Genomic DNA, 57,671 nt, shown 5'->3' on the forward strand with positions numbered 1-57,671 from the left:
TTGAAGTTAAAAAATGTGGCTGTCTTGAAAGAAAAAAGTAAATTGAATAACCTAATTAAAAGTAACACTTGTTGCGCTAGAACCTTGAATGCACCAACTCAATAACAAACATATAATTGGAATATTATTCTTAATCTCAATTCTGACCTCTTGCAAGTCCGAAATGAAAAATGAATTGACCGAAAAAACATTTCCTGTAGTAATTGAGGAATATTCAAAAAGCAGATTTCATCATTCTGACACAACAACTTTAACTATCCGAAAAAATGACAGCATAAACTTTCATTTATTTGGACTTGAAAGTGATGGTGAATATGAAATAATTATGGACTTACCTTTCGAATTCAATCTGAACGATAGTTCCCAAATTCTGATTGACAAAATTCCTGTAAAACTGATTTCCGAAAAACAGTATTCTGATAAAAACAATCGATTGACTGTCAAGAAATATTATTACGACATCGAAAATCAGGCAGATGAAGAAGGAAACTTTTTTGTGATGGAAGACAGAATTATAGCTTTTAGTTCAGATGCTTGGAATTTGCAAAAATTTTATAAATATGAGAATTCGAAAATTACAGAATTACTAAAAAAAGATACAACTGATTTCTTTTATAGATTTAAAAACGACAGAATAATTGAATAAAAGCCAGTTGCCAACACCGTATAAAAATAATGCTTAGTTTAGTGCTTAATCAAGAGTCCGTGCACTTTTGTTACGTCTGATTTTCCTGCGGAAAATCCTAGCACACAAAACCGCACTATTCTTATACATAAACGTTGTAAAATATAAAATTGTTCAGATCTATAATGAACGAAATATATTGAGTTTCATACCTCACTTTCTATTAAACTTACCAGTCTTACTCCTTCCCTAGTGTGGCTTTTTTGCTAAGGTCACGGATGAAAAAAATGATTTTCAAAACTGTCCTGTTTTTAGGGAAGCCTACAAAAAAGGGAAGCCTACATTACGGAGAGTAATACTTAGAATGTATATAATTCAATGCTAGAAAATTGAAATCTATCTATTAAAAAACCGATATTAGTAGTTGGTATAATTTAGAGAGTATATTATAGAATTAAATATGATAAATTATTTAAAATTCAAAAAATATAGTAAACAAGTACTATTTGTTTTATTAGTCTCTATATTAACTACTTTTTCTGGTTTAGGTCAAAATGGTAATTGGGTAGGAACCTGGAGTTGTGCACCTTATGCAGCCGGATCAACAAACACCCCTCCTCCTCCTTATTTAACTAATAATACGCTGCGCCAAGTGGTACGTGTATCTATAGGTGGTGATACATTACGTTTAAAGTTTTCAAACAAAACCAGTCCTCAAGCACTTACGCTTCAGGCAGTTAACATCGCTGTTTCACAAGGAGGAAGTACTATTGATTCAACCACATTAACTTCTTTAAAATTTAATGGAAATACTGCAATTACTATAGCTCCTTTCGACACTCAAGTTTCAGACGCTGTAGCATTTGCGTTAAAGCCGGGTATGCATATCGCTATTACTACTTTTTATGGTAATCTAGATGAATCGTCTAATATTACCAGCCACGTTGCCTCACGTACAGACTCTTATATTCTTACAGGTGATCAGACTTCATTAGGAATATTTAACAATCCTACAATAACTGCGCATTGGTTTCATATAAATGCTATAGATGTTTTAACTCAAGAACCTTCGGCCTGTATTGGTATTTTGGGAGACTCAATTACAGATGGTTATGGACTTTCGGGAGGTTTACAAAATAGATGGCCTGATATTTTTTCGCAGCAATTGCTGAATGATTCCCGAACAAAAAATATTGGAGTATTAAATTTGGGTATTGGCGGTTCTACACTTATAGGCTCTGGCATAGGCAGATATAAAGACGATTTACTGGCACAGGCAGGTATAAAATATATCATTCTATTTTATGGCACCAATGATATCTATTCTAATGCTTCAGCAGACGAAATTATAAAAGCGTATCACAAAATTATAACCGATGCACGTGCTCAAAACATAAAAATTTATGGTGCAACGATTACCCCATTTAAAGGCAGTGGACATTATTCTAAAGCTCACGAAATTGTTAGAAAGGATGTAAATGAGTGGATTAGAACTCCTGGTAATTTTGATGCTTATATAGATTTTGACAAAATCCTAAGAGACCCTGCCGACCCTGAAAAGATATTAAAAAACTATACTGAAGACTGGTTACACCCCAATATTGAAGGGTATGTATTACTGGGGAAATCTGTTAATCTTAATCTTTTCTCGATGAAAGAGAATTAAGTTCATTCCTATAATTCAATTCAAAAAATTTAAATTTCTGTTAAGATTTAGTTTAAAACTAAACGAATGGTTAGTTTTGTAGTGTAATTAAAATTAATGGCTCGTAAAAAGCAATACATAGAAGAAGAAGTGATCGCCAAAGCAATGAATTTGTTTTGGCGTAAAGGCTATGAAAACACGTCTATGCAAATGCTTGAAAAAGAAATGGGCATTAATAAATTTTCGATTTATTCAAGCTTTGGCAGTAAACACGGTCTTTTTTTAGAAAGCTTGAAATGTTACAAGTCTAAAGTAGCAGCGATGTTTGAGAAGTTTAAAAATGCTACAGAAGGTGTTGATGATATCAAACAGTTTTTCTATGATTCGGTTGAGATAAGCTCTGAGAATGAATCTGAAAAAGGTTGTTTACTTACTAATACATATAATGAATTTTCAGAAAGTGATGATCCTTTAGTAAATGATTTAATGAGTTCATTTATGAATACTCTCAAAGATCTTTTTATCGAAAAGCTGAAATTAAGTGGTTACACAAATGAGGGTGAACTTATAAAACTTGCAAATTTTCTAGTTCTCGCTAAGCACGGTCTTGCTGCGGCTTCTCGTGTAAATACAGATAAAGAAATTAAAGATTACATAGAAATGACGTTTAAAAACATATAAACGTTTTTTTTAAGCTAAAACTAAACGAACGTTTAGATATTATACTAAATAATAAAATTGATAACTATGACAACTTTAAAAATTCACGATTTAGAAACTGCTCCAGAAGCGAGCAAACCCTTTTTAGAACAATCACAAAAAACCAATGGTATGATTCCAGGTTTACACGGTGTTTTAGCTGGTGCTCCAGGATTATTAGAAGGCTATCAGAACTTACATAAGCTGTTTATGGATTCTTCTTTTGATAAAGATGAATTAACAGTAGTATGGCAGACTATTAATGTAGAACACGAGTGCCACTATTGCGTTCCTGCACACACAGCTATTGCTAATATGATGAAAGTAGATGAGCACATTACAAAATCATTACGTAATGAGACTCCATTAGAAAATTCAAAACTAGAAGCATTACGTACGTTTACATTGTCTATGGTTCGTAATCGCGGTAATGTAGCGCAAGCAGATCTACAGGCATTTTACGATGCAGGTTATGGTGAACGTCAAGTTCTTGAAGTAATCTTAGGTCTATCTCAAAAGGTAATAAGTAACTATACAAATCACATTGCAAATACTCCGGTAGATGCTCCTTTTGAAAAATTTGCCTGGAAAAAATAAAGCGAGTTCCTAAACACTCTTTATAAAATGCTACAGACCTTTTACTATTTGTAGAAGGTCTCAGCATTTTTCTAATAACAATTTAAATTATAACTATGAGTATTTTAATAAAAGATAAAATCGCCTTAGTAACTGGCGCAAATCGCGGAATTGGTAAAGCAATTACAGAATCATTTTTAGAGCACGGAGCTAAAAAAGTATATCTCGCCGTAAGGGATATTACTTCTACTAAAGAGCTTGAAGATAAATACGGAAATCGTGTTGAGACTTTAGAAGCAGACGTATCTGATACACAATCTATAAAAAGATTAGCAGAGCAAACTCTTGATGTTGCAATTGTAGTTAATAATGCAGGAATAGGGACACCCTGTGCAACTCTTGAAGAAGATGTTTTAGAAAGCTTAACGAAACAACTTGATGTTAATGCGTTTGGTCTTTTGCGTGTAGCAACCTCGTTTGCTCAAACATTAGAAAAAAATAAAGGTGCTCTTGTACAGCTCAATTCTGTGGCATCAATAAAGAATTTCCCTCACTTATCTACGTATTCTGCATCTAAAGCTGCTTCGTATTCTTTGACTCAAGGATTAAGAGCAGAACTAAGTCCTAAAGGAGTAACTATATTGAGCGTACATCCAGGACCTGTGGATACAGATATGGGCGCTGCAGCAGGATTTGAAGATGGTGCAGATACCTCGGTGATTGCTGAAGGAATTGTAACTTCTCTTGAAGCCGGAGATTTTCATTTATTCCCTGATGAAATGGCTAAACAGTTTGAAAGTGCATATAGTAACTTTTCTGAAAATATCGTCTTAGCGGATCTTTCAGAATAATTAAATATTGAACTATGATAAAATTAACTGTAATGTATCCCAATAATGTAAACTTAACATTTGATAAGGATTACTATTTAAGCAAACACGGAAATCTAATTGCAGAATTATTAGGTGAAGCAATTATAGATTCTGATGTGAATTTTGGTATTGCTTCAGCATCACCCACTGAGCCCGCTCCTTATGCTGTGATTGCAAATATCACTTTTAATTCTATGGAAAGTTTTGAAAAATCGTTTGGGGCTAACGCTGAAACAATTTTAGCAGATTTGCCAAACTTTACTAACGCAAACCCGGTTGTTCAAATAAGCGAGGTAGCGTAATTCAATCATTCTTTTAAACTAATCAATTATGAAAATTAAACTGTTATCAGGAATAGTGAGCTTGGCATTAATCTCTTGTGGATTTAATGACTCTTCTAAAAATACAACCAGTACTGAGGATACTCAAGAAGAAAAAATAGCTGAACCCGAATTTCAAAATAAAGGTCACGAATTAATTTATGCAGTAGTTCAAAAGGTTGGAAATAAAGATTCACTTTGGGCAAAAAATGATGTGATTTACACATATACTTACAAAACTCCAGACGGAAAAACTGATATTAGTACCGAAAAATACCTTTTTGATGGTGAACTTTCTTATGGTGCTTATTCTACACATGAACGCACACTTCCTGAATTAGAAGGAGTAATTGAGCAGGGATTTGATGGTGAGAATTTTTGGTTACGTCACAACGATACCTATTTATCTGATGAGGAAATGATGAAGCAAGTTGCTTTTAATAGACCTACTAATTTTTACTGGTTTACGATGATGCAAAAGCTACTTGACGACGGTATAAACTATGAATACTTGAATAAGAAAACCATCGACAGTACTACCTATGACGTTGTAAAAATAACTTTTGATCTTAATGAGGATAAACCTACAGACATCTATCAGGTTTATATCAATGAAGAAACTAATTTAATAGATCGCTTTTTATTTACAGTAGCAGATTTCAATGTTATAGAAACTCCGTATTTGATGGTTTTAGAATATGAAGAAATCGATAATATGCTGATACCTACTTCTCGTAAGTACAAAAAATCGTCTTGGGAAGGTGAGTTAACAGATGAGCCGTGGATTTATGTAAACTGGACCAATATCAAATTTGATAATGGTCTCAATAAGAAATTTTTCACAAAATAAAGGTGATGACTTATACGCTTTCAGAACAATTATCTAAGCAGCAATTAGCCGGTCTTGTATTTAAAGATGTTTTTAGAACCACTACAGATAAACCTGGGTTTTTCCATATTAATTTGGGCAGCGATAGTTCATCAAAAGCGTTAAGGTCATTAATGGTAAGACTTAAAAATGAGCTATCACTATTATCGTTAGCTCATTTTAAAAAGTCATTAGCTTACCATTGGTTGGTGCGGTTTGATCAACAAGTAAATACTCCGTTTCACATTGATAATGCAGGAGATCAATCATTTCTTATGCTAGGTTATGAACCTAGTGAAATTGCCAGTGAGTTATCTCTTGCAGATTTTCATAGGTATGCAAAGGCAGATTTAAAAGCTTCGGAAAACTATCTTAACACTTTTGAGCCTGTTTTTAAAGCTAATGAATCTCAACTGGCTCCTTTTACAACCACAATAAATTCTTTTAAGGAAGACTCGTACAACCTGGTGATTATAAATAATAGTCACCCCAGATCTACGGAAACTTTAGGTGTTTTTCATAAAGCACATATTAAAAATAGTGATCTACAAAAAAGCAGAATAGTTAACTCGATGCTTATAAATATGGTTGATGAATCTTTTGAGAATAAAACGGAACCCAGCGAAACAAATTTCATAGACACTTCTATAATAAGTAAATAAAAAAATATGGCTAATAAACTGAAAATTGATATTGTATCTGATGTTGTTTGTCCGTGGTGCATAATAGGCTACAAAAGACTAGACAAAGCAATTAAAGAATTAGGTCTGGAAGACCAGATAGAATTAGAGTGGCAACCATTTGAGCTCAATCCATATATGCCTGTTGAAGGTCAAAATTTACGTGAGCATATTGCAGAAAAATACGGATCTACCACAGAGCAACAAGAAGAATCTCAACAACGTATGATAGATGCCGGTGCTGAGCTGGGGTTTACATTTGATTATTTTGAAGAGATGCGTATGGCTAACACTTTTGATGCGCATATCTTGCTAGAATATGCTAAGGATTTTGGGAAGCAAACTGAATTAAAAATGCAATTAATTAAAGCATTCTTTAGCGAGCGTAAAGATGTTTCCAGAAAAAGTATACTTGAGGAGGCTTTACTGAAAGTAGGTCTCAATGCTGAAGAGGCACTAGAACGCTTAGACAGTGAAGAAGCACGCTATGAAGTGCGCACAACCCAATCATACTGGAAAAATCTGGGTGTAAACTCAGTTCCTACATTTATTTTTGATCGTAAAAGTGCATTAACAGGCGCACAGCCGGTAGATGTTTTTAAAAAGGTTCTTTCTGAAGCTACTCAAATTAATAATTAACGAACCAGAAGCTTTAATTTTTAAGTAGTGTTATATTTAAAAACGTTGCATTCTCAAATTGAAGAGATTGCAACGTTTTTTTTCTGATTAGGCTTTAGCCGTAGGTTTCCCCCAATATTTAGCTTCAAGTGTCTTTATATATTTAATAGAAGATTCAGAGAATATAGATGGGCTGGCTTTATCTTTTTTTGCAGCTTTATTATAGAGATAAATGAAATAAAACGGATTCTGTATATTTTTTAAAAGTTGCTTTTTATAACCATTACGTACTATAATATCTGCCATATAATAACCAGGGCAGTGACCACTCGTCCATTTAATTAGATTGCGATAGTCCCGTTCCGTTTTAAAAGAGGTACCCTTAGATTTTTGTAATTCAATAATATTAGTGTTTGCAATCTTTATAATACTATCTGCCTGATCAAGCACAAATTCTTTGAATTGAAGTTCTCCAGGTATTTCATCTTCAAACTGAATATTCTTTGGCTTATCTATCATATCTGCAGAACCTTCATTAAGCACTCCATTTAAAAAATAGAGTAACCCCAAATCTGCCTCTGCTACGTTCTCAAAACTTACAGGATTTCTTAAAACGTGGTGCATCTCGTGTCCTGCTGTACTTCCTAGGTTTATTTTGTCTTGATTGTATAAATTCCATAGCGTCGCGATCACCACTTCACCCCCGGCAATAGCATCATTTTCAATTCCTATTAAATAAAAATTTACTCCAGTTTCTTTGCGTTGTAAATACTTGGGAAGCCACTCAAAAGCTTGTTCATACAGTATATCTATATACTTAGGATCTTCAAGTTGCTTTTGAAATGCTTTCAATTCTTTCTCATACTTTTTATAAACATATACTTTGTAGATAAACCAATATGAAGATGGATCTTTTTCTATAGCCGGAATATAGGTTTGTAATAAACTATCGTTTTTGGGCATATAAACGAGTTCTAAATTATTTCTAAACCGTTCTAAATAGTTTGCATCAAAACCCTGATTATCTACATATGTTCTGTTAGCTTCTATTGCTAAAAAATCATCCCATTTTTCTTTGGAAAGTGAATCTCCATTCTTCAGCGTATCAACTAAATTCCAATAGGCATTTAAGGGTTCAAATTGCATTGTCTGCGCTATAGGATAAAATGGAATAATAGCCATCAAAGCGATAAGCAATCTGGTTTTATATATGGAGTTCATGTATAGATTTATTTGAATCAAATGTAATTTTTTTCACTTTACTATATTTTAAAATAATATCCTATTAATTCAAATTTGATGAAATACAAAAGCACTTGACACAATAAGAATTTTAGTGATTTAAAACAAATGCAATTGAAACATAAGTCTCCATAAATAAGCTCTTTTCACTACTTAGTATTCTATTTTTCCTTCTAAATTTACCTTCTTATATTTTTTAGATATGGGAATATTTTATGCTGGAGTAAAAAAATATAATTAAACGTATTGATTTTATAAGGTTTTTGAGGAATTACGACTAGTTATATCGATTAATCATAATCACCTCTCAAAATATCGTATCAAAATACGTTTCGAAAAAGTTAACCCCTATTACCGGGAAATAATCAGTAATACATTTTATGGATAAATTAAAAGGAATAGCCTTTGTATCTATAGGCGCAGCAAGCTATGGCGTTCTGGCAACAATAGTAAAACTGGCTAACAATGCAGGTTTTGGTACCGCTGCCCTTACCTTTCTACAGTTTGTTTTTGGAGTGGTGGTTTTGAGCATTATCTCTTTCTTTCTATCTAAGAAACAAGAAAACCAAGAGCAGAAATCTCAAAAATATTCGGCTAAATATCCCAAACTGAAATTAATTCTTTTTGGTGCTCCTTTAGGTTTAACCAGTTGTTTTTACTATTTGGCGATACAATATGTACCGGTTTCTATAGGTATCATTCTTCTTATGCAAACCGTTTGGATGAGCATAATACTTGAGTATTTTATAGATCGCCAGCTCGTAAACCGAACCAAACTTATAGGAGCAGTTGTGGTATTACTAGGGACGGTTCTCGCATCGCGTATTTTTGAAAGTGATTTTAACTTTAGTGCTGTTGGCTTTGGATACGGTTTTCTTGCCGCCCTATCGTATACTTTCACGATGTATGCTACAAATAAAGTTTCGGTAGAATTGCCTAATATCACCCGAAGTAAATATCTGGTTTTAGGCGGTTTTATAGCCATTCTCCTGTTTTGGAATATTCAGATTATCGAAGAATTAAATACTGTGACACTTATAAAATGGGGTGTTGTATTAGGTCTTTTTGGTACTGTCTTACCTCCTATTCTTTTTAATAATGGAGTTCCTAAAATAGGTGCAGGTTTAGCAGGAATACTGGCAACATTAGAAATACCGGTTTCTATATTGAGTGCCTATTTTATGCTGAATGAACGCATAGGGATTTTACAGGCTATAGGTATTCTTATAATTCTAGTAACGATTATAAAAATTAACATGCAGAAACAAAGCACAAAAATCAATTAGGGTATTAAAAGTAATGCGTAATTCCTTAAGAGATAGGTTGGTGATACATTACAGACTTAAAATAAAATAATCGTTATATTTATTACTTATAGCTAACTATGATCAACACTAACCTAAGTACAGACTTGCAAAATGACATTTTGAATGTCACACAAATTAGTGCGATTCCTTCAATACTAAATGTCATTTGTCGCACTACAGGAATGAAATTTTCTGCAGTAGCGCGCGTCACAGATGAGAAATGGATTACGTGTGTTTCACAAGACGAATGTAACTTTGGCTTAAAAACGGGAGATGAGTTGGTTTTAGAAACCACAATTTGCAACGAGATTAAACAGCATCACAACCCGGTTATTATTGATGAAGTGGTTAGCAATGCCACCTATTGTAATCATCCTACTCCAGCGCAATACGGGTTTCAAAGCTATATATCTTATCCTATTTATAGAAAAAATGGAAGTTTTTTTGGTACGCTCTGCGCCATAGACCCTGAGCCCGCAAAAATAGACAATCAGGAAACTAAAGATCTATTCGCTCTATATGCGCAGCTTATTTCCTTTCATCTAGATGCGGTTGAAGAAGTTAATGACTTAAATATTAAGCTTAAAGAAGAAAAACATATAGGTGAATTACGGGAAACATTTATAGCAATTTTAGGTCACGATCTACGCAATCCTGTAGGTACAACCCGAATGTGTGCAGATATTTTATTACAGATGAATCTGCCCGAAATGGCAAACAGACAGGCGAGTACTATAAAAAGTACCTCCTATCGTATGCAGGGTCTCATTGATAATTTATTAGATTTCGCTAAAGGACATCTGGGTGAAGGCATACGACTAGATCGTATAACGAATAATCAAGCGCTTAAAAAATCACTAAATCAGGTTACTAAAGAACTTAAAACGATAGATACACATCACAAAATCACCTTAAATATAGATTTAAAGCAAGATGTAAATTGTGATATTAATCGCGTGGGGCAATTGTATTCTAATCTACTCGGAAACGCAGTTAAACATGGTGCCGCAGAAGAGCCTATTATAGTAGATGTTTTGGCCATAAATAATAGTTTTTCTATACGCGTTTCAAATTCAGGTGATGAGATTCCCAAAGCAAAAATGCTCAACCTATTTAAACCTTTTTTTACAACCAATTCTGCTAACAACAAATCTGGTTTAGGCTTAGGTCTTTATATTTCTTCAGAAATAGCAAAAGCACATAACGGAATTATTGAAGTTACTTCAACTCAAAAAGAGACTAATTTTGTTTTCTCAATGCCTATTTAGAGTCAAATTATAGGGTCATTAAACCCTATAATTCAGTTTCTAACTAATAGAATATAATTTTAAATCATCTTCATCTTAAAAAATTAACGTTATCTTCTTGTATTATTTTTGATTATAATACGAAGTAACGTGTTAATTACCTTACATTCATTTATCTACATAATTTGATTTCTTAACACGTTAAATCAATCCCGTTAAACTTATTTTAAATCAACTAAATGGATTTAGTAAAGACCATGTCTCATGTAATTTTGGGGTAATGTTTAACCTTAAAAATTAAGCAATGATAAAAATGACCATGTTTTTGAGAAGAAATCCAAAACTCACTCACGAAGAATTTGTAAAGCACCATATTGAAATTCACGGTCCACTCTTTAGGAAAATCCCGGAAGCAGATAAACATTGCATTCGTTATATACAAACCCATCCCATAAAACAAAAAACGAGTGCTGTAGAAGTTGAAGATTATGACGGGACTGCAGAACTTTGGTTTGATAGTTTAGAAGGTCTTGAAAACACACTCAATTCAGATTTTTATAAAAATCATGTATTCCCCGATGAAAAAACTTTTTTAGATCACGAGAATACACAGGTAACCATTGGCAATCAAGTAGAAATTATAACGAATTCTAACTCCTAAATTATGAGCACAACATCACGTATACGCGGTATAGACCACATTGGGATCACCGTACCTAATGTAACCGAAGCTTCACAATTTTTAAAACAGGCTTTTGATGCTAAAACATTGTATGACTTGGTACAAAAAGATGAAGAACCTATGGAAGGTGAGGAAACTGAAAAACAATTAGGTATTCCTCAAGGAGCAAAAGTGGTACATATGAAACTTATGCAACTGGGTAAAAGCGCCACTTTAGAGCTTTTTGAATTTGAAAATACAAGTCAGAAAAAGCCTGTTGCGTTAAATGATTTTGGCATTACGCATTTTGCAGTTTACGTAGACGATATAACGTATGCTGCAAAACGTTTTAAAACTGCCGGTGGCGAATTACTATCACAACCGCACGGTTTGGGTGGTATAGAAAAAGGACCACATAATGCCGGGGTTTATGGTAGAGCTCCTTGGGGTAGTCTTATTGAATTGATAACATACCCAGACGGATTACAAACAGAATATATAAACCGCTGGACCCCACCACAAAGAAATTAACAAGCGATCTAATTTTAAAAATCCCAATTTTATATTGGGATTTTTAATTTAACCTAATCAATACGCTAAGGTCATAAAGATTTTGAGATAAGCTTAACAACCTCTCAGGAAAGGCAATGACTACTTTTACGACTTTAAAGATGATTCACTTTAAATTTAAAATATGAGTTTTTTACAAGCGATGCAGCATAGATACACTACAAAAAAATATGATGCATCAAAAAAAATAGGCAGTCAGAAGATCGAAGAGTTAAAAGAAATTTTACGTTTATCACCTTCTTCTATTAATAGCCAACCCTGGAAATTTACCTTCGTTTCTGATCGTGCTACTAAAGAGAAACTTTCTAAAGTATCCTGGATAAATACTAGCAAAGTTACAGATAGCGATACGGTAATTGTACTAAGTAGAATAGATAGTTTAGCTGCCTTTGAATCTCAAATTGAACGTGAATTACCCGAGGGCGCTGTAAATTATTATAAAGAATTTATAAAACCACAACCCGAAGCGCAAACCAAAGCCTGGTTTGAAAAGCAGGTATATTTAGCATTAGGTGTTTTATTAAGTGCCTGCGCAGAAATGGGTATAGATGCGACTCCTATGGAAGGTATAGAACCTGAGAACTACGATAAAATCATAGGTCAATCAGATTATACCACACTGGTAGCAGTTGCAATAGGTTATAGAGATCCTGAAGATGCCAACCAACCTAGCAAAAAACCAAAATCTAGAATTGCTTTAGATCAGATTATAGAAACTATTTAAAAGATAAACCTACTCAATTTAAGAAGTCTGAAAATGCATCCTACATTGTATTTTCAGACTTCTTAAATTAAAAAAATAACCTTAGTTCTTCTAGCTATCATTAGAAGTTTATTGCCTTTTAATCTAAACCTTAACACTTCTAAACTCTTTAAAAACCTTTAAAAAGGGGAACTTTGCATTCCTTAAAAATAAAACCACAACCCTACCGCGCTTAAATTATGAGTAAAGTAAAAACAGCTATTAGCGCAACCTACTTTAGCATTATAGGAAATACCATACTTGCAATATTAAAAGGTATTGCCGGTATTTTTGGTAATTCTTATGCACTAATAGCCGATGCTATCGAATCTACAGCAGATATTTTTGCTTCTTTTTTAGTGCTTTTTGGTTTAAAATATGCAGACCGTCCGCCAGATGATAATCATCCTTATGGTCACGGTAAAATAGAACCCTTAATTACTTTTCTCGTAGTGGCATTTTTAGTGACTTCTGCCACAGTAATTGCGTACGAGAGCATAGAAAATATTCAAACTCCGCACCTCGCTCCAAAATCCTGGACACTTTATGTCTTAGGAGCTATTATTATTTGGAAAGAGACTTCTTTTCGGCTTGTTTTAAAACGTAGTATAGAGACTAATAGTTCGTCGCTCAAAGCAGATGCCTGGCATCACCGTAGCGATGCAATAACTTCGGTAATGGCATTTTTAGGAATAAGTATTGCACTTATTTTTGGAGAAGGATTTGAAGCTGCAGACGATTGGGCAGCATTACTGGCATCTGGTATTATTTTATACAACGCATATCTGATCTTTAGACCCGCCCTGGGCGAAATAATGGATGAAAACAGATATGATGATGTCATAGAACTGGTACGCGTAAAATCGCTCGAGGTACCCGGAGTTTTAGAAACCGAAAAAGCCTACATACGTAAAGCAGGGATGAATTATCATCTTGATTTGCACGCTATCGTAGATGGTACGATAAGCGTAACCGCCGGTCATATTATTGCACACAAATTACAAGACCATTTAAAAGAAGAAATTCCCAACCTCAACTTTGTACTAATACATATTGAGCCCGGGAATCCTTTAAAATTTCAAACTACAGAAACAGATTAGTTTCCGAAGCATTTTCTATTTACATAACAGTTACAAACCTGCTGCCGCGTCCTGATCTAAAAACCAGATCAATTTACCGTTTTTAGGAGCAACTAAACTCGCAGGAAACTTCTTGTAATCTTCGCGCTCATTAATAATAGCAGATACTTTTTCTTTTTTGCCCGCTCCGGTTACTAAAAAAGCAACAGTTTTAGCCGCATTGATGACTTTTCCGGTAATGGTAATACGTTTTTGTCCACTCTCGGGATGCGTCGCCACTTTACAGCTTTCGGGCATTTCCCACAATTCAATTTGATGTGGGAAAATAGATGCAGTGTGACCATCATCGCCCATACCTAAAATAACTAAGTCAAAACAAGGTATCCCATTTAACGCAGGTAAATTATCACGTAATACATTTGTGTAGCGTTTAGCTTCTTTTTCGGGGTCATCTTCCCCTAGTATCCTAAAAATATTAGCTTCAGGAATCGTGATTTTAGAAAGTAGATGTTCTACCGTCATTTTATAATTGCTCTCGTCATCTGAAGGCGGCACACAGCGTTCATCGCCCCAGTATAAATTTACTTTTGACCAGTCTATATCTGCACCAAATTCTGATGCCAGTTGATCAAAAACTATTTTGGGAGTGCTTCCGCCAGAAAGGGCAATATGCACCTCTTCCCCGGTTGAACACAATTCTTTAAAAAATTCTGAAAAATCTTCAGCAACACGTTGCTTGTTTTCTTGTATACGTAAGTCCATAAGTATGGAAATATTTAATTAAAATTCGGTTTATATAAGACAGAATCCGGTTTCGTCTGTAAGCAGTTCCCCGGGATTACGCCACCCGTTAGCATCTTCTATAAGATCGTCTGAGTTTTTAGGACCCCAGGTTCCTGCAGGGTACCCATAGGTATTTACATCATTGCCGTTTGCCCAGTAATCTAAAATAGGATCTACAAAAGCCCAGGCTGCCTCCACCTCGTCTGCACGTGCATATAGCGTTGCATCACCTTGCATTGCATCAAGAAGTAAACGCTCATAAGCTTCCATAATATTAGAATCTGCAAGACTGCTGTAGTAGAAATCCATATTTGCACGCTCTACCTGAAAGCCCTGTCCTGGTACTTTTACACCAAATTTGATAAGAATACCTTCATCTGGTTGTATACGTATGATGAGTTTATTGTCTTTATTATTAATATCCTGATCTTTAAAAACCTGGTGATGCGGTGATTTAAAATGAATGACAACTTCAGTCACTTTTGTAGGCATTTGCTTTGCGGTGCGCACATAAAATGGCGTATCCTTCCATCTCCAGTTATCTACAAAAAACTTGATAGCTGCGTAGGTTTCCGTTTTAGATTCAGGATCAACACCTTCTTCTTCTCTATAACCTTTAACACGTTTACCATCTATACTAGAAGCCACATATTGACCCCGCATGGTGTTATCAAAAAGTTCTTTTTCAGTCTTCATAATGCGTAAAGATTTTAAAGCTTTTACTTTCTCATTACGTATTTCTTCGGCATTAGAATTTATAGGCGGCTCCATTACAATTAACGAAACAATCTGCAGCAAGTGACTTTGAAACATATCTCGTAGCGCACCCGATTTGTCATAATAACCACCACGCTTCTCTACTCCTACCGTTTCTGCATTGGTGATTTCTACGTGATGAATGTAGTTACGGTTCCATAACGGTTCAAATATTGAATTTGAAAAACGAGTTACCAGTAGGTTTTGTACTGTTTCTTTACCTAAATAATGATCTATGCGATAGATTTGATTTTCTTTAAAATATTTCTGAAGACCTTTATTTAATTCCTGAGCAGTTGCAAGGCTATACCCAAATGGTTTTTCTACTATTATACGTCTAAAACCTTTGTCAGAGCCAGATCCTTTAGTTAATCCCTGATCGGTAAGATTTTTGGCAATAGGCTCATATAAACTTGGTGGTGTAGAGAGGTAAAACATAAAACTGCCGTCTGTACCACACTCTTTGTCAAGTGATTCTATACGTTTTTTGAGATCTGTATAATCTGAGTCATAATCATCGCCTAAATCCTGATAATACAACAGGTCTGCAAATTTCTTAATGAACTCCTTATCTTTCTTTTTAACTTCTTCTTTTAAATACGGACTTTCATAAACAACTTTTTTACGAAATTCTTCGTCACTCATATCACTACGGCTTGCACCTAAAACGACAAAATTTTCAGGAAAGTGACCGCCTTCATATAAATGATATAATGCAGGTATTAATTTACGAGCTGTGAGATCTCCCGAAGCTCCAAAAATGACCAGCAGTTGATTTGATGTAGAATTCATAAAGAATATTGGTTTTTTATTGATTTTTGTAGTCTTAATTGGTTATCTGTAATTATAACATGAGTTTATAGAATAAAGCAGTAATAAGTCAATGTTATCATTTAATTTTGGCAATAACCAATACAAAAATAAGGCATCTTATCTGCACACAAGAGGCTTTATAAAAACATTATAGTGCAAATTAAAAAGAACAATAACTAATTATTATGGAGCATAAAAATTATGATTTTGGCCTTGTAGGTCTCGGTGTAATGGGACGTAACTTTATTTTAAACGTCGCAGACAACAATTTTAAGGCTTACGGTTATGATCTAGATCAAGAAAAAGTAGATGCACTCAAAAAAGAAGGTGGTGATCTGGCTAAGGTAGATGCCTCTTCAGACATTACCACTTTTGTAAATGCGCTTTCCGCTCCGCGAAAAATTATGTTGCTGGTTCCTGCAGGTAAAATTGTAGATCAGGTAATAGAAACCTTACTTCCTCACTTAGATAAAGGTGATATCATTATAGATGGCGGTAACTCATTTTTTACAGATACAGACCGTCGTGAAGCGTATTTAAAAGAAAAGGGCATTAATTTCTTTGGAGCCGGTGTAAGTGGTGGCGCAGAAGGAGCTCGTAAAGGCCCTAGTATAATGCCGGGTGGTGATGCAGAAGCATATACCCACATCAAACCTATTTTTGAAGCGGTTGCAGCAAAATTTAAAGGCGAACCTTGTGTTGCGCATTTAGGACCAAAATCTGCCGGAAATTATGTGAAAATGGTTCACAATGGTATCGAATACGGTATGATGCAACTAACTTCAGAAATCTATGACCTGCTGAAAAAAGCTTTGAATTTGAGCAATGATGAATTGCACCAAATTTTTGATAAATGGAATAATGGCCGTTTACAATCATTTTTAGTTGAGATTACTGCAGAAATTTTTGCTCAAAAAGACGATTTAGGTGATGGTGCTCTGGTAGATATGATTCTTGATAAAGCCAAACAAAAAGGAACCGGTAAATGGACCTCACAAAACGCGATGGATCTAGGAATACCTGTACCTACGATAGATGTTGCGGTTAGTATGCGGGAGATTTCGGCATTAAAAGAAGAACGTATTGTTGCCGATAAATTATACAGTAGACCAGAACCACAGGCTATAGACAAAGACAAATTAATTGCAATGGCAGAAGAGTCTTTGTACTTCTCCTTTATAGTTGCTTATGCACAAGGTTTACACCAGCTTGCAGATGCATCTAAAGAATATGAGTACGATCTTGACATGTCTGTTATCGCAAAAATATGGAGAGCCGGTTGTATCATTAGATCTGGTTTATTAGACTCGATTTCTGAAGCATATATTTCAGATAAATCATTACCTAACTTATTATTAGCACCTTCATTTGTACCTAAGGTACAGGAGACTATGGCTTCTGTGAGAGCAACGGTTTCTTATGCTGCATTAAGCGGTATTCCGGTTCCGGGATTGTCTGCTTCTTTAAATTATTTTGAAGCGTACACATCAAGTTTATTGCCGCTTAACCTTATACAGGCGCAGCGTGATAACTTTGGTTCGCACACCTATGAGCGTATAGATCGCGAAGGTATTTTTCACACAGAGTGGGGAAAATAAAACACCATAAAATATAATTTAAAAGAGCCCTTTTGGGCTCTTTTTTAGTTTACCCCAATTTATTTAGAGAATCTCCGTATTTTGAATGCTTTAAATTAAAATATGATTTATGAATAAATCGTTACTTCTATTCACTGCTTCTTTATTTCTAATTTCCTGTACCTCAAAGGCTCCTGTTTTTGATCTGGTAATTCATAATGTGAATATTCTCAATTTAGAAAGCGGTGAAATTCTTAATGAACAGTCGGTATTTATTAATGCAGATACCATTCACTCTATTCTACGCACTAAAGATTTGCTAACCAGTGCGGCAAAATCACAAATTGACGGAACAGGAAAATACCTAATGCCGGGTTTATGGGACAATCATGTACATTTTCGCGGTGGAGATAGTCTAATAGAAGAAAATAAAAAGTTTTTAAACCTGTATCTGGCAAACGGAATTACCACAGTACGCGATGCCGGTGGAGATTTAACCACTGCGGTACACGAGTGGCAAAATGCAATGGCTGCCGGTTCTTTAAACGGACCTACAATATATACTTCGGGTCCTAAAATAGATGGTCCCGGCGCAACCTGGGCAGGATCTTTAGAAGTTTCAAATCTTGAAGAAATTAACCATGCGCTCGATTCGCTTCAAGCTTTAAATGTAGATTTTGTAAAAATTTACGACAGTAAAATTTCCGCGGAAAATTATTTACAAACCATTAAAGAGGCCGAAAGTCGAAACATGATCACAAGTGGGCATATGCCCTATTCGGTTACACTAGAAGAAACTACCGAGGCAGGTATAGACGCAATAGAACACTTGTATTACATTTTAAAAGGGTGTTCACGAGAAGAGGTAGCTATAACGGAAGCTGTAAAAAAAGGTGAAACAGGTTTCTGGACCTCCTTAGATCAAGTTATAAAAACCTATTCTGATGCTGCTGCTCTTAAAACTTTTAATAGCCTGAATGAGCGTAATGTATACGTTGTGCCTACACTACATATTGGCCATACCTTAAGTTACCTTGATGAACAAGATCATACGTCTGACGATTATTTAAGTTATATAGGTTCCGGAGTTCAAAAAACTTACGAAGGTCGTATTAACAGTGCACTAGGCGCCTCAACAGAATTTGTACGAATGCGAAAAAAATTAGATTCTACATTTGTTAAGCTAACCGGCGAATTGAATAAAAATAAGGTAGGCCTTCTTGCAGGTTCAGACTGTGGGGCTTACAATTCTTATATCTATCCCGGTATATCTTTACACCAAGAACTCGAAGCTTTAGTAAACGCAGGTTTGAGTCCGCTTGAGGCGCTTAAAACTTCTTCTCAAAACGGAGCTCAATTCTTAAATAAGACGATTCCGAAAATACAAAGCGGAGCACAAGCAGATTTACTTTTATTAAACGCAAACCCCTTAAAAAATATTAAAAGTACTCAGGATATTTTTGATGTTATAAAAGCCGGAAAATCATTTAACAGGCAGGAATTAGACAGTTTGCTAAAAGCTTCAAAATATTAAATTTATACAATCCTGAATGTTCTCATATCAAACCACTACAACATTATGAAATTAAAAATTACGCTTCTCCTACTATTAACCATATGCTTTTCGGCAGTTGCCCAAAAAGTGAAAATCCCTGTAGATACTACTATAATATCTAAACACAATGTTACCATTAAGGGTAAAAGTATTCCGTATAAAGCGGAGTTGGGTTTTCAGCCGGTTTGGGATGAGTCAGAAAATCCTGTAGCTACTTTAAACTATACCTACTACACACGAACAGATATTAAAGATGACCAGACGCGCCCACTGGTTATAAGCTTTAATGGTGGTCCCGGTTCTGCTTCGGTATGGATGCATATTGCCTACACCGGCCCAAGAATCCTTAAAATAACCGATGAAGGATTCCCGGTACAACCTTATGGAATTAAAGACAATCCCAATTCGATTTTAGACGTAGCAGATATTGTTTTTATAAACCCGGTAAATACAGGTTACAGCAGAATGCTTCCCAATGAAAAGGGAGAAATGCCAGATCGCAAACAATTCTTCGGAGTAAATGCAGACATAAGTTATTTGGCCACTTGGGTCAATACTTTTGTTACCCGCCACAACCGCTGGAGATCTCCAAAATTTTTAATTGGTGAAAGTTATGGTACAACCCGTGTTTCGGGTTTGGCTATGGAATTGCAGCAAAACAAATGGATGTATATAAACGGTGTGATTCTGGTATCACCTACCGAAATAGGTTTTGAATTTGGAGGTCCTGTAGAAATTGCAAACCGTCTGCCTTATTTTGCAGCCGCTGCATGGTATCACAAAGCCCTACCTCCTGCCCTTCAAAATAAAGATTTACTCGATATGCTTCCTGAAGTTGAAGCCTATGCTGTAAATAAATTGCTTCCGGTACTGGCTAAAGGCGGCTATGCCACCGAAGCAGAACGCAATGCAGCCATAGAAAAAACAGCTTACTACTCTGGTTTATCTTTAAAAACAGTAAAACAAAATAATCTTGCCGTACCGTTTGACTATTTCTGGAAAGATTTGCTACGCGACCAGGAAGGTTTTACAATAGGACGTCTTGACTCACGCTACAAAGGCCTGGATATCGCTGATGCTGGCTCTTCTCCTGATTATAACAGTGAGCTTACCTCGTGGCTACATAGCTTTACACCTGCTATTAATTATTATATGACTCAGGAACTTAATTTTAAAACAGACTTGACCTACGATATGTTTGGCGATGTTAGACCCTGGGATCGTAGTGACAACCATTCTGGTTCAGATTTACGCGAAGCAATGGCTATGAACTCAAATCTGCATCTTTTAGTTCAGTCAGGTTATTATGATGGAGCCTGTACCTATTTCAACGCCAAGTATATTATGAGCCAGATAAACCTCAATGGTAAGTTTACAAACCGTATAGATTTTAAAGGCTATCGCAGTGGTCATATGATGTATTTGCGCAACGAAGATTTAAAAAATGCTAATGAAGATTTACGTGTTTTTATAGAAAAAGCAAGTAAAAATATAGCGCAGGGCGCTAAGTATTAATCGTGTTCTCAATCTATAAAAACAGATATATTAAGAATTTAAGATACTCTTAATGTTAGAAATTCGGTCAGGTTGCGGCTATGGGTTATTTTCGCGCTTATGGATTTATCACAGGTAAAATTAGTAGTCTCAGATATGGACGGTACACTCCTTAATGATCAAGGAGCTGTGAGTTCTTTATTTTTTGAGCAGTTTGAACAACTTAAAAAGCATAATGTACAATTTGTAGCCGCAAGCGGAAGACAATACTACAGTATGATTCACAAGTTAGAGCCTATCAAAGATGAAATTACCATAATCGCAGAAAATGGCGGAATGACCGTAATCGCAGAAGAGGTAACAGATACTTGTACTATAGACACGGCAACCGTTCACGATTTAATACGTCGTATGCGTAAAATAGAAGATGCACATATTGTTCTATGCGGAAAAAAACAGGCGTATGTTGAATCTGAACACGAAGAATTTTTAAATATTTTTAACGAGTATTATTTTAAATACGACCGTGTAGATGACCTTACCAGTATAAAAGATGATGATTTCTTTAAAATTGCGGTTTATAGTTTTGGGGGTTCAGAATCTACAACATATCCTGAAGTGCGTCATTTAGAAGATAAAATTAAGGCAAAAGTTTCTGGAGAAAACTGGCTAGACTTGAGTCATCTCAATACAGACAAAGGTCGTGCACTTAAAATTCTTCAGAATAAATTAAATATATCTAAAGACGAGACGATGGTCTTTGGCGATTACAATAATGACATCGAAATGATGGAACTTGCTCATTTTAGCTATGCTATGCAGAATGCGCATCCTAATATTACCAAGGCAGCTAATTATAGTACTAAAAGCAACAACGAGGGTGGCGTAGAATATATTTTAAGTCAGCTAATTGAGGCTAAGGAGCAGCTAGTCACCAAATAAAGTTAGAACGACACTTCGCGAGCCACCGTGATTACGGTGTTCACAAAGATAAATACCCTGCCAGATACCCAGATTTAATTTTCCGTTTGTAATAGGTATTGTTACCGAAGTTCCCATTAGCGATGCCTTGATGTGCGCCGGCATATCATCTGGCCCTTCGTAGGTGTGTATATAATATGAGGCATTTTCGGGGACCATTTTATTCATATGACTTTCAAAATCTTCCCGTACGGTAGGATCTGCATTTTCATTTATAGTAAGGCTGGCAGATGTATGTTTAATAAATACCTGTAACTGCCCTATTTTTATAGTTCTCAGCTCTTCTAAATGAGTTGTAATCTCATTTGTGATTAGATGAAAACCTCTTGTTTGTTGCTTTAACAATATTTCCTTCTGAAAAAATTTCACTGCCCTTAAGATTTTAAATTGTGTATTGTTGAAAATTACAAATTTTGAGTTGGTCTTTAATAGATGACTGTGAATAAGTGTTTACATTTAATGTTTCAGTAACGGGTTGAGTCACCTAACTTAGTATATTCTTTTAGAAATTAAATCTATGGCTGCTATTATTAAAATAAAACAACTTCAAAACCAGTGGGAAACTCAAGATCCATTTCTTTTTTGTGCTTTTCACCACGATAGTTATCCTAAAGGCAATGGTAATTTAGGACCTCAAGCATCTTTAGCAGGTCGTAATTTGGGTCAGGATTTTATTCAGAAAGATGGCTGGGCGATGTACCACGGCTCTAAAATACCGGGATTTCCGGCACACCCGCACGTAGGTTTTGAAACGGTTACTATAGCACAACAGGGATTTGTAGATCACTCAGATTCGCTAGGCGCTGCCGGTAGATTTGGAAACGGTGATGTACAGTGGATGACAGCCGGAAAAGGTGTACAACACAGTGAAATGTTTCCACTACTCAATACCGAAGACAAAAATTCCCTGCTGCTTTTTCAAATATGGTTAAATCTACCTGCAAAAAGTAAAGGTGTAGCTCCTTATTTTGGAATGATGTGGCACGAGAATATTCCAGTTATTAATCTTAAGGATAAACATAACAATAACATTAGCATAACCCTTATTGCGGGTACTTTTAAAAATCAAAGAGCATTAGACCCTGCGCCAGATTCCTGGGCAGCAAATCTTGAGAACGGAATAAACATTTGGCTGATAACATTAGATGCTGAAGCGACATTTACACTTCCCAAGGGAAAAAAAGGAGCCAACAGATCGCTATATTTTTATGAAGGTAATGAGCTGATTTCTGAAGAGTTTACAATACCGGTGATGCACGAGATACAAGCAGATGCCACGCAAGAATTAAGACTAATTAATACAAATATTCCTGCATCACTTTTACTACTTGAAGGAATGCCCATAAAGGAGCACGTCGTAAAACACGGACCCTTTGTAGGCAATTCAAGAAGTGATATCGAAAATGCTTTCAGAAATTTTCAGGAAACAGAATTTGGTGGATGGCCGTGGCCTTCACCTGAGCATACCCACGACGCAAAAATGAAACGCTTTGCCTTATATCCAAACGGTAAGAAAGAAGATCCGTCAGAATTAGAAGTTTAAGTGTGAAAGTTTTACTAATATAATTTTACCTTAATCGTGATTATTTGCAATTAAACGATTAATATTGTATTATTAAAACTTATCCCAACTTCTATGCATAAAAAAATTACTTTTTTAGGAAAGGCAATTATGCTGTCTTTTCTATTTATTAGTTTCGGATTTTCTACATCAACCTATGCTCAGTGCGCCGGTGCGGATGCGACACTCAGTTCGTGTAACAAAGAAACAAATCAATTTTTAGACTTATTTGCAGCTCTAGGTGGTTCACCAACTCCGGGTGGTACCTGGACTGATAACGACAACACCGGTGGTTTAAACGAAACGACAGGTGAGCTAAATACCTGGCAAATAAGTAGCGGTGGTACCTTTAGTTATACTTATACAAACCCCAATTGCTCAGAGAGTGCTACAGTAACGCTGACATTGGCGGGTTTTCCGGGACAGAGCAATATGAATGCCGTAGCTTGTGATGACAATAGTAGCGTCAACTTGTTCCAATTTACAGGAGGTAGCCCTGCAGCAACAACGCCAGGAAATTGGACTCTTATTGCAGTTAGTAATGAAAGAGGTGATGATGTTGCATCAGCCAGCAACACGCTATCAGGACGTAATTTTGATGCTTCACAAGCTGGAAAAGGTACCTATACGTTTAGATATACCATTACAGATCAACCGGCAATAGATTGCCAGACTAGTTCTGCTAATCCTTCTCCTATTTCAAGTATGGTACGACTTGAAGTATCTCCTGCACCAGATACTGGAAATTTAGATGCTACCATTCAAACTATTTTTTGTGAAAGTGATGATTTATCAGGTTTCAGAAATTATAATTTAAGAACTGCTATCATAAACGAAGATGACGGCGGTTTCTGGACAGAAAATACTACCAATGAAATTAGCAATGTAAACGATAGTTTTATCAATATTGAAAACATACGCGATACCTTTGGCGTAGGCACCTATTCTTTTACCTATACTGTAGAACCTGTAAATCAAATTTGTAACGAAAGTAAAATTACGGTAAATATCGTTATTGAGCAGGTAGCAGATTTTAGAAATGCTAAATTAGAGTTTAGTTTTCCTGCGGAAGATGATGACGTTATTTGCGTAGATACGTTACCTATTACTCCAATTGTTACCATTACAGGAGATATAGCTGATATACCTAACGGAAATTACGAAATGACATACAGCGTAAGTGCGTCACCAAATGCGGGGACAGAAACGGTAGTTGTTGCTATGACCGATGGTGTGGGTACTTTTAATGCAAATACAGATTTTTTCACAGGTGTAGGAGTTGCTGAACTCATTATTGAGTCTATCAAAGACCCTAATACTCTTGGAGAATGTATTACATATCTAGGAGATCTTCGAGATACACTTACTATAGTGGGATTACCCGATCTATCTGATGCGCTGATTGAAGTAAATCAACCTTTATGTCTTGAGCAAGACGGTACTTTCACTATAAGTGATGCAGGTACTACTCCAGAACTCGAATTAATAGACGGGATTTACAGCTTTACCTATACGTTGGCAAATTCTACAACTTCGATGAATTATACGCAGACAGCAGATGTTTTAGGAGGTACAGCCACAATCCCATTACCGGCAACAGCACTCTTAACGGCAGATGACTATACTATCACATTAACAAATGCTACTAACTATGCAGGATGTAGCTCTGATGTTGCGATTACAACCACTTTTACGGTAAGTCCTAAACCAGACGCTCAGACTTTAAGCGTTAGTGTTACTGATGCCTGCGAAAGCGAACCAGTAACCGTCACTATTACAGACACAGCTACGACTGCAAATCTTATAGATGGCACTTACGATTTCACATATGACCTAACAGGAGCTATTACACTTACAAATCAATCTGCTACTGGCGTTGTTGTAACAAACGGTACAGGATCATTTATACTACCTGCAACAATTTTAGCAAATGGGAACTCTAACCTCTCGTTGACTTCCATTGCAAATTCATTAACGGCGTGTGAAGCAGATAACTTAACAATGCCTACAGACGACTTTAATATTACTCCAATACCAGATCTAACCAATGCAGTACTTACGGTAGTTGATGTTTGTGAAGACAAGGAAGCTACTGTTATGATAAACGTTACTCCAACTGCTGTTCAGGATGGTAGTTATACGTTGAGCTATACAATTAGTGGTGTTAATACGCTGGCGCAGACCAATGCTAATGTGACTTTTACTGCTGGTGTGGCAATCTTAACAATTGCTGAAACATCACTTACTAACGCAGGAACTAATACAATCACAATTTTAAGTTTAGCCACTGCTACTTTAAACTGTGCAGCAATAGGTTTACCAGTTTCTCAAACTTTTGAAACTTTACCCGTTCCTACACTTACAAATACAACAGTTAGTGTAGCTTCGGTATGTTTAGGAGAAACTTCAGATATTCTTTTTACAAATTCAGATCTTACAGATGGTACTTATGAAATTGAATATGAGTTAACCGGAGCAAATATGTTCTCTCAAACGGCTACAATCACATTCCAAGGAGGAAGTGCATCTTTATCTCTTGATGCTCTAACCTTAGCTAATGCAGGAACAACTACCTTGACTATTAAGTCAATAACAAGCACAGCGTTTACCTGTATTAACGATACAAGTATAACTACATCTTTTGAAGTGAATCCTATTCCAGAACTTGCTGATGAAAGCGTGACAGCTTCAGATATATGTGTAAATGAACCAGGATTAGTTAGTATTGCAAATGCAGCAAATCTTACTGATGGCACGTATACAGTAACTTATGATTTGTCTGGCGCGAACACAGCCTCAGGTCTTTCGGCAACCGTAACTGTAACAAACGGAACAGGAGTATTTGAAATACCAGCTACTGCTTTAACACAAATAGGGATTACAACCATAGATATTACACAGGTTACAAGCGCATCAAATTGTGCTTCTGGTACTTTAGCTGTGAGTGATGATTTTGAAATATACAGTTTACCAGACGCTACCGGTGTTGTAGTAACCGGTACTGATGTTTGTTTTGGAGAAACGGTATCTCTGTTATTAAGCGGTGCTTCAGCATTAGTAGATGCAGATTATTTAGTTACCTATGCGCTTAGTGGAGCTAATACAGTACAGTCTGTAACTGCTACGCTGCCTTTCACAGCAGGCGCTGCGACCTTGTCTATAAATTCTTCAGTACTGATAAGTGCAGGCGTTACTACCATAGAAATTATAGACATTCAAAATTTTACAACGTTGTGTAGTGCTTCAAATTTAACTGCTATACCTGCTGTAATAAATCTTGAAGATCCTACTGCTCCATCACTTACTTCATCAGGAAATGTGTTTTGCGTAAACGACGATCCTACAGTAGCAGATCTTTTAGCAAATGCAAGCTCAGGTTTTGACATCTTAGTTTACGATGCTGCAACCGGCGGCTCTCTTGTAAGTTCAACCACCGCTTTAACTGCAAATACAACCTATTATCTTGCTGCTCAAAACAGTTCTTCAGGTTGTGAAAGTTCACAACGATTAGCTGTAACAGCAGATTTAACGGGTTGTGATTCGGTATTTATACCAGATGGTTTCTCTCCTAACGGCGACGGAATAAACGATCTGTTTGAAATGAAAAATATAGATATTATTTACCCAAATTATACTATTGAGATATTTAACCGTAACGGTAATGTCGTGTTTAAAGGTAATGCCTCTACAGGCTTCTGGAACGGACAGGCAAATCAAAACCGCTTAGGAGGAAACACACTTCCTAACGGTACCTATTTCTACATTATCAATTACAACAACGGCCAAACAAATTCTAAACAAGGTAAAGTTTACCTAAACAGATAAAAGGATGATCTCAATGAAAACTTCAACTTCAAAATTTACGTTTTTTGCAGTGCTTGTCCTTTTTTGCACAAGTATGTTTGCACAACAAGACCCAGAATACACGCAGTATATGTATAATATGAGCGTGATTAACCCAGCTTATTCATCTGTAAATAAAGCTAAAATAGGTGGTATTTACAGAGCTCAGTGGGTAAGTATAGATGGTGCTCCCACAACTGCCAGTTTCTTTGGGCATTTACCAATTTCTGATAAAGTAGAGCTGGGCTTGAATATTGTTCACGATGAAATAGGCGATGTGGTACAGGAAACTAATTTAAATGCAGATTTTGCTTACAAATTACCCGTACAGGAAAACGCTACACTTTCCTTAGGTATTAAAGCTGGTGCTTCCTTTTTTAGCACAGACTTTAGCAGACTTCAACTGGGCAGCGGTGGTCCTGCAACAGATCCTTCTTTTGATCAGAATATAAACCGCACGTATCCTACAATAGGAATTGGAGCTTATTATTTTTCAGAAAAATATTATGTAGGACTTTCTGCTCCTAACCTTGTAGCCTCTCAACATCTTGAAGATCAAAATGGCGTTCAGCGTCTGGGAAGTGAAAACACGCATTATTTTTTTACCGGTGGTTATGTATTTGAGCCGTCTTCAGACTTTCAGATTAAACCTTCATTTATGGCGAGATGGGTAAATGGCGCTCCGGTAAGTATTGATGTTAATGCCAATGTGCGCTTTTATCAACGTTTTGAAGCAGGTATAGGCTACCGCATTGATGACGCCGTAACCGGAATGCTAAATTTCGAGGTAACACCAGGTGTTCGCGTAGGCTATGCTTATGACTACACCACATCAAATTTAGGAGCATACAATAATGGAAGCCACGAAGTTATGATTCTTTTTGATTTTGACCTGCTAAGCAAATTACCATCGTACCTTAAATCTCCTCGCTTCTTTTAATTTACAGTATTATAACTATGAGAACTTATACCATTCTATGTATTCTGCTGATTGTTTTTCAAGTAGGATTTTCACAAAGCAAAACATTAAAAGAGGCCAATAAGCTTTTTGCTAATCAGGCATACGCCGAAGCAATACAAGCTTATGAGACAGAAGAAACTTTAGATTCTACAGCTACCTTAAAATTAGCAGATGCTTATTATTATACAGCAGATGCCCCAAATGCTTCTGCAGCCTATGCAAAAGCATGGGTGTTAAACCCAAATCAAAGTCTAAGCACCTATTTTAGGTATGCAGATGCTGCAAAGCGAAATAAAGATTATGATAAAGCAAATGAGTTATTATCTACTTACACAGGTGAGGCAATCTCTATTCTAGAAACCACCGAAGCTAACGATCTTAAACTTCCGCAGTATTTTATGCCTACGGTTTTAGATGCAGCTTCTGCCTATGACGATTTTGGAGCCGCTTATTTTGACAGACAAATCGTATTTGCTTCAAATCGTAATGCAGAACGACCGCTTTATGCCTGGACCGGAAAACCCTTTCTAGATTTGTATTATGCTAAAGTTTCGGGAAGTACGATAACTGATGAAGGTTTGTTTCCGGGAGCGATAAATACAGACACGCACGAGAGTAATGCTGTATTTACGGCAGATGGCAAGCGCATGTATTTTACACGTACCAGCTCACAATTAAGCAGAATCGACAAAAATAAAGTGGGTGTGCTACAAATATATAGCGCAGAGCTGGTAGGTACACAGTGGTCTAACGTAAAACCTATTGAGATAAACAATTCGCAATATTCAATCACGCATCCTGCAATTAGTCCAGATGGCAGTTCATTATATTTTGCTAGTGATATGCCTGGTGGTTATGGTAACTTTGATATTTATAAAGCCGAAATTAATGCAGATGGAAACGTAAGCAATCCTGTAAATTTAGGACCTCAGATAAATACAGATAAACTAGAACAATTTCCATTTGTATCAGAATCGGGCAACCTGTATTTTGCCAGTAATCGCGTAGAGGGTCTGGGTGGTCTAGATGTTTACCGAAGCGACTGGGAGTCTGGTGATTTTCAAGAAGCATTTAATCTGGGCTCATCCATAAATTCAAATGCAGATGATTTTGCTCTTATTTTAAAAGAGGGCTATGGCTCTGGATTTTTCTCTTCTAATCGAACAGGAAAAGACAAATTATATGCTTTAGAAATCTATCCTAACGTAGATTATGTGGTCTTAGGAAATGTAGATGATAAGACTACATTAAAGCCTATTCCAAGCGCAGAGGTAACCATGTTTAATACTAAAACCGGTACCATTACTAAAACCCGTTCTGCTGAAGATGGAAGCTTCAAATTTGATGTTCGCCCTAACAGTTCATATAAATTTAAAGCAAATAAAGAACTTTATGTTCCTACCGAAAAGGAAGTAAAAATTGAATATTCACCACTCACCAAAACTGTTATAAAATTAGAAATGCTTGCTTACGCAGATTCAGACAGTTTAATTGTTTTTAATAAGCGTAATCAAACAACACAGATAAATCTTGAGAAAATATTTTTTGATTTTGACAAAGCTACTATTCGTCCTGATGCTGCTAAAATCTTAAATAAACTAGTTGAGGTAATGCAAAAATATCCTAATATGAATATTGAAGTTGCATCGCATACAGATAGCAAGGGTTCTGATAGTTATAACTTACAATTGTCTGAGCGTCGAGCACAGGCTACAGTAGCCTATTTAATTTCTCAGGGTATTAATGAAAGTCGTTTGACCGCTAAAGGTTATGGAGAAACCGATTTGATAAACGATTGTAATTCTATGAATTGTACAGATGCTCAACAGGATGTAAACCGAAGAAGTGAGTTTACCATCTTAAAGTAATACGCAAATCATTTGAGTCTTCGATTACAGAAGTACTTCTATTATCTCATAAAAAACCCCGCTAAAAAAATTTAGCGGGGTTTTTAATCTTAAGTTTTAATAAGTCTAAAGACCGTTTATATAACTACCATATAAATCTTTAAAACGCATCCCTTCAGACATACGATATTTGCTTAATTTCTTAAACTCTACCAGTGCCCAAAGAATAAACTCTTTCATAAAGTACTGATCTTTTTTATCAAGATCGGCCTGATACGTATTTATTAGAGTTTGTAAAGGCGCGACATCATCGAGCATCTTTTTATATTCCGCTTCATTTAAATCGTCAAGCAATTCAAAATCGGTTTGATCAAAAAACCAGGCTATAATGGGGTCGTAAGGGTTATTTTCATTCTGTTTTTCGAGCTTTTTAATTTCGGGGAAATAAGTAATGAATAATGTTTTAATAGCGTCGCCTATTAAGGTGTGTGCAACAGATGCTGCTCCCTCCTGCTCTCCTTCGTAAACTAACTCTACTTTACCGGTGATTGCAGGTATCATTCCCATAAAATCACCCAAGCGTACTGTAGTTGTATCATCTCCTGCCTGTAGCGCTCTACGCTCTGCAGTACTTAGAAGATTCTCGTAAGCAGTAATACTCATACGTGCACTCACCCCACTTTTAACATCTATATATTCACTATCACGAGCCTCAAAGCTTATTTGCTCTAAAAGATCTTTTGCTAGTGAAGGCACATAAATCTGCTCCTCATTACGACCATCTCTGCGTGCTTCTTGCTGCGTTATGGTGCGCGCTATCTCTATAGTTTCAGGATAATGTGTAAGAATTTGAGAACCTATACGATCTTTTAACGGTGTTACAATACTTCCTCTATTTGTATAATCTTCAGGATTTGCAGTAAATACAAACTGAAGATCTAAAGGCAAGCGCAATTTAAAACCACGTATTTGTATATCTCCTTCCTGTAAAATATTAAATAATGCAACTTGTATACGAGCCTGTAAATCTGGTAATTCATTAATAACAAAAATGCATCGGTTTGCTCGTGGGATCATCCCAAAGTGAATCACGCGATCATCTGCATAACTTAGTTTTAAATTAGCAGCTTTAATAGGATCTACATCCCCAATTAAATCTGCTACGGTAACATCTGGAGTCGCTAGCTTTTCGGCAAAACGATCATCTCTGTGAAGCCACTCTATAGGTGTGTCATCTCCTTTTTCGCTTATTATTTCAATAGCAAAGCGCGATAGAGGATTAAGCGGGTCATCATTTAATTCTGAACCTTCAACAACAGGTACCCACTCGTCTAACAGTTGAACCATTAAACGTGCAAGACGTGTTTTTGCCTGCCCTCTTAAACCCAATAAATTAATATTGTGCTTGGAAAGAATTGCGCGCTCTAATTCTGGTATTACCGTATATTCATAACCATGTATACCTTCAAAAGAGTTTTTTCCTTCCTTAATATTTTTAAGTAAATTTAGACGAAGCTCATCTTTAATACTACGACTAGCGTAATTCGCTTTCTTTAATTCACCTAATATTTTAATAGCTGGTTTGCTCATAGTCTTTTCTTTATTTTCTTTTTCTAGCGTATTTTCTTTTTTCTGTTAGTCTCATAATCTTCAAAAATCATCTCTCCCAGTCCTTTAAGTCCTGTGTAAAATGCTTTTCCTTGATTAGCTTCCGTAAACTGGCGTACAAACTGCATCAGATATGGGTCTTGTGCAATCATAAATGTGGTTATAGGTATTTTGAGTTTACGCGCCTGACTGGCCTGGCTATAGCACTTGTTTACAATATACTCATCTAAGCCCACACTATTTTTATAATAACGACCGTCAGCTTCACGTATACAGCTAGGTTTACCATCTGTGATCATAAAAATCTGCTTATTGGTATTACGTTTACGACGTAAAATATCCATAGCGAGTTGTAAACCGGCAACGGTATTGGTGTGGTATGGTCCTACCTGCAAATACGGTAAATCTTTAATTTTAATAGGCCAGGAGTCATTACCAAAAACAATTATATCTATAGTGTCTTTAGGGTAACGGGTCGTTATTAATTCGGCTAGAGCCATCGCTACTTTCTTAGCAGGTGTAATGCGATCTTCGCCATACAAAATCATACTATGGCTTATATCTATCATAAGCACTGTACTCATTTGCGCTTTATGCTGAGTTTCTTCAACAATAAGATCTCTTTCGGTTAAATCAAAATTACCCATACCATTATTGATCTGAGCATTCTTAAGACTTTCGGTCATCGAAACGCGTTCGAGACCATCACCAAAACGATACTCTCTAGTCTCGCCAGTATGCTCATCGCCACTACCTACCCTATTAGTTTTGTGATTTCCTAAACCACCACGTTTAAGCTTACCGAAGATTTGATCTAAAGCACGTTGTCGTATTGCCTGCTCTGTCTTAGCAGTAATTGATAGAGAGCCCTTTCCGTCAGGTTCTAGTTCTTCTTTGAGATAACCTTTATCTTTAAGTTCCTGTACAAAATCATCTAATGTATAATCTTCATTAGTTAGTTTGTATTCCTTGTCCAGCTCTTTAAGCCAGTCCATAGCCTCATCAAAGTCTCCCGAGGTATGTGTTATCAGCTCTTTAAAAATTTCAAAAAGTTGATCAAACAACGACTGTTCGGGGGCTTCATAAGTTTTAAAGACAAATCCCTTACGTATATTTTCTTTTTTCATAGCGACTTAAAATTACGGAATTTTAGACTTTTGACCACGTCCAGAACACAAAAGCTAGACTTAAAAATTAGCCAATTTTAAAAATATTCATAGACGTTTAATACCAACTGAGATTACACTATAAACAAAAAAACCCTTCATTTCTGAAGGGTTTTAAAAAGGACTTATAAAAAGTCTTACATTTTTGGCATCACAACTGCGTCAATAGCGTGTATCACACCATTTGAAGCGTCTACATCTGCCATAACTACTTTTGATTTGCTTCCGTTAGCATCAGTAATAATAACATTTTCACCATCTAAAGTAGCAGTTAACTCACCACCTTGTACAGTTTTGATTACAAAACTTCCGTTATTGTCATTAATTGCTTTAACTACATCTGCAGCCATATACTCTCCAGAAACAACGTGGTATTTTAAAAGACCAGCTAATTTCTCTTTATTTTCAGGTTTTGTTAAACCTTCTAATGTACCTGCAGGTAATTTATCAAATGCAGCATTAGTAGGAGCAAAAACAGTAAAAGGACCAGCTCCGTTTAAAGTCTCTCCTAATTCTGCAGCTTGTATAGCAGTTACAAGAGTTGTAAAGTTCTCATTGCCCATTGCTATAGTAGCGATAGTTTGTTGCTCTGGCATTTCTTCTTCAGTAGTTGCCTCAGCCTCCATAGCCATTTGCTCTTCGGTCATAGCTTCATCAGCTTCTTTGTTTTCATTGTCTTTGCAAGAAGTAAAAGCTAAAGTAGCAAGTACTGCCATACTTAAAAATATCTTTTTCATAAGTGTTGTTTTAAATTTTAGTTGCTCAAAAGTATGTTGAATTCTTTATGATTTTACATTTAAGTTTATAAGCTTCTGTTAATTGTATTTTTTTTATGTTAAGACGACCTAAAAATGTAAATCAGATCAATATTTTTAAGTTTTCATTAACTTAGAAAAAAATTCATCATATTTTAAATTATGAAAAAAACACTACTACTCTCCTTTTTAGCATTGTCACTAGGAATGTCTGCCCAAAAAGTAAATCTCGATTTACTCAAAAATATAAAACCACGTAGCGTAGGACCTGCCGGAATGAGTGGCCGTATTACATCAATAGATGCGGTTACTGCAAACCCAGATATAATTTATGCAGGAGCTGCGAGTGGCGGTATCTGGAAATCAACCTCGGGCGGCGTAACCTGGAAACCGGTTTTTGAAAACGAAGCAACCGCTTCTATAGGCGCTGTTGCAATACAACAATCTAATCCATCTGTAGTATGGGCCGGAACAGGAGAAGGAAATCCCCGTAATAGTTTAAATGGTGGTTTTGGAATTTACAAAACACTTGACGGTGGTAAAACCTGGAAATGTATGGGGCTTGAAAATACCCGTCATATATATAGAGTACGTATTAACCCAACAAATCCTGATGTGGTTTATGCCGCTGCAATAGGATCGCCATGGGGCGAACACGAAGAACGCGGTGTGTACCGCACGCAAGACGGAGGTAAAAGATGGGAGAAAATTCTTTATGTAGATTCTAAAACTGGAGCTGGTGAACTTATAATGGATCCTACAAACCCTAACAAATTAATTGCTGCAATGTGGCAACACAAGCGCGACCCCTGGTTTTTTAATAGTGGTGGTCCCGGTTCTGGCTTGTATATTACCTATGACGGTGGTGATACGTGGAAAGAGATTACTTCTAAAAACGGGCTGCCGGAAGGTGATTTAGGTCGTATGGGACTGGCAATTGCCGCTAATAAACCCAATATCGTCTATGCATACATAGAGTCTAAAAAGAATGCCTTATACCGTTCTGAAGATGGTGGTGAAAACTGGAAAAAAGTAAATGATAATACAGATGAAATAGGAGATCGCCCTTTTTATTATGCAGAAATTTACGTCGCTCCTAATAATGAGAATAGAGTGTATACCGTTTTTACCTACATAAATGTATCTGAAGATGGTGGTGCCAGCTTTAAAGAACTTATGCCTGCCTATGGGGTTGCAAATGGTGTTCACCCAGATCATCATGCGTGGTATATACATCCTACAAACCCTGATTTTATGATAGACGGGAATGACGGCGGACTCAATATTACACGAGATGGTGGTAAAACGTGGCGCTTTGCTGAAAATATTCCGGTGGGTCAATTTTACCATATTGCTGTAGATAATGAATACCCCTATAACGTTTATGGCGGTATGCAGGATAACGGAAGCTGGAGAGGTCCCGCATATGTTTGGAAAGATCAGGGAATACGGAACGCTTACTGGCAGGAAATCTCTTTTGGTGATGGCTTCGATGTAGTTCCAGATAGAGACAATTCACAATACGGCTGGTCTATGAGTCAGCAAGGTTTTGTGAGCAGATACGACTGGGTAACCGGAAACAATTATTCGGTACGACCTACACACCCGGATCCTGAAGTAGAACTGCGCTTTAACTGGAATGCAGCAATTAATATAGATCCGTTTGATAATAATACACTTTACTTTGGCAGCCAGTTTGTACATAAATCAACAGATAAAGGATTAACATGGGAAGTTATTTCTCAAGATCTCACAACTAATAATCCCGAAAAACAAAAACAAAGCGAAAGTGGTGGATTAACGATGGATGCTACAGGAGCCGAAAATCACACGACAATTCTGGTTATTGAACCTTCTCCTATTGAACAAGATATGCTCTGGACGGGTTCTGACGATGGTAAGGTATTCTTTACTACAAATGGTGGTATGAACTGGACTGATGTTTCAAAAAATATAAAAGGCCTACCTGAAGGCAGCTGGGTTGCTCAGATTAAAGCTTCAGCAACTAAAAAAGGTGAGGCACTACTTGTTGCAAATAATTACCGAAGATTTGATTACAAACCGTATGCATATCGCACTACAGACTATGGTAAAACCTGGAAAAGTCTTGTAGATGTTGATGATGTAGGCAGCTATACACTTTCAATTTTAGAAGATAAAAAAGAACCTAATCTTATGTTTTTAGGTACAGATGATGGCTTGTATATAAGTTTTGATGCCGGTACAAACTGGCAAAAATGGACAAACGGCTTCCCTACTGTTCCTGTTAAAGACATGGTAGTTCAGGAGCGTGAAGATGATCTTGCTATCGCAACTTTTGGTAGGTCAATCTGGGTTTTAGATGATTTAAAACCTTTACGCGCCCTGGCCAGCAATAAAGATTTAATCGCTAAAATGAGTAGTCCAGAAACTCCTACTCTTGAGGTTTTCCCTCCTGCCGTTGCCTATCAAAACGCATCACAGCAACCTATGGGAAGTAGATTTGGTGCAGATGCTACCTTTAATGGTGAAAACCGCAGCAGTGGTGCTCAAATCAAATACTTATTTAAACCAAAGAAAGACACCTCAAAGAAAGACAATGCAAAAGAGAAGACTGATGATGAAGAAATTTCTGAATCTGCCGTAAAATGGGATAGCATTATCTTAACCGTTTACGATGGTGACCGTCTAATTAGAACTTTAAAAACAAAAACTCCAGATAGTGCAGGTACCTATAGCATGCGCTGGTATATGGATGAGAAAGGTAGCGACAGACCTTCTCGTACACTGCGCAAGCGTACATCAGAATCTGGTGGGGTTTCGGTAAAACCAGGAACTTATAAAGTTGTTCTCAGCTACGGCGACTTAAAAAATAGTCAACCCATTACGGTTAAAAGTGACCCGCGTTTAGATATTTCAGCTAATGCTATAAATGAAATATATGCTGCTGAAAAAAATCTGGAAGAAATGACGCAGGTTTCCGCAGATGCTGTAAAACAACTTGTTGAAAGTAAGAATATCGCAGATACATTTCTAGCAGATTTAAAGAAACTGGACAAGACGAAATATAAAGTTCAGATTGACAGTTCTAAAGCTATCGCTAAGAAAATAGATGCCCAGATCGCTTTGTTCTTAGGTAAAGAAGATGACAGGCAGGGTATCACGAGAAACAAAGAAGTTACAGTACTTAACCGTATTTATTCTGCACGTGGTTATGTAGGTAGCAGACCTAATGGACTAACTAAGACTGAAAATATTCTAGTTGCTCAGGCAAAAGAAGAGTTGACTCAGGCTTTAGCTGCTGTTAACAACTTTTTTAATGAAGACTGGAAAACTTACAAAGCAGAAATGCAAAAGCTAGAACTCGATCCTTTTAAGCAAATTGAAACATTTGAGTTCAACTAATCTAAAATTCTTAAATACTAAAGCCCGGAAGCATTATGTTCTCGGGCTTTTTTTGTTTTACAACTTAAAAATTTCATTTGCTAATAATCCCCACTTCTATAGAGTGAGCAATAGCCTGATTACTTTTTTTGAAGTAACAAGTCGCAACCTGCAGTCGTTCCATTTTAGATAATGCCTCTTGTACCTTAACTTTTTTTGAGTGTCTTGTTTGTCTTAGATATACAGCTTTGATATTTTTAGGAAAGATCTTGCAGATACGCTCATAAATAAACGCATCCTGTTGTGAGTCGTCTCCCAAAAGCACGTATTGCTGTTTTGGATAAAACGAAATTATATCCTTTATTTTTACAAATTTATGGTCGTGATCTCCGCCTCCGGTAGTCAAAAAGTCTGAGATTCCGGTTTTGATATCTTTCAGTTTAATTACTGCCTTAGGTAATCGCTGTAGCTTGGTAAACTGTACGATAAAATCATATAAATTCCATTCGCTGCTCGACACATAAAAAAATGAATTGCTTTGCCCTTCGGCTTTATGCCCGCTATTACTCAAGGCATCGTAATGCTTAACCACATCTTCAAAAGTCTTTCTTTTGTTTACATTACGCGCGAGCATTACGTAGAGTTTTTTAAAGATATTTCCGCTGTGCGAAATTAAAAAAGTATCGTCTATATCTGAGATTATGCTTAGTTCGCTTTCAAAAGGTTTTAATAAATCTGCTTTTTCCACAATTCCATAAGTGGCTTCTTCGGGTTTACAGCTTACTTCATAACGATGCCACCCACTCTCTAAACTTTCAGTAAAGGGTACGGTAAACCTAAAATACCCGTCTCCCATTGTTAATGTGGTGATGTCAAGATTCTTAAATTTAAGTCGTACCTCAACATCTTTTAAGGGAGAGATTCTAAACATATGAAGTACAGAAAATGCGTGTTTAAAACCTTTACGATCTAGCTGATATTTATCTGGAGCCCAGGATTTAAACACGTGACCAAATACAATGAGTTCGTCTTCATTTACATAACCTCTATATAATTGTAAATCTAATTTCACTATTGGTAATTTGTTAACGTTCTCAGGTGTTCAAAATACCTAATTTTAAATCGAAATTTACTTAATGAAAGCACAAAAGACTATTCTCCTTGTCATTAATCCTATTGCGGGAGACACAGACAAAAAACCAATAATAGCGGCTTTTAAAAGTCAAGTTGCTGATAGTGGAAATAATCCTATAGTTTATGAAACTACGGGAAAAAATGATAATGATAAAATTAATGAGCTTATAGAACACAATGCGATAGATCGTGTTTTAATTTCTGGTGGTGATGGTACTATACGTGAAGTTGCAGATCTTTTAAAAACAAAAGATCTAAAAATAGGTTTACTGCCTTCTGGCTCTGCAAATGGGTTAGCTTCTAACTTTAATATTCCTGAAAAATTACAAGATCAGCTTAACATCGCGCTGGGTACTAATTATATTAATCTTGATATCGTAGAAATTGATGAAATCACCTGTTTACACATCGCGGACCTGGGTGTTAACGCAAAATTAATAGAGAATTATGAAAAGTCTGAAATACGCGGCAAACTAGGATATTTTTTACAGGCCATCCCTACCCTATTAAATTCTGATTATCCCTTTAATGTTGAAATTGAAGCAAACGGCAAACAGTATAAAGAACAAGGGGTTTTAGTTGCAATTGCTAATGCTAATAAATTTGGTACCGGCGCTAATATAAATCCTACAGGCAAAATGGATGACGGTATTTTTGAAGTTTTAATTTTCAAGAATTTAAGCGTCAAGGGGATTATTGAAACATTTTATGATGATGCTAAACTCAATCCAGATTTTGTAACGGTCATCAAGTGTAAAGAAGCTAAAATAACCTGTAAAAAACCAATAGCTTTTCAAATTGATGGTGAGTTTATAGGTGAGAAAACAGTTATTAAAGCTGTTATGGCTGCACATCATCTAAGCGTAGCAATACCATAAATTAACATGGTATTAGCACTTTTGTTAAGCTATATATAATTCTTTGGTTAGCCCCAAGCAATCCTTTACTTTAGTACTCTACTAAATAATCAAAATTATCATTATGAAAAACTACGCAATACTTTTTTCACTTGCTTTAACTTTAGGTTTTACCTCTTGTAAAAACGATAAGAAAGACAAAGAAGTTGATGAAGTAACTACAACCGAAACTACTGAGGCTGCTCAAGAAGCGCCAGCAGTTAAAAAAATCACGGTAAAATTAGATTCTAAAAGTGGTAGTACTGCAAAAGGTTCTGCTGTATTTAAGGAAGAGGACGGTAAAGTTACAATGACAGCCGTTTTTGAGGGTCTAAAGCCAGGTATGCACGCTATACATATACATGAAAATGCAGATTGTTCTGCAGATGATGGTACCTCAGCCGGTGGTCACTGGAATCCTACTAAAGAACAACACGGAAAATGGGGTGATGCAGCAGGGTATCACAAAGGAGATATAGGCAATTTTCAGGCAGATGATAATGGCAACGGTACAATCACTATGACAACAGATGAGTGGTGTATAGGTTGCGAAGATGATATGACTAGCATTACTGGTAAAGGTTTAATTGTACACCAGGGTGCAGATGACTTCAAGAGTCAACCAAGTGGTGATGCTGGTGCTCGTGTAAGCTGTGGTGGTATAATTGAGTAAATCACTTTCTAAATAAATAACTAAAAGCAGCCCGAAAGGCTGCTTTTTTAGGTTATATTTAATACATTTAAGCCAACTAAATTTAGCTATGCAGCCAGACGATTTAATACTGAGATTACAGCAGAAAGATGAAAAAGCATTTGAACGCTTGTACAGTTTGTACTCTCAAAGCATTTTTGGAGTAATAAATAGTGTTTTACACGATACAGAAGCATCAGAAGAAGTTTTACAAGATGTTTTCATTAAAGTATGGGATAACTGTGACTCTTACTCTTCAAAAAAAGGGCGCTTTTTTACCTGGTTACTTAATATAGCACGCAATGCGGCTATAGATAAGACACGTTCTAAGTCATTTAAAAATCAAAAGAAAAACCTCACACAAGAATATTTCGTAGATATAATTGAAAGCAAGAATAGCTTTTCGAACAAGATGGATGCTATAGGAATTAGCAAGTACATTAAGACTTTAGGCGAAGAATGTAAAAAGGTAATTAACCTATTATTTTTTAAAGGTTATACCCAAAAAGAAGCTTCAGAAGAGCTTAATATGCCTTTAGGTACTATTAAAACCCGTAACAGACTTTGCATTAATAAATTAAGAGAAATATTAGTAGAGTAAGATGAATATACAAGAATATATAGATTCTGGAATCCTCGAGTTATATGTATACGGGGCTTTAACTTCTCAAGAAAGTGAAGAAGTATCAAAGGTTCTTATGCAATACCCCGAAGTAGAAACTGAAGTTTCAGAAATTGAAAGTGCTTTACAAAGCTTAGCTACAGCGGCCGCACCATACAATCCTGAAGAAATGATCGCTGCAATAAAAGCAAAATTGAGAAATCATAATGGGGTGATACAACTTCAGCCTACTGCAGCAAACAAACGCACAAAACTTATATCATTTATAAGTGTAGCTGCATCTCTAATCTTCTTAGTTGGGATATTTGTTCTATTAAATAGAACTAACAACCTGCGACAAGAGTTAAGAGTAGCTGAAGCTCAAAAGGCAATAATGGAGACTAAAATGCAAGATGCTGAAAATTCATTACAACAAACTAAGACAATTTTAGCTGTTGTGAGAGATCCTAAAGTTACTAAGGTTCCATTAGCTGGTCAACAGGTTGCCCCTGATGCTTATGTGAATGTATTTTGGGATAAAGCTCAAAATAAAGCATATATAGATGCAATGGGATTGCCAGAACCACCTGAAGGAATGGTTTATCAAGTATGGTCGTTAAAACTAGATCCACTTACTCCTACGAGTATGGGACTACTAGATGATTTTAACGCAAATGAAAACAAGGTATTTACATTTGATAACCCCAATGAGTCACAAGCCTTCGGGATAACGTTAGAACCTGCAGGAGGTAGTGAATCACCTACTATGGATCAACTCTACACATTAGGAGTTGTTACAACAAATGCTTAAATCACAATAAAATTTAATAAAAAATGCCTCTAGATATCTAGAGGCATTTTTTTGTTTAAAACTTTCAGAACAGGGTATAAAAAAAGAACCACCTGCCTTCTCCAAAACATGGTGGTTCTCCAACTAACAAAAAATCCAAAAAAACTAATCAACTAACCAATTGATTTCCTTTCCTTTTTCATATTACCTCCCGACAAATCGAGAAACTGGATTTTTCCAATTGTAAAAAGTTAAATGCCCAACTTAACTTATTCACTACATTTACGTAAAAGAAAAGCCTATGGTTTTCCTGAAATCAAATTTTATTGTTAATGATAATGTTAAAGTTTTTTTAGAGCTCTTTTTAATATAATTTATCTAGGAATTAATTTGACTTATTCTACATTTAAACAATTTATTATCAGCACTATAATACCTTTTAAATAATGAACCAATCCTTATAAAAAGAATTTCATGAATCCTTCATCTCCCGGATGGATTATAAAACATCAATCAGTAATTAAAAAATTACTGCATAGCACAGAACCTAATTCTGATGTACTATATAGTCAACTTTTGCAAACTGGCTTTATTTATGGGGTATCTGTAACAACATTGAGTTATGGAGCAAATGAGCCCTTAAGATGGACTGAAATTGAGCGTGCTAAGCTCAATTTCTTTGATTGTTTGTATTATATCTATTTTAAATACAATCGAGAAGACACCCATTTTTATTCGGCTGTTGTAAATTTTTATTCTCAGATAAACCCGAAAGAATATCATTATTTTACCAGTTTTAAGAAACCAAAACCCAGTGCATCATCTTTAGAGAAAATTATTCAAGAACGTATTCAAACTAATGAACCGGTTCTTCAAAAAAATTTTAGCAATCTTATTACAAATGCGCTACTATTTCTTGACGTAATTGCTTTTGATTATTTTTTAAATGAAGGAGAGAACAGCATCGCCTTTGCTCAAGATTTAGAGGCTACGCTAATGAATACAATTTGGCTTGCACTAATGCAGAAAGAAGAAAAAGAGCATTATGACAAGCTACTTTTAAAGTTGTTTGAAAAATCACTGCGTTATACCCGTAATTTAATGCGCGAGGTACAGTGTATAGAAGATTTACCTCTAACTCATTTTCCAAAACTAACACAGCGCAGGTATTTATTAGATCTTGCAGCTCTTGCAATTTGGGACGATGCTAAACAAGACTATACAGAATATCTATTTCTCGAAAATTTCGGAAAATTACTAGAATTACCTACAGAAACCATTAATACTTCTTCAACTTATATACATGAGTTCATCGTTAAAAACCGAAAAAAAATATCCTATCTTAACTATAGTAATCCTGTAAAACATTTTTACAATCAAACCAGTCAAACCGTTAAGATCCTCATCCTTAGAAATAAAAAACGCCTTTTACAGGAGCTTTTAGAAAGTAAAGATCTAGTATTATTACTGAGCCAATCAACAGTTAGAGATTTAAGCAAAGCTGAAAAAAAACGAGTCAAATCACAGCTTCTCAATATTTGTAAAAGCATTCCTTCACTCGCAATTTTTATGCTCCCCGGTGGAGGCATTCTACTCCCGCTACTTGTTAAGTTTATTCCTGAGTTATTACCCAGTGCGTTTAATGAAAATAGAATAGACCTTGATATTGAAGAGACTTAGTACAAATAGAACTTAAAAAAAAATACATTTTATAAAAGTATTTTAGCAACTTCGCCTATGCTTCAATTTGTTACAAAAATTAAACTGTTATTTAATAATCTAACCGGCAAAATAGGTTTTTACCCTTCTTTGTTCGCTTTCGGAGGCTTGTGTTTAGGGTTTATAATGCTGTACGCAGAAAGCCAGGGTATTTCTAAGTTTTTAATAAAAAATGCTCCTAAACTGGTCATTAATGACGCAGATACTGCCAGAACATTACTTAGCACATTTATTGGCGGAATCATTTCTTTAATGGTTTTTAGCTTTTCAATGGTAATGATATTGCTTAATCAGGCATCTAATAATTACTCACCGCGTATTCTTCCGGGTTTAATTTCAAACAAACGACATCAATATGTCTTAGGATATTATATAGCTACACTTATATATAGCATCCTAGTTTTATTAAGCATAAAGCCTACTGATAACAAATATCAATTACCGGGATTTTCGGTGCTTATAGGTATTATTTTGAGCATGTTAGTTTTGGCTCTTTTTATTTATTTTATTCACTCAATTTCTGAAGCAATACAGATTAATAAAATAATTGAGACTATCTATCAAAAGGCAAAAACACGTCTATCTGAACTTATTAATCAAACAGATGATGAATATAGCCGTGAGGATTTTCCAGATAGTTCAAACTGGAAAACAGTTAGAATTGATGAAACCGGTTACTTACAAACTATTGCAACCGGCGCGCTGCTAGAATTTTGTAAAGAGGCAGACTGTAAAATAGAAATACTGGTTGCAAAGGGTACCTTTATATTAAAAAATGTTCCCATAGCTAAATGTGACATAGATCTTGATGACAAACAACGTGATCAGCTACTTACGTGCTTTGGTTTTTCAAGAAGCGAGATTGTTACTCATAATTATATTTTAGGCTTTAAACAGCTTACTGAGATCGCTATTAAAGCGATGAGCCCCGGTATTAATGATCCAGGTACTGCAATTACGTGTATAGATTATTTATCAGAATTATTTGCGCTGCGCCTATGCAAAGAAGACTTTAGTTATTTTAATAATGAAGATCAACAGGCAGTTATAAGTTTGCGTACAATTAACTTTAAAGAACTTATTTATTTTGTATTTGCACCGCTGCGGGTGTATTGTAAACACGATATTATAATGCTTCATAAAATACTGACTGCGCTTTTCTTTCTATTACAAAGCGATAGTGTTATTGAGGGCTACAAAGAGATTATAATAGGTGAAGCAAATATGATTCTCAATGATGCAAAAGAAGCTATTTCAAACAAAAATGATTTAGATGCGGTATTTGCTATTCGAGAAAAAATTGTTGCTATAAACACAACAGACTTATCACTAACCACGTTAAGTACAGATTAAGAAATCCACAGTTTAAAATCTTTTACACGTTCCCTAGCTACAATAATTTCCAAATCATCCCCAGATTTAAGTTTGATTTGCAAACGCGAATTTGTGTAGCTAATAATATCTTGTATTGCCTGTACGTTTACAAAATACTTTCGGCTTACTCTAAAAAAAACATCTGGAGCGAGCTCATCTTCTAAGATTTCTAGTGTCGTATCTAAGAGATAATCGCGCTTATCTAATGTACGTGCATAAGTGCCCTTATTTTCACTATAAAAGCACACGACATCTTCAATATTAACCATTTTAAGGTGTTGCCCTATCTTAACTGTAAAACGTTTTTTATACTCGCGCTCAACCGGGTTAACTCCTAATAATCTACGTATATCATCAAAGTTGAGTTTAACATCTTGAGTAGTTGTATTTTTTTTTCTGAATTTAATTACAGCTGCTTCAAGCTCCTCATCATCTATAGGTTTTAATAGATAATCTATACTATTCAGCTTAAAAGCTTGTAATGCATACTCATCATAAGCCGTGGTAAATATGATTGCACTTGTAACTTCTACAGCATCAAAAATCTCAAAAGACAACCCGTCACTTAATTGAATATCTAAAAAAATGAGATCTGGATGTTTGTTTTTAGAGAACCAACTTACTGCTTCTTCTACAGAATTTAATTGTACCTGTACATTTAAATCTAAAGCTTCAAGCATACGTGTTAGTCGGCGTGCTGCAGGTTTTTCATCTTCGATGACTATTACATCCATAGTTTAAAAATGTTTCTATAATTTAGATTATCTTCCGTTCTATTCCCAGCGCTCTATAGAAGAAATTCGCTCTTCTTCACGCTTTAAATACTCTTCTATTTTACGTTTTTTCCATTTCTTGTAATACGACTCAAAGATGCTTCCGTGTTTGAGGTAAATATAATAACCTACAATACTTAACCCATAGCCACCCACCATACAAATAGGTGACCAAAATGGAATATGTTGACTAATTCTACCTCCATCAAAGACACCTGCACAAAAAGCCACATACAGCGCAGATAGGATAATATAAATAGGTATGTGATTGTACAAGTCTTTAAGCTGCTTTACACGCTTTACGACATCTGTATAAGTTTTATCTTGATTATTCATAGTGTCAATTTTTATTTATTCCCAACGTCCCATATTAGATTGTGATTTTTCTTGACGCTCCATAAACTCTTTTATTTTACGGTTTTCCCAATCTTTACTTACAATAGGATTCCAGTTAAACGCCTTAGCTGCTTGAAACAATAAACCTACTCCCCATCCTAATGCTGCCCAAAGAAACCAGGGGTACCTAAGATTGTTTGTATAATAATTAAGTGCTGCTAAAGCCCCTATTACAAGCACATAACTCATAAGGCTACCGTAAAATTTCTTGATTTCTGCTACTTGTTCTTTAGCTTGCAAGTACCTGTTTTCTTTGTCAAAATTTTCCATTTTATTTTGTTTTATTGTTTATACTGAAACAAATTTGCTGCGATTTCAGGTTAAATTCAATTTCAAATTACCCGATTGTCATTTTAAGTGACTCAACTGTAATTACTTTCTTTTTTGTTGATCCATCAACTGCTTAATTTTACGATCTTCCCAATTTTTACCTAATAGAAAATTCCAATTAAACACATCTGCTGCGTGAAAAAACACACCTAATCCCCATCCGAGTGCCGGGAAAATAGCCCAGGGAAATGAGCCGCTGTACAGGTTTAACCCTATTAATATCGGTATAATTAAACAGTATAGACCAAAATTGATGTAAAAGCCTTTTAACTTTTCTACGTGTTCTTTAGCCATCGCATATTTCTTTTCCGAGAGGTAGTATTCTGTATTCATAACCGGTTGTTTTAATTGGTGAGTAAGTGTAGGTATTTTAATGATAAACTCCGTTTCCGTAGTATTAATTTGAACAATTCTTGAGGTAAGCAATGCATAGCGCTGTTTAATATTTATAAGACCTACACCACTACTCTTTTCCATTATTTTTTTAGGTTGAAGATTATTTCTTACGATAAGATAATTACCGGCTTCTTCAATGGTAATATGTAACTGATACCGGTCACTTACCACATTGTGCTTAACAGCATTTTCCAGTAATAACTGTAAAGCCAGCGGCACTACTTTAGCTTCAGGATTAATAACGTGTTGCGGCATAGTAAATACGATACTGTCTTCGTAACGCATCTTAAGTAGTGTCATATAAGTCTTAGCAAATGCAAGTTCTTCTTCAAGAGATATAAGTTCTTTATTTTTTTGCTCTAAAACATAACGATATACTTTAGAAAGTGAGGTGGTAAACTTTTGTGCCTGCTGCGGATTTTCTTCAATTAAACTCGTAAGTACATTAAGACTATTAAACAAAAAATGGGGATCTAACTGGTTCTTCAACGCGTCAAACTGTGCTGAAGCCGTACCCGCTATAATCTTTTGCTCCTTTACCTGCCTGTCTTTTTTATATCGATAATAAAAGAAAAAGTAGAAAATCACATTACAGACCAGCGCGATAAGAAGAGGTATCCAGTATCCTGAGAAGGACTCTTCTTGTACAAATTTAAAGAGGTCTATTTCCTGAGTGATAGACTTAAGAAACATACGAATCAAAAAAATACCAGAAATAGTTACAAAAAGACTAGCCGTTATTGCTTTAATAAGGTGTTTAAAAGCGTAAAGATTGTTTAAGTTTTTACCATAATAATATTTGAACACACTCATATTAAATAGGTACAGCACCACTGAATACACCATACTTTGTGCAAAATCCTCTGCTAGTGAGCTGTTAAAAGCTAAGGCGTTGCCTCCTCCTAGATGAATTATTAAAAAAACTATGTAAATAGCAAATCCTACTATACAAGCTTTTCCAAATTCCTTTATAAAATTGTTCATATTAAATTTCGTTAAGGCTTATCATAAGATTATTCCTTTTTTTTAAAGTTATTACAATCTTCAGAACTGTCATAAACTACTGCAGTATCTAATTCATTTAATAGCTCTTTTTCAAAGCTACCAGAAGCAGTTGTTAAAGCAGATTGAGGCATTGTTGACAAGGCTACTAGGTGTACTAGCCAGATAAATAATTTAATCATTACTCTTTGATTTTTGATTAGACACCTCAAAGATTAAAATTAGAATTGCCTTTTATTAATCTCTGTTACCGAATTGTAGATTTTAGACACCCAATTGTAAAATGCTTATAGACTTACTTATAACGTTAACAATTACACAAAAACTTTAAGCCTAGTGCAGAATTAATAATTTTGCTCAAATACGCTTAAATCGCCCCAAAATGAAACAGAAACTACATACCTATTCCCTACTGCTAATTGCTGCATTTTTAATTTATTCCTGCGCCAGCAAACGCACGCAATTTATCGAGTCAGGAACTAAATTAAGCGGTTCATCATTAGACACTGCCGCGTACAGAAGCGTTTTTCTTCTGGGAAATTTGGGTTCAAGTAAAAAAGGACCTAATAGAGACCTTATAACTGGTTTTAATAATTTTCAAAAGGAAAAAGCACATCAAGATGATTATCTGATGATTCTGGGTGATAATGTTTATGCCAGTAAGCTTACGGAAGATAATAACGAAGAGCAGCTTAAAGATGTCATAGATTTAATTGAAAACTTTAACGGAAAAACACTTGTAATTCCTGGTGAAAATGAATGGAATGATCACGGTGTAGCAGGTCTAGAAAAGATTGAAGATTTTATAGAAAAGAAAATGGGAAAAGACAATCATTTTCAACCTGAAAATGGGTGTCCTATTGAAACCATGAGCGTAGATGAGGAAACCGAAATAATTATTGTAGATTCTCAATGGTATATCGAAGACTGGAGTAAACACCCGGGTTTTAACGACAAATGTGGAATTAAAACGCGCGCACAATTTTTGACTATTTTAAAAGATGAGGCGCGTAAAGCACAACATAAAAATGTGCTTCTGGTGATGCACCATCCCTTATATTCTAACGGAATCTATGGTGGTGAGATGAGTACCCGTGCTTTATATAGACCTTCTGCCGAAAATGCTTATATACCCGGTGCCGGCTTCATTTGGGCTTTTGCCCGTACACAGGGCGGCATATCAAAACAAGATCAATTTAACCCGTTAATGAATAGCTTGATGCAGGAGATTAAAACGATGGCTATAGATCTTCCCAGACTGTTTGTACTTTCTGCACACGAGCGCTCTATGCAGTATATAGAAAACGGTTCTATACGCCAGATAATCACAGGCACAGGAAGTAAAACCGAATATGCAAGATTGGGTAAAGACGGCTTATTTGCTTCGGTAGAACCGGGATTTTCAGAAATACGTTTGTTTAAAGATGGTGCCTCAACAGTGCATTTTTATACCTTAAATACTCAAAAACAAATCGTCGAGACTTTTTCAAAAGAAGCGTTTTTAAAACCAAAAGCTTATCCTGTAGATTCGTTACCCGTAACATTTCCGAAGACAAAAAAAGCACGTATTTATCCACTTGATCTTGTTGAAGTAACACCTAAATATGAGAAAAAATGGGGTAAACATTACAGAGATTTATACGGCGTCGAAATTGAAGCTCCTGTTGCCATTCTTGATACACTTTATGGTGGCCTTAAAGTAGAACGCGCAGGTGGTGGACATCAAACGCAGTCGTTACGACTGGTAGATAAGGATGACAGAGAATACAATATGCGGGCTTTAGCTAAAGATCCTTTTGCGTTTTTAAAATCTTCTGGCTACGACGATCTGGATGCTCAGGAATATTTTAAAGGGACCTTACCTGCTCGCCTAATTGAAGATTTTTACACCGCCTCACATCCTTATGGCGCATTTGCTATACCAAAACTGGCAGGAGCAGCAGACCTCAACCACACCCATCCTAAGGTGTTCTATGTACCTAAACAAAAACGCTTAGGTGATTTTAATGAAACCCACGGAGATCGCCTGTATATGATTGTAGAAAAGCCAGATGCAGATTTTAACGGGGATCATATGTTTGGTTTTAATGAAGATGTCGAGAGTACAACAGATCTTTTTGAGGCCATTCGGGAAGATGAGAAAAATGTGGTTGCAGAAAAAGACTATATACGAGCACGTGTTTTTGATATGCTTGTGGGAGATTGGGACCGTCACGAAGACCAGTGGCGCTGGGCAGAACGTAAAGACAGTGCAGGTATAGCGACGTATATAGCAATACCTCGTGATCGCGACCAGGTGTTTTCAAAATTTGACGGAAAAATTATTAAAACGCTTCAAAAGTTTATGGCGAGTACACGCGAACTTTCAAACTACGGCCCAGATATAGAATTTATTGAGAAATTTAGTGAAAGTGCCATCACCTTAGATCGCGCCATATTACAAAAAACCACAAAGAAAGAATGGTTAGACGCAGTTGATTACATTCAGGAAAATATCACAACAGATGTAGTTGCAAAAGCTTTTGCAGACATTCCTGATGAAATACAGGATGAAGATTGGCTGCAATTACAAGATGATTTGCTAAAGCGCAAAAGCAACCTTAAAGACATCGTAGAACGCTATTATACATTCTATATTAAATTTCAAACACTTAAGGGAACAGATAAGGATGATCATTTTTACATCACCCGCAATGATGATGGCACAACGCGTATTAAAGCAGTTAGAATTGAAGATAACGAAGACGGAAGCCTACTTTTTGACCGTACATTTTATCCTCAGGAAACTCAAGAAATATGGATTTATGGTCTTGATGATGATGATGTTTTTACTACAGATGGCAACGGAAAAAGCAGCATTAAATTAATAATTGCAGGTGGGCTGGATGACGATATTTATGATCTTAAAAATGGAAATAATCTTACCATATACGATCAGCCTAAAGGCAATAAAATAGAATCTAATAATGGGGCTCGTATGCGTTTTAGTTCGGTTTATGAGAATCATATTTATGATACAGAACGCCGTCCCGGAGAAGCAAAAAAAATAGCTCTAGAACTACCTTATAATCCAGATTGGGGAGTCGCTCCTCATTTGCGATTTGCACGTCAAAAATTAGGTTTTGAACGCAACCCTTTTACTTCGCAATTTGTTTTAGACGCACAGTATTTTTCACTAACGCAAGCAGCAATTTTTAAGGCTGAATTACATTTTGCAAATATTTTTCCGGAATGGAATTTTAAGATTTCTGGTCTTGCAACCACAAATAATTATACAGAAAACTTTTTTGGCTTCGGAAATGAAACTTTAAATTCTGCCACAAATTTTGATTTTAACCGCATTAATATGCAGAAATTTGAAGGCGGCGCAGGCGTGTATTACAACGGAGAATATGGTAGTTCATTTGAAGCCTCTTTTAAGTTTCAAAAATTTGAACTTGATCCTTCACTTTCAATAAACATACCTAAAAATCTCATTAATAATGAATATGCTACGGTGATCGCAATTTATTCCTACAAGAGCATAGACAACATAAATTTTCCTACACGAGGGATGTTTTTTGAAGCTTCGGGGTATTATAGTGATAACTTAAATTCTGCTGAGACGGTTTTTGCAGCAGACCCCAAAATCACTTTTTGGAATGCGATAGACAGCTCACGAGATTTGGTTTTAAAAACACAGGTAGATGGGCAAGTACGTTTTGGTAATGATATTCCTTTTTATCAGGCGGCTCGTTTGGGAGGTAATTCTGGTTTGAGAAGTTACCGTCTAGATCGGTTTGCAGGAGATCAGTCACTTCGTGCTTCCGCAGATATTTTATATCAGTTTAAACCATTAAAAACTGCTCTTTTTCCCGTACGTTCACACCTGTTTGCAGGTTATGATTTAGGTCGTGTATGGATAAATAATGAAGACTCAAAAATGTGGCATACCAGTTATGGAGGTGGTCTAAATTTTAGTATAGGTTCTTTCTTAAATAGTACCTTTAGTTACTTCACAGGTGATGAGGGTGGCCGCTTTCAATTTGGGTTAAAATTTGGTGCTTGAACAAGAAAAATAAATTCTGTTAAATCAATGTAACACGAGTTACCCAGATACCACAATAGGTGTCTTATCTTTGTTCTAGAAAATTAGATACGATGAACATAGAACAGATTTATACCGGTTGTTTAGCTCAGGGAGCCTACTATATAGAAAGTCAGGGTGAGGTTGCAGTAATTGACCCACTACGAGAGGTAAAACCATACATTGAGCGCGCGGAAGCAGATAATGCAAAAATCAAGTATATTTTTGAAACTCATTTTCATGCAGACTTTGTAAGTGGCCACGTAACACTTGCCAAAGAAACAGGTGCGTCGATTATTTATGGTCCCAATGCAAATCCTACTTTTGACGCAGTAATTGCAACAGATAATCAGGAATTTAAACTTGGTGCTATCACCATCAAAACGCTTCATACACCAGGGCATACTATGGAGAGTACCACGTACCTCCTTATCGATGAAAATGGAAGAAATCACGCTATTTTTAGTGGGGACACTTTATTCTTAGGTGATGTAGGCCGTCCTGATCTGGCTCAAAAAGCTAAAGAATTAACTCAGGAAGATCTTGCCGGTTATTTATACGATAGCTTACGCGAAAAAATTATGCCTCTGGCAGATGACGTTATCGTTTATCCTGCTCACGGCGCAGGCTCTGCTTGCGGTAAGAATATGATGAAAGAAACCGTTGACACATTAGGTAATCAAAAAATGATGAATTATGCCCTGCGTGCAGATATGACTAAAGAAGAATTTATTGAGGAAGTTACCGATGGTTTATTGCCACCACCCTCTTATTTTCCACTTAACGTTAAAATGAATAAAGAAGGTTACGACGATATAGCTGATGTTATAGAACGTGGTACGCAGGCTTTATCTCCAGATGCATTTGAGACAGCAGCAAATGAAACCGGCGCTGTTATTCTAGATGTACGCAATCAGGCAAACTTTGCCGAAGGTCATATACCCAGATCTATTTTTATAGGTATAGATGGTGGTTTTGCTCCCTGGGTAGGTGCTCTAATCGCAGATACCGCTCAACCCATTTTACTAGTTGCAGAAGAAGGTCGTGAAGAAGAAACAATTACCCGTCTTTCTCGAGTAGGCTTTGATGGTACTATAGGATATTTAAAAGGGGGATTTAAAGCCTGGGAAGCTGCCGGCAAGCAAACCGATCACGTAAAATCTGTTACAGCCGGTGAATTAGAAGCTGCTGTACTTGCAGATAAAGACACCCCGGTCTTTGATGTAAGAAAGCCCGGCGAGTTTGATGCAGAGCACTTAGAAGTTGCAAAAAGTACACCCTTAGATTTTATTAATAAACACTTAAGTGAATTCCCTAATACCGAAGAATTCTATATACATTGCGCAGGAGGATATCGTAGTATGATTGCTGCAAGTATTTTAAAAAGCCGCGGTATTCATAACTTAGTAGATGTGCAGGGTGGTTATAAAGCTTTAAAAGAAACCGACTTAAAAACAACTAACTTTGTATGCCCGTCAACTCTTAAAAAATAAAATTATGAAAGTATTTTTAACTTTTTTCCTTTTTGTTTCGCTTGCTTTTCAAGCGAATGCGCAAGAGTCTAAACACGAAGTTTTAGACAAAGCTACTTTTAAAAGTAGTATTGAAAATAACGCTGTAGCATTAGTTGATGTTCGTACAGCTTCAGAATTTGAAGCTGGTCATATTGATAACGCAAAAAATATTGATTTTTTAGATACAGCAACATTTAATACTAAAATCAAAGCATTAGATAAGTCTAAGCCTGTTTATATTTATTGCCGTTCTGGAAATCGCAGTAGTAAAGCTGCTGAAGTGATGAAAGATTCCGGTTTCACGAGAATTTATGAACTTGAAGGAGGTTATTTTAATTGGAATTCTGAAGATCCTATTGAAGACTAAACAGGAAGTTTAAGCATATACAAAAGCCCGAAAATTAATCTTTTCGGGCTTTTATTTTTTAAAAGCAGCACGAGATTTTTCGATCTCCACACGATTTTGATCTGCCCAGGCTGCAAGATTCTGCAGATGTGGTATTAAGCTTTGCCCCCGTTTACTCAACATATATTCCACCCGTGGTGGAATTTGAGGATATTGTTTACGTATTACCAGATCATCTGCTTCCAGAGATTTTAAGCTTACAGAAAGCATTTTCTGAGAAATTGAAGTTATCACTTTATACATCTCGTTAAAACGCATTACAGGCTCTTCATTTAAAAGCAATAAAATAAGAATAGACCATTTATCTCCAAACCGGTCCATCACGTTACGAACAGGACAGTTTTCAATTTCGGTAAATTTATTCAAACTATTTTCAATCATAAAGAGTTGATTTTCAACATTAATAACTTTCAGGTTAGTCACCTACTCAAACGTAAGTTCTTTCTTAAGAGCTAATTACACTATACCTTTGACTAACCAAAAGTAAGTTAATAACTAAAAAAATAAAAATATGAGCACCTATTTAATTACAGGAGCGACGGGAAGTCTAGGGAGTAGTGTAGTAAAACATCTTTTAACTACTGTTGACACATCAGAAATAGCCGTCTTAGTACGCAATACCGAAAGTAAACAAGCAAAGGAATATAAAGCTAATGGCTTTGATCTACGTGTTGCAGATTATGATAATCTTGAAACGCTAACCGAAGCATTTAAAGAAATTAAATACCTGTATTTTGTTTCTGGTAGTGATATTAATTCAAGATTAAAACAGCATAAAAACGTAATTGACGCAGTGGTTAATGCAAAGGTTTCCCATGTAATTTATACCAGTGCAGGCAGAAAAGATGAATCTGAAAACGCTCCCCTCTTTGGTGTTATGAATGCTCATATGCAAACAGAAAAATGGTTACAAGACGCTGCATTTAAACATACTATTCTACAACATAATTTATATGCTGAAGTCGTACCTATGTTCATAGGAGATAAAAAAACTTTATTTCAATCAAAACAAATCTTTTTACCCGCAGGAAACGGAAAAACTGCATTTGCATTGCGTGAAGATTTAGCTGAGGCCGGAGCGATAGTACTTAAAAATACAGCTGATCACATCAACAAAACCTATACTTTAAATGCTGCAGAAACTCTAAGTTTTGAAGAAATAGGAAAAAGTATATCTAAAATTACAGGAGAAAACATAGGATACACATCACCAGATCCTGAAACCTTTAGAACAACAATGAATTCTTTTGGTGTACCAGAAAACATCATAGGCATGATACAAGCGTTCTCATTAGGAATAGCAGCAGGAGAATTTGACAATATTTCCACAGACTTACAGATGTTGTTAGGGCGCAAGCCTAAATCGATTACAACACTTTTTGAACAGGTTTATAGTTAAACTAAAGTATAAAAAAAGGAGAAACTATTTACGGTAGATTCTCCTTTTTAATATTTTGCAAGAATACCTTAATTACGATACTTTACCACAGGACCACCCTCTTTACCTACTATAATCAGACTAGTTGTATCAAGAAATAAACCGGTTTCTACAATGCCGGGTACTTTTAGCAATTTTATTTCTAAGCTTTGAAGATCATTAACCCCTGAGATCTCAATATCTAATATATTGTTATTTTCATCTGTACGATACGGCAGCTCTTCTTTCATTCGCTGTACAGGTTTTAAACCTTCAGCTTGCAAATAATTAAAAATTTGTTTTGTAGCAAAAGGTATAACTTCAACGGGAAGCTTAAAGGCTCCTAGCTTTTGTACATCTTTACTACTATCTGCAATGATAATGTTATATGCGGTGTTCCACGCTAGTATTTTTTCACGTAGTAAGGCTCCACCACCTCCTTTTATAAGTTGAAAATCACCATCAAACTCATCTGCACCATCTATGGTGACATCTATTTTATCAACTTCATGAAGTTCAACAATGGTAATACCTAGTTCTCGCGCCAGCTTTTCTGTAGCATCAGACGAAGGTACACAGGTAAGATTCATCCCATTTTTAACAAGATCCCCTACTGCTTCAATCATATGTTTTGCAGTAGAACCGGTACCCAGTCCTACGACCATATTATCTTTTATAAATTTAACAGCTTCTAATGCAGCTTGTTTTTTCTCTTGATCGGCAGTCATTTGATTAAATCGTGTTGTGGTTTCAGTGAATAAAAATAAGTTTATTTTTTTAGCAAACGTCTATAATCTTCGGGAGTATCAATGTCTTGAATTTTATTTTTTGCATCAATTGACACCACAAAATCAGAACCTGCATTCAGTAATTCGCGTGCGCCCAAATCTCCGGAAAGCTCTTCGAGCACCTTAAAATAGCTTCTAGGAAATACCGCCGGCACCCCATTTTTAATACCATAGCCAGAGGCTATACATTTATTCTCGTGTATTTCAGCAGTATTAATTAATTGATTTAAATAATCTGTATCTATTTTAGGTTGATCTGCAAGCATCACTAAAACACAATCAAAATGGGTATCAGTTATGTGTTTAATACCAGTTGCTATACTATTTCCCAAGCCGTGCCTCCAATCGGAGTTATATAGTAAATGTATTTTTTGTGTAATACTATTTTCAATAACTTCTGCATTGGCCCCTATAACACAATAAACCGCTTTTGCTTTGGAGGCCAAAGCCTGCTTAATTGCGTGACCTAATAAGGTGCTGGTTTTATACGGGAGTAATTGCTTTGCTTTTCCCATTCTACTGGCACTTCCTGCTGCCAGAATTAAAATTGCTGTAGATTTCATAAATCTGTTTTACCCTATAAATCTACCCTTTAAAGTTTAAAATCATTTAAGATATCCTTTCCCTTTTTTGAATCTATATAAATAGGAGTTGTAGTCTAACAAACTTGTTAAGTTTTTATTAATTTAACCAAAACAAAAAAAATGTTATGCCTGTTTACAATCTAAAAGTTAATGGTAAACCGATGAGTGTCGATGCCGATCCCGATACACCACTGTTATGGATTTTAAGAGACGAACTTGATCTTGTAGGAACAAAATTTGGCTGTGGTATAGGCCAGTGTGGTGCGTGTACCATTCATATTGATGGTGCTGCAACCCGAAGCTGTTTATTACAGATAAGCTCATTAGAAAATACCGAAATCACAACTATTGAAGGCCTTTCTGAAGATGGCACGCACCCGGTGCAAGTCGCCTGGAAAGAACATGATGTACCTCAGTGTGGTTATTGCCAGGCCGGCCAGATTATGACCGCCTCTTCTTTTCTTAAGGACAATCCTGCACCTTCAGAAACCGAAATACGAGATGCTATGAGTGGCAATCTTTGCCGTTGTACATCGTATAATCGTATTGAAAAAGCGGTGGCAGATGCCGCAACTAAACTTGCCTAAACTAGTGATGATGAAAAAAGAACAAAAAATGACATTTAGCAGACGTGGGTTTATACGCACCTCTGCACTGGCAAGTGGTGGTTTATTAATAGGATTTAATTTTCTTACCGCGTGTAAAGAAGATGTGCAACTGCCTGTAGACATAGCAAATCTTAACTTTAATGATTTTAATGCGTATATACAAATAGCAGATAATGGGTATGTAACTATTTTTTCACCTAACCCAGAGATTGGACAAGGTGTAAAAACCTCTATGCCTATGATAGTAGCAGAAGAGCTTGATGTACCGTGGGAACACGTTTATGTAAAGCAAGCCGGTCTGGACACTGATAAATATAGAGGTCAGGTTGCCGGTGGTAGTCAGTCTATACGACAAAACTGGGATGTATTGAGACAAACCGGAGCCACAGCAAAACAAATGTTGATCAATGCTGCCGCTGCAAAATGGCAAATAGATGCTGCAGATGTAACTGCCTCTGCAGGTGTAATTACAAGTAAAACTGGAGAAACTCTAGGCTACGGTGATGTAGTTAAAGAAGCTGCAACTTTAGAAGTGCCTGAAGGAGTTACTTTAAAAGAGCCCAAAGATTTTAAGATAATAGGTAATGATGCTGTCAATGTAGATTTAGATAAAATCGTGACCGGTAAACCACTTTTTGGTTTAGATTATAAAAATGAGGGTATGCTTTACGCTTCGGTAATGCGTCCTCCGGCTTTTGGCCAGACCTTAGTAGATTTTGATGATACAGATTCACGCGCCGTAAGTGGTGTGAGTGATGTAATTCAATTTGGTGATAAAATAGCTGTACTCGCTAAAAATACGTGGTCTGCTATGAAAGGTAAAAAAGCATTGAAGGCGAATTGGCAAGATAATAACTTAGAAAGTACCGAAAAACATGATGCGCTTCTAATAGGTCTTTTAGATAGCAAAGAAGGTGAAGTACGTCGTGAAGATGGCGATGTCAATAAAGCATTTGCAGAAGCAGATCAGGTTTTAGAACGCACCTATGAATCGCCGTTTTTACCACATAATTGTATGGAGCCTATGAATTTTTATGCAGATGTTACTGCGGAAAGAATTCATCTTGCAGGACCAATACAAACTCCAGAAGGTACTGCGGCGCAGGTTGCTAAACTATTAGATCGTACACCCGAAGAAGTAGATTTAGAACTAACCCGCATGGGTGGTGGTTTTGGTCGCAGACTTTATGGCGATTTTGTTCTGGAAGCTGCAGAAATCTCAAGCAAAGCCGACAAACCTATAAAGTTAGTATATTCTCGTGAAGACGATATGAGTGCAGGAATTTTTAGACCTGCGATTAAATATAGAATTTCAGCTTCATTAAAAAATGGCAAAATTACCGGCTACAAACTGAAAGAAGCAGCAATAAAC

General features: G+C 36.0%; 52 protein-coding genes (1 of these 52 running past the window's edge). 36 read left to right on the forward strand and 16 right to left on the reverse strand.

Annotated features, from left to right (window positions below; translation table 11 throughout):
- The first annotated feature begins 163 nt into the window (after window positions 1-163).
- The 9 genes from ACIGAM_RS13345 to ACIGAM_RS13385 all read left to right on the forward strand — a co-directional run bounded on the left by ACIGAM_RS13345 (window position 164) and on the right by ACIGAM_RS13385 (window position 6,924).
- A complete protein-coding gene (locus tag ACIGAM_RS13345) occupies window positions 164-646 on the forward strand; it encodes a hypothetical protein (RefSeq protein ID WP_396511942.1) in 483 nt (160 codons plus the stop codon).
- A 439-nt stretch (window positions 647-1,085) separates the two neighbouring features.
- Window positions 1,086-2,291, forward strand: coding sequence for an SGNH/GDSL hydrolase family protein (locus ACIGAM_RS13350; RefSeq protein ID WP_396511943.1), 1,206 nt, complete (start codon window positions 1,086-1,088; stop codon window positions 2,289-2,291).
- 96 nt (window positions 2,292-2,387) lie between these two features.
- On the forward strand, window positions 2,388-2,951 hold the full coding sequence (locus ACIGAM_RS13355) for a TetR/AcrR family transcriptional regulator (protein WP_396511944.1): 564 nt from the start codon (window positions 2,388-2,390) through the stop codon (window positions 2,949-2,951).
- A gap of 66 nt (window positions 2,952-3,017) precedes the next feature.
- Window positions 3,018-3,566, forward strand: coding sequence for a carboxymuconolactone decarboxylase family protein (locus tag ACIGAM_RS13360; RefSeq protein WP_396511945.1), 549 nt, complete (start codon window positions 3,018-3,020; stop codon window positions 3,564-3,566).
- Window positions 3,567-3,661: 95 nt separating this feature from the next.
- Window positions 3,662-4,396, forward strand: a complete 735-nt coding sequence (locus tag ACIGAM_RS13365) for an SDR family oxidoreductase (protein ID WP_396511946.1) — start codon at window positions 3,662-3,664, stop codon at window positions 4,394-4,396.
- Between the two features lie 14 nt (window positions 4,397-4,410).
- Window positions 4,411-4,719, forward strand: a complete 309-nt coding sequence (locus tag ACIGAM_RS13370; RefSeq protein ID WP_396511947.1) for an EthD family reductase — start codon at window positions 4,411-4,413, stop codon at window positions 4,717-4,719.
- A 28-nt stretch (window positions 4,720-4,747) separates the two neighbouring features.
- Window positions 4,748-5,587: a hypothetical protein gene (locus ACIGAM_RS13375; RefSeq protein WP_396511948.1), complete on the forward strand. Its 840-nt coding sequence runs from the start codon at window positions 4,748-4,750 to the stop codon at window positions 5,585-5,587.
- Window positions 5,588-5,592: 5 nt separating this feature from the next.
- Window positions 5,593-6,267: a hypothetical protein gene (locus tag ACIGAM_RS13380; RefSeq protein WP_396511949.1), complete on the forward strand. Its 675-nt coding sequence runs from the start codon at window positions 5,593-5,595 to the stop codon at window positions 6,265-6,267.
- Window positions 6,268-6,273: 6 nt separating this feature from the next.
- Window positions 6,274-6,924, forward strand: coding sequence for a DsbA family oxidoreductase (locus ACIGAM_RS13385; protein ID WP_396511950.1), 651 nt, complete (start codon window positions 6,274-6,276; stop codon window positions 6,922-6,924).
- 87 nt (window positions 6,925-7,011) lie between these two features.
- Here the strand turns inward: ACIGAM_RS13385 and ACIGAM_RS13390 are convergent, their stop codons facing one another.
- Window positions 7,012-8,124, reverse strand: coding sequence for a DUF5700 domain-containing putative Zn-dependent protease (locus ACIGAM_RS13390; protein ID WP_396511951.1), 1,113 nt, complete (start codon window positions 8,122-8,124; stop codon window positions 7,012-7,014).
- A gap of 401 nt (window positions 8,125-8,525) precedes the next feature.
- Between ACIGAM_RS13390 and ACIGAM_RS13395 the strand changes: the two genes are divergently transcribed.
- From ACIGAM_RS13395 to ACIGAM_RS13420, 6 genes are all read left to right on the forward strand, one after another.
- Window positions 8,526-9,431: an EamA family transporter gene (locus ACIGAM_RS13395; RefSeq protein ID WP_396511952.1), complete on the forward strand. Its 906-nt coding sequence runs from the start codon at window positions 8,526-8,528 to the stop codon at window positions 9,429-9,431.
- A gap of 98 nt (window positions 9,432-9,529) precedes the next feature.
- The gene (locus ACIGAM_RS13400; protein ID WP_396511953.1) at window positions 9,530-10,720 is read left to right on the forward strand and encodes an ATP-binding protein; all 1,191 of its coding nucleotides are present in this window, start codon (window positions 9,530-9,532) and stop codon (window positions 10,718-10,720) included.
- Between the two features lie 283 nt (window positions 10,721-11,003).
- Complete coding sequence (locus tag ACIGAM_RS13405) at window positions 11,004-11,360, forward strand: EthD domain-containing protein (protein ID WP_396511954.1); 357 nt, start codon at window positions 11,004-11,006, stop codon at window positions 11,358-11,360.
- Window positions 11,361-11,363: 3 nt separating this feature from the next.
- A complete protein-coding gene (locus ACIGAM_RS13410) occupies window positions 11,364-11,891 on the forward strand; it encodes a VOC family protein (RefSeq protein WP_396511955.1) in 528 nt (175 codons plus the stop codon).
- Window positions 11,892-12,054: 163 nt separating this feature from the next.
- Window positions 12,055-12,654: a nitroreductase family protein gene (locus tag ACIGAM_RS13415; RefSeq protein ID WP_396511956.1), complete on the forward strand. Its 600-nt coding sequence runs from the start codon at window positions 12,055-12,057 to the stop codon at window positions 12,652-12,654.
- A 218-nt stretch (window positions 12,655-12,872) separates the two neighbouring features.
- The gene (locus tag ACIGAM_RS13420) at window positions 12,873-13,772 is read left to right on the forward strand and encodes a cation diffusion facilitator family transporter (protein ID WP_396511957.1); all 900 of its coding nucleotides are present in this window, start codon (window positions 12,873-12,875) and stop codon (window positions 13,770-13,772) included.
- A 30-nt stretch (window positions 13,773-13,802) separates the two neighbouring features.
- Here the strand turns inward: ACIGAM_RS13420 and pgl are convergent, their stop codons facing one another.
- Window positions 13,803-14,513 (reverse strand): 6-phosphogluconolactonase, encoded by a 711-nt coding sequence (gene pgl / locus ACIGAM_RS13425; RefSeq protein WP_396511958.1) that lies wholly within the window; start codon window positions 14,511-14,513, stop codon window positions 13,803-13,805.
- Window positions 14,514-14,543: 30 nt separating this feature from the next.
- Window positions 14,544-16,082 (reverse strand): glucose-6-phosphate dehydrogenase, encoded by a 1,539-nt coding sequence (gene zwf, locus ACIGAM_RS13430; RefSeq protein ID WP_396511959.1) that lies wholly within the window; start codon window positions 16,080-16,082, stop codon window positions 14,544-14,546.
- A 206-nt stretch (window positions 16,083-16,288) separates the two neighbouring features.
- On the opposite strand from zwf, the gene gndA reads away from it, so the two are divergent.
- The 4 genes from gndA to ACIGAM_RS13450 all read left to right on the forward strand — a co-directional run bounded on the left by gndA (window position 16,289) and on the right by ACIGAM_RS13450 (window position 21,671).
- Entirely contained in the window at window positions 16,289-17,701 is a 1,413-nt protein-coding gene (gene gndA, locus ACIGAM_RS13435) for an NADP-dependent phosphogluconate dehydrogenase (RefSeq protein ID WP_396511960.1), read from the forward strand.
- 109 nt (window positions 17,702-17,810) lie between these two features.
- The gene (locus ACIGAM_RS13440) at window positions 17,811-19,214 is read left to right on the forward strand and encodes an amidohydrolase family protein (protein ID WP_396511961.1); all 1,404 of its coding nucleotides are present in this window, start codon (window positions 17,811-17,813) and stop codon (window positions 19,212-19,214) included.
- 45 nt (window positions 19,215-19,259) lie between these two features.
- The gene (locus ACIGAM_RS13445; RefSeq protein WP_396511962.1) at window positions 19,260-20,750 is read left to right on the forward strand and encodes a S10 family peptidase; all 1,491 of its coding nucleotides are present in this window, start codon (window positions 19,260-19,262) and stop codon (window positions 20,748-20,750) included.
- 99 nt (window positions 20,751-20,849) lie between these two features.
- Window positions 20,850-21,671: an HAD family hydrolase gene (locus ACIGAM_RS13450; RefSeq protein WP_396511963.1), complete on the forward strand. Its 822-nt coding sequence runs from the start codon at window positions 20,850-20,852 to the stop codon at window positions 21,669-21,671.
- On the opposite strand, the gene ACIGAM_RS13455 is transcribed toward ACIGAM_RS13450, so the two are convergent.
- Window positions 21,657-22,079: a secondary thiamine-phosphate synthase enzyme YjbQ gene (locus ACIGAM_RS13455; RefSeq protein ID WP_396511964.1), complete on the reverse strand. Its 423-nt coding sequence runs from the start codon at window positions 22,077-22,079 to the stop codon at window positions 21,657-21,659. The genes ACIGAM_RS13450 and ACIGAM_RS13455 overlap by 15 nt on opposite strands.
- A gap of 148 nt (window positions 22,080-22,227) precedes the next feature.
- Here ACIGAM_RS13455 and ACIGAM_RS13460 point away from each other — a divergent pair, with 148 nt between their 5' ends.
- The 4 genes from ACIGAM_RS13460 to ACIGAM_RS13475 all read left to right on the forward strand — a co-directional run bounded on the left by ACIGAM_RS13460 (window position 22,228) and on the right by ACIGAM_RS13475 (window position 29,943).
- Window positions 22,228-23,253 (forward strand): pirin family protein, encoded by a 1,026-nt coding sequence (locus ACIGAM_RS13460; protein WP_396511965.1) that lies wholly within the window; start codon window positions 22,228-22,230, stop codon window positions 23,251-23,253.
- A gap of 93 nt (window positions 23,254-23,346) precedes the next feature.
- Entirely contained in the window at window positions 23,347-27,096 is a 3,750-nt protein-coding gene (locus ACIGAM_RS13465) for a gliding motility-associated C-terminal domain-containing protein (protein WP_396511966.1), read from the forward strand.
- Between the two features lie 4 nt (window positions 27,097-27,100).
- Window positions 27,101-28,054 (forward strand): type IX secretion system membrane protein PorP/SprF, encoded by a 954-nt coding sequence (locus ACIGAM_RS13470; protein ID WP_396511967.1) that lies wholly within the window; start codon window positions 27,101-27,103, stop codon window positions 28,052-28,054.
- 17 nt (window positions 28,055-28,071) lie between these two features.
- A complete protein-coding gene (locus ACIGAM_RS13475; RefSeq protein ID WP_396511968.1) occupies window positions 28,072-29,943 on the forward strand; it encodes an OmpA family protein in 1,872 nt (623 codons plus the stop codon).
- A gap of 105 nt (window positions 29,944-30,048) precedes the next feature.
- Here the strand turns inward: ACIGAM_RS13475 and ACIGAM_RS13480 are convergent, their stop codons facing one another.
- The 3 genes from ACIGAM_RS13480 to ACIGAM_RS13490 all read right to left on the reverse strand — a co-directional run bounded on the left by ACIGAM_RS13480 (window position 30,049) and on the right by ACIGAM_RS13490 (window position 33,433).
- On the reverse strand, window positions 30,049-31,512 hold the full coding sequence (locus ACIGAM_RS13480) for a magnesium chelatase (protein WP_396511969.1): 1,464 nt from the start codon (window positions 31,510-31,512) through the stop codon (window positions 30,049-30,051).
- A 23-nt stretch (window positions 31,513-31,535) separates the two neighbouring features.
- On the reverse strand, window positions 31,536-32,657 hold the full coding sequence (locus tag ACIGAM_RS13485) for a VWA domain-containing protein (protein ID WP_396511970.1): 1,122 nt from the start codon (window positions 32,655-32,657) through the stop codon (window positions 31,536-31,538).
- A 176-nt stretch (window positions 32,658-32,833) separates the two neighbouring features.
- Window positions 32,834-33,433 carry a fasciclin domain-containing protein gene (locus tag ACIGAM_RS13490; protein ID WP_396511971.1) on the reverse strand — a complete coding sequence of 200 codons (600 nt, stop codon included), beginning with the start codon at window positions 33,431-33,433 and terminating at the stop codon, window positions 32,834-32,836.
- A gap of 180 nt (window positions 33,434-33,613) precedes the next feature.
- On the opposite strand from ACIGAM_RS13490, the gene ACIGAM_RS13495 reads away from it, so the two are divergent.
- Window positions 33,614-36,835, forward strand: a complete 3,222-nt coding sequence (locus tag ACIGAM_RS13495; protein WP_396511972.1) for a WD40/YVTN/BNR-like repeat-containing protein — start codon at window positions 33,614-33,616, stop codon at window positions 36,833-36,835.
- A 73-nt stretch (window positions 36,836-36,908) separates the two neighbouring features.
- Here the strand turns inward: ACIGAM_RS13495 and ACIGAM_RS13500 are convergent, their stop codons facing one another.
- Window positions 36,909-37,886: an App1 family protein gene (locus tag ACIGAM_RS13500; protein WP_396511973.1), complete on the reverse strand. Its 978-nt coding sequence runs from the start codon at window positions 37,884-37,886 to the stop codon at window positions 36,909-36,911.
- 64 nt (window positions 37,887-37,950) lie between these two features.
- On the opposite strand from ACIGAM_RS13500, the gene ACIGAM_RS13505 reads away from it, so the two are divergent.
- The 6 genes from ACIGAM_RS13505 to ACIGAM_RS13530 all read left to right on the forward strand — a co-directional run bounded on the left by ACIGAM_RS13505 (window position 37,951) and on the right by ACIGAM_RS13530 (window position 43,998).
- Window positions 37,951-38,826, forward strand: coding sequence for a diacylglycerol/lipid kinase family protein (locus tag ACIGAM_RS13505; protein ID WP_396511974.1), 876 nt, complete (start codon window positions 37,951-37,953; stop codon window positions 38,824-38,826).
- Window positions 38,827-38,929: 103 nt separating this feature from the next.
- Complete coding sequence (locus tag ACIGAM_RS13510) at window positions 38,930-39,517, forward strand: superoxide dismutase family protein (RefSeq protein WP_396511975.1); 588 nt, start codon at window positions 38,930-38,932, stop codon at window positions 39,515-39,517.
- Window positions 39,518-39,605: 88 nt separating this feature from the next.
- The gene (locus ACIGAM_RS13515; RefSeq protein ID WP_396511976.1) at window positions 39,606-40,136 is read left to right on the forward strand and encodes an RNA polymerase sigma factor; all 531 of its coding nucleotides are present in this window, start codon (window positions 39,606-39,608) and stop codon (window positions 40,134-40,136) included.
- A gap of 1 nt (window position 40,137) precedes the next feature.
- Window positions 40,138-40,947 (forward strand): anti-sigma factor domain-containing protein, encoded by an 810-nt coding sequence (locus tag ACIGAM_RS13520; RefSeq protein ID WP_396511977.1) that lies wholly within the window; start codon window positions 40,138-40,140, stop codon window positions 40,945-40,947.
- 453 nt (window positions 40,948-41,400) lie between these two features.
- Entirely contained in the window at window positions 41,401-42,606 is a 1,206-nt protein-coding gene (locus ACIGAM_RS13525) for an LETM1-related biofilm-associated protein (protein ID WP_396511978.1), read from the forward strand.
- A gap of 57 nt (window positions 42,607-42,663) precedes the next feature.
- On the forward strand, window positions 42,664-43,998 hold the full coding sequence (locus ACIGAM_RS13530) for a DUF2254 domain-containing protein (protein ID WP_396511979.1): 1,335 nt from the start codon (window positions 42,664-42,666) through the stop codon (window positions 43,996-43,998).
- Here the strand turns inward: ACIGAM_RS13530 and ACIGAM_RS13535 are convergent.
- From ACIGAM_RS13535 to ACIGAM_RS13555, 5 genes are all read right to left on the reverse strand, one after another.
- Window positions 43,995-44,753 (reverse strand): LytR/AlgR family response regulator transcription factor, encoded by a 759-nt coding sequence (locus ACIGAM_RS13535; protein ID WP_396511980.1) that lies wholly within the window; start codon window positions 44,751-44,753, stop codon window positions 43,995-43,997. The two genes, ACIGAM_RS13530 and ACIGAM_RS13535, sit on opposite strands and share 4 nt — an antisense overlap.
- Before the next feature lie 39 nt (window positions 44,754-44,792).
- Window positions 44,793-45,128 carry a 2TM domain-containing protein gene (locus ACIGAM_RS13540; protein WP_396511981.1) on the reverse strand — a complete coding sequence of 112 codons (336 nt, stop codon included), beginning with the start codon at window positions 45,126-45,128 and terminating at the stop codon, window positions 44,793-44,795.
- Between the two features lie 15 nt (window positions 45,129-45,143).
- Complete coding sequence (locus ACIGAM_RS13545) at window positions 45,144-45,458, reverse strand: 2TM domain-containing protein (RefSeq protein ID WP_396511982.1); 315 nt, start codon at window positions 45,456-45,458, stop codon at window positions 45,144-45,146.
- 102 nt (window positions 45,459-45,560) lie between these two features.
- On the reverse strand, window positions 45,561-46,898 hold the full coding sequence (locus ACIGAM_RS13550) for a 2TM domain-containing protein (protein ID WP_396511983.1): 1,338 nt from the start codon (window positions 46,896-46,898) through the stop codon (window positions 45,561-45,563).
- 29 nt (window positions 46,899-46,927) lie between these two features.
- Entirely contained in the window at window positions 46,928-47,098 is a 171-nt protein-coding gene (locus ACIGAM_RS13555; RefSeq protein ID WP_396511984.1) for a hypothetical protein, read from the reverse strand.
- Window positions 47,099-47,298: 200 nt separating this feature from the next.
- On the opposite strand from ACIGAM_RS13555, the gene ACIGAM_RS13560 reads away from it, so the two are divergent.
- The 3 genes from ACIGAM_RS13560 (at window position 47,299) to ACIGAM_RS13570 (ending at window position 52,863) form a co-directional block, all read left to right on the forward strand.
- Window positions 47,299-50,964, forward strand: coding sequence for a hypothetical protein (locus ACIGAM_RS13560; RefSeq protein WP_396511985.1), 3,666 nt, complete (start codon window positions 47,299-47,301; stop codon window positions 50,962-50,964).
- A 92-nt stretch (window positions 50,965-51,056) separates the two neighbouring features.
- Complete coding sequence (locus ACIGAM_RS13565; protein ID WP_396511986.1) at window positions 51,057-52,475, forward strand: rhodanese-like domain-containing protein; 1,419 nt, start codon at window positions 51,057-51,059, stop codon at window positions 52,473-52,475.
- A gap of 4 nt (window positions 52,476-52,479) precedes the next feature.
- Entirely contained in the window at window positions 52,480-52,863 is a 384-nt protein-coding gene (locus ACIGAM_RS13570) for a rhodanese-like domain-containing protein (protein WP_396511987.1), read from the forward strand.
- Between the two features lie 51 nt (window positions 52,864-52,914).
- Here ACIGAM_RS13570 and ACIGAM_RS13575 read toward each other — a convergent pair whose 3' ends face one another.
- The gene (locus ACIGAM_RS13575; protein ID WP_396511988.1) at window positions 52,915-53,325 is read right to left on the reverse strand and encodes a winged helix-turn-helix transcriptional regulator; all 411 of its coding nucleotides are present in this window, start codon (window positions 53,323-53,325) and stop codon (window positions 52,915-52,917) included.
- 88 nt (window positions 53,326-53,413) lie between these two features.
- Between ACIGAM_RS13575 and ACIGAM_RS13580 the strand changes: the two genes are divergently transcribed.
- On the forward strand, window positions 53,414-54,301 hold the full coding sequence (locus ACIGAM_RS13580) for an SDR family oxidoreductase (protein ID WP_396511989.1): 888 nt from the start codon (window positions 53,414-53,416) through the stop codon (window positions 54,299-54,301).
- A 68-nt stretch (window positions 54,302-54,369) separates the two neighbouring features.
- Here ACIGAM_RS13580 and rpiA read toward each other — a convergent pair whose 3' ends face one another.
- Together rpiA and ACIGAM_RS13590 are read right to left on the reverse strand one after the other, a co-directional pair.
- Window positions 54,370-55,047 (reverse strand): ribose-5-phosphate isomerase RpiA, encoded by a 678-nt coding sequence (gene rpiA / locus ACIGAM_RS13585; protein ID WP_396511990.1) that lies wholly within the window; start codon window positions 55,045-55,047, stop codon window positions 54,370-54,372.
- A 41-nt stretch (window positions 55,048-55,088) separates the two neighbouring features.
- The gene (locus ACIGAM_RS13590) at window positions 55,089-55,670 is read right to left on the reverse strand and encodes an NTP transferase domain-containing protein (RefSeq protein ID WP_396511991.1); all 582 of its coding nucleotides are present in this window, start codon (window positions 55,668-55,670) and stop codon (window positions 55,089-55,091) included.
- Between the two features lie 146 nt (window positions 55,671-55,816).
- On the opposite strand from ACIGAM_RS13590, the gene ACIGAM_RS13595 reads away from it, so the two are divergent.
- Together ACIGAM_RS13595 and ACIGAM_RS13600 are read left to right on the forward strand one after the other, a co-directional pair.
- The gene (locus ACIGAM_RS13595) at window positions 55,817-56,278 is read left to right on the forward strand and encodes a (2Fe-2S)-binding protein (protein WP_396511992.1); all 462 of its coding nucleotides are present in this window, start codon (window positions 55,817-55,819) and stop codon (window positions 56,276-56,278) included.
- A gap of 10 nt (window positions 56,279-56,288) precedes the next feature.
- Window positions 56,289-57,671 carry the 5' portion of a molybdopterin cofactor-binding domain-containing protein gene (locus ACIGAM_RS13600; protein ID WP_396512151.1) on the forward strand. Its footprint extends 774 nt past the window's final position, so 1,383 of the gene's 2,157 nt are visible here — the first part of the coding sequence; the start codon lies at window positions 56,289-56,291; the stop codon falls past the right edge of the window.

Source organism: Leeuwenhoekiella sp. NPDC079379 (assembly GCF_044542075.1).
GTDB lineage: Bacteria > Bacteroidota > Bacteroidia > Flavobacteriales > Flavobacteriaceae > Leeuwenhoekiella.

Coding starts and splice junctions, on each gene's coding strand:
- ACIGAM_RS13385 (WP_396511950.1), top strand. CDS start 6,274: ATGGCTAATAAACTGAAAATTGATATTGTATCTGATGTTGTTTGTCCG.
- ACIGAM_RS13345 (WP_396511942.1), top strand. CDS start 164: ATGAAAAATGAATTGACCGAAAAAACATTTCCTGTAGTAATTGAGGAA.
- ACIGAM_RS13495 (WP_396511972.1), top strand. CDS start 33,614: ATGAAAAAAACACTACTACTCTCCTTTTTAGCATTGTCACTAGGAATG.
- ACIGAM_RS13370 (WP_396511947.1), top strand. CDS start 4,411: ATGATAAAATTAACTGTAATGTATCCCAATAATGTAAACTTAACATTT.
- ACIGAM_RS13475 (WP_396511968.1), top strand. CDS start 28,072: ATGAGAACTTATACCATTCTATGTATTCTGCTGATTGTTTTTCAAGTA.
- ACIGAM_RS13390 (WP_396511951.1), bottom strand. CDS start 8,124: ATGAACTCCATATATAAAACCAGATTGCTTATCGCTTTGATGGCTATT.
- ACIGAM_RS13460 (WP_396511965.1), top strand. CDS start 22,228: ATGGCTGCTATTATTAAAATAAAACAACTTCAAAACCAGTGGGAAACT.
- ACIGAM_RS13355 (WP_396511944.1), top strand. CDS start 2,388: ATGGCTCGTAAAAAGCAATACATAGAAGAAGAAGTGATCGCCAAAGCA.
- ACIGAM_RS13415 (WP_396511956.1), top strand. CDS start 12,055: ATGAGTTTTTTACAAGCGATGCAGCATAGATACACTACAAAAAAATAT.
- ACIGAM_RS13480 (WP_396511969.1), bottom strand. CDS start 31,512: ATGAGCAAACCAGCTATTAAAATATTAGGTGAATTAAAGAAAGCGAAT.
- ACIGAM_RS13380 (WP_396511949.1), top strand. CDS start 5,593: ATGACTTATACGCTTTCAGAACAATTATCTAAGCAGCAATTAGCCGGT.
- ACIGAM_RS13350 (WP_396511943.1), top strand. CDS start 1,086: ATGATAAATTATTTAAAATTCAAAAAATATAGTAAACAAGTACTATTT.
- ACIGAM_RS13580 (WP_396511989.1), top strand. CDS start 53,414: ATGAGCACCTATTTAATTACAGGAGCGACGGGAAGTCTAGGGAGTAGT.
- ACIGAM_RS13535 (WP_396511980.1), bottom strand. CDS start 44,753: ATGGATGTAATAGTCATCGAAGATGAAAAACCTGCAGCACGCCGACTA.
- ACIGAM_RS13465 (WP_396511966.1), top strand. CDS start 23,347: ATGCATAAAAAAATTACTTTTTTAGGAAAGGCAATTATGCTGTCTTTT.
- ACIGAM_RS13570 (WP_396511987.1), top strand. CDS start 52,480: ATGAAAGTATTTTTAACTTTTTTCCTTTTTGTTTCGCTTGCTTTTCAA.
- zwf (WP_396511959.1), bottom strand. CDS start 16,082: ATGAATTCTACATCAAATCAACTGCTGGTCATTTTTGGAGCTTCGGGA.
- ACIGAM_RS13520 (WP_396511977.1), top strand. CDS start 40,138: ATGAATATACAAGAATATATAGATTCTGGAATCCTCGAGTTATATGTA.
- rpiA (WP_396511990.1), bottom strand. CDS start 55,047: ATGACTGCCGATCAAGAGAAAAAACAAGCTGCATTAGAAGCTGTTAAA.
- ACIGAM_RS13515 (WP_396511976.1), top strand. CDS start 39,606: ATGCAGCCAGACGATTTAATACTGAGATTACAGCAGAAAGATGAAAAA.
- ACIGAM_RS13595 (WP_396511992.1), top strand. CDS start 55,817: ATGCCTGTTTACAATCTAAAAGTTAATGGTAAACCGATGAGTGTCGAT.
- ACIGAM_RS13395 (WP_396511952.1), top strand. CDS start 8,526: ATGGATAAATTAAAAGGAATAGCCTTTGTATCTATAGGCGCAGCAAGC.
- ACIGAM_RS13410 (WP_396511955.1), top strand. CDS start 11,364: ATGAGCACAACATCACGTATACGCGGTATAGACCACATTGGGATCACC.
- ACIGAM_RS13365 (WP_396511946.1), top strand. CDS start 3,662: ATGAGTATTTTAATAAAAGATAAAATCGCCTTAGTAACTGGCGCAAAT.
- pgl (WP_396511958.1), bottom strand. CDS start 14,513: ATGGACTTACGTATACAAGAAAACAAGCAACGTGTTGCTGAAGATTTT.
- ACIGAM_RS13360 (WP_396511945.1), top strand. CDS start 3,018: ATGACAACTTTAAAAATTCACGATTTAGAAACTGCTCCAGAAGCGAGC.
- gndA (WP_396511960.1), top strand. CDS start 16,289: ATGGAGCATAAAAATTATGATTTTGGCCTTGTAGGTCTCGGTGTAATG.
- ACIGAM_RS13485 (WP_396511970.1), bottom strand. CDS start 32,657: ATGAAAAAAGAAAATATACGTAAGGGATTTGTCTTTAAAACTTATGAA.
- ACIGAM_RS13450 (WP_396511963.1), top strand. CDS start 20,850: ATGGATTTATCACAGGTAAAATTAGTAGTCTCAGATATGGACGGTACA.
- ACIGAM_RS13555 (WP_396511984.1), bottom strand. CDS start 47,098: ATGATTAAATTATTTATCTGGCTAGTACACCTAGTAGCCTTGTCAACA.
- ACIGAM_RS13550 (WP_396511983.1), bottom strand. CDS start 46,898: ATGAACAATTTTATAAAGGAATTTGGAAAAGCTTGTATAGTAGGATTT.
- ACIGAM_RS13590 (WP_396511991.1), bottom strand. CDS start 55,670: ATGAAATCTACAGCAATTTTAATTCTGGCAGCAGGAAGTGCCAGTAGA.
- ACIGAM_RS13405 (WP_396511954.1), top strand. CDS start 11,004: ATGATAAAAATGACCATGTTTTTGAGAAGAAATCCAAAACTCACTCAC.
- ACIGAM_RS13510 (WP_396511975.1), top strand. CDS start 38,930: ATGAAAAACTACGCAATACTTTTTTCACTTGCTTTAACTTTAGGTTTT.
- ACIGAM_RS13560 (WP_396511985.1), top strand. CDS start 47,299: ATGAAACAGAAACTACATACCTATTCCCTACTGCTAATTGCTGCATTT.
- ACIGAM_RS13545 (WP_396511982.1), bottom strand. CDS start 45,458: ATGGAAAATTTTGACAAAGAAAACAGGTACTTGCAAGCTAAAGAACAA.
- ACIGAM_RS13505 (WP_396511974.1), top strand. CDS start 37,951: ATGAAAGCACAAAAGACTATTCTCCTTGTCATTAATCCTATTGCGGGA.
- ACIGAM_RS13445 (WP_396511962.1), top strand. CDS start 19,260: ATGAAATTAAAAATTACGCTTCTCCTACTATTAACCATATGCTTTTCG.
- ACIGAM_RS13470 (WP_396511967.1), top strand. CDS start 27,101: ATGATCTCAATGAAAACTTCAACTTCAAAATTTACGTTTTTTGCAGTG.
- ACIGAM_RS13440 (WP_396511961.1), top strand. CDS start 17,811: ATGAATAAATCGTTACTTCTATTCACTGCTTCTTTATTTCTAATTTCC.
- ACIGAM_RS13490 (WP_396511971.1), bottom strand. CDS start 33,433: ATGAAAAAGATATTTTTAAGTATGGCAGTACTTGCTACTTTAGCTTTT.
- ACIGAM_RS13540 (WP_396511981.1), bottom strand. CDS start 45,128: ATGAATAATCAAGATAAAACTTATACAGATGTCGTAAAGCGTGTAAAG.
- ACIGAM_RS13525 (WP_396511978.1), top strand. CDS start 41,401: ATGAATCCTTCATCTCCCGGATGGATTATAAAACATCAATCAGTAATT.
- ACIGAM_RS13400 (WP_396511953.1), top strand. CDS start 9,530: ATGATCAACACTAACCTAAGTACAGACTTGCAAAATGACATTTTGAAT.
- ACIGAM_RS13420 (WP_396511957.1), top strand. CDS start 12,873: ATGAGTAAAGTAAAAACAGCTATTAGCGCAACCTACTTTAGCATTATA.
- ACIGAM_RS13375 (WP_396511948.1), top strand. CDS start 4,748: ATGAAAATTAAACTGTTATCAGGAATAGTGAGCTTGGCATTAATCTCT.
- ACIGAM_RS13530 (WP_396511979.1), top strand. CDS start 42,664: ATGCTTCAATTTGTTACAAAAATTAAACTGTTATTTAATAATCTAACC.
- ACIGAM_RS13565 (WP_396511986.1), top strand. CDS start 51,057: ATGAACATAGAACAGATTTATACCGGTTGTTTAGCTCAGGGAGCCTAC.